Below are 57,671 nucleotides of genomic sequence, written 5' to 3'. Positions count from 1 at the left end.
AGTCCAACCTATTCCATAATTGGATACATATTTAACTAAAAGCGATATTAGGATAAGAGGATAAATTATTAGTGCAAAAAATGCAGGCTTATTTATTTTACTTAGCATAAAGTTTAACCGATTTTTAATTGTAACAATGAACCTAACTAGCATCGATAAGAAATATTAACACAATTAATATATAAATACAAAGAAATTTTTAATTGTTATCATTAAGTATCTGATTCTACTATATCTTTATTAAGAGAATAACCAATAAAACGGACTGTTTTAATAATTGGACTATCTTTTCCTAAAGCATCTCTAATTCTATTTATATGCACATCAATCAGACGCTGGTTAAAACTTTCGTCATCTTCCCATAAATATCGCATTATTTCTCGGCGTGAATATACACTATCGGGCGATTGAAGAAAAAGTCGCAGAATTTTAAATTCTGTGGGCCCTAAACGAATAGTTTCCTTGCCCTTAATAAACCCTTTCAGCATTTAAATCAATGCTTATATTTTTAAATTTGATAATATTATCCTGTAAAATTGTTTTAGAGCGTCTCAACAAGTTTTTCAGAAAATGGATGATCTGATCAGATAAGAAAGGTTTATAGAAAAATGATATCAAATCATCGATCTCCATTAAATTTAACTGTTTAGTTGAGGACAGAAAAATTATCGGGGTATTAGAAAGCTTATCAATTTTCCTAATACTTAGATACAGTAACCATAGGATTTTCCTGTAGTTCTGCATTAGTAACTATGATAGCAAGGGGTTCATGGAAGAAATAATTTAATATTTTTTCTATGTTTATAATCCTTGTTATGTTAAAGCCTGCTCTTTCTATATCGTTACATAAAGAAATATTAATGCTTTTTTTATTTTCTTCTTCTATGATTAGAAGTTGTGGTAAGAGTTTGTCTAACACTAAATTAACCTCTGTTAATATTTAGTAAATAATTGAAAATTTTTGTTAATAATCTTCAGATTTACTAGGGGTTATAGCAAACTTTTTTTAAAAATAAACAAAGAAATAATAATTTTTTAAAAATAATACTTGAATTTAATAGTTTCAGTTGCTATAAATAGCTTTATTTTAAAGTTTTTGTTGGGATTCTTATAATTATGAGTTTTTACGAGTCAGTTTTTATTGTGCGTCAAGACGTATCATTAAATGATATAGATAAAATTGTTGATGATTTTAGTAAAATCATTAAAGATAATAACGGTGCTATTGTAAAAAAAGAATACTGGGGATTAAGAGCTTTAGCTTATAAAATCGGTAATCACAAAAAAGGACATTATTACCTTTTAGGTCTTGATACTACTCCAGCTGTAAAGCAAGAGCTAGAAAGAAAAATGAAACTTAATGAAAATATCATAAGATTTCTTACACAGAAAGTAGATTCAATTAGTAATGAGCCTTCACCGATATTAAAAAATCAAAGTACAGAAAATACTCCAGTAATTGATGTAACGGCTAATTAAAATAATCAAATCTAAATTTGCAGGAATTAAGGTAAAGAATGTCGAAAAATAATACTAGTGAAACAACAACCCGAAAACCAATGGAAAGAGCTTCTAAAAAAGTGTTCTTTAGAAGACGTAAAGGTTGCCCTCTTTCCGTGCCTAATGCACCGGTTATTGATTATAAAAATCCAGAGCTTTTAATAAAATTTGTTTCCGAAGGTGGTAGAATGCTACCAAGTAGAATCACAAATGTTTGTGCAAAAAAACAAAGAAAGCTAAATAATGCTATTAAAATTGCAAGAATTTTAGCATTGTTACCTTTTGTATTTCAAGCTAAGTAAAGGACGTATAATACCATGGAAGTTATTTTAATTAAACCGGTAAGAAAATTAGGTAAGATAGGGGAAATACATAAAGTAGCCGACGGATTTGGTCGTAATTATCTTTTACCACAAAAATTAGCTATTAGAGCTACTGAGCTTAATAAAGAGTTAATTGTTAAGCAGAAGCATGAATTAGAAGAAAAAGATAAACAAGTAAAAGAAGAAATAACAAAAATTAATGATCTTATTAAAGATCAAAAATTAATTTTTGTTCGTCAGACCTCAGATGATGGTAAATTATTTGGTTCAGTAAATAATAAGGAAATAGCCGAAAAATTATCTCAAACTGTATCTTACCCTATTTCTCATTTAAATATAATTCTTGATACTCAAATCAAATCTACAGGGATTTACAAGGTTGAAGTAAGATTGCATGCTGAGCTTAGTACAGATGTTACAGTGATTGTTGCAAGATCAGAATCAGAAGTACAAGACTATTTACGTGAACAAAAAACTGAAGAATCTACAACAGAGCCTTTAGCTGAGTCAGCATAAGACTAGCTTTATCATTCTACAATTTGATTTGTCTTTATTCAAATGCTTTATTTATCCCGCAACTTAATTACGGGATAGATAAGATAATAATCACCAAACATCTATCTTAGTTAATGCATAATTAGTACTTATTATATGCAAAGAAGTAAGTATTGCTTGTGTGGACTAGTTTCCTATATTACCTTATAACGGCATTGCCTACATCGAAAAACGTGATCGGTGTCATCTAGTTGCTTGTCTTATAGTACCGGACAGTTTTTATTCTATGTCATTCCCGCGTAGGCGCAGTAGTGTCCGGAGAAAATTGGAGTATTATTAAAACCGTCATTGCGAGCGGTCGTAGACCGCGTGGCAATCCAGAAAAATAGTAAAAAATAACTAATTTTAGCATTTTTTACTGGATTGCTTCGTCAATTACTTCGTAATTTCCTCGCAATGATGACTCTCGATCCACGCAATAATGCTTTCCCGCAGAAGCGGGAATCCAGAAAAGTAAACATAAAAGCAGCAAGTTTTTAAAATTAAAAGCTCGATTCATCTCGCTTTACGCTGGATTCCCGCCGTTGCTAAAAACGACATAGAATAATAACTGTCCGGTACTATTCATCACCACAGGCAAATCTTGAAGTATCAAGGATATACAAATTATCTTTATTCATATGCGTTTGCAATAGGTCTATTTTCATAAATTCTTTTTGTCTGCAATACTATTTCTCCGATTTTTTTCTGCAAAATCTCTATAGGAGGTAATTCTGTCCAATATTGTGCAACGTGAATGCCGCTTGCCGACATTTCTAACAATTCTACTTGGGCGTCAGATTTTTCAGAACATAATATAATACCTATCGGAGGTTTTTCATTTTCAAAACATTCGTTCTTTTTTAGCCAATTTAAATATAGCTCCATTTGACCTTTATACTCTGCCTTAAATTTTCCTGTTTTTAATTCAATTGCTACTAATCTTTCTAACTTTCTATTGAAAAATAATAAATCTAAATAGAAATGTTCATTGTCTATAGTCATACGTTTTTGTCTTGCTACAAATGAAAAGCCGGTACCTAGTTCTAAAATAAATTGTTCAATACGCTGTAATATCGCATTTTCCAAATCATTTTCATAATGTTCATCTGGAAGTTCTAAAAAATCAAGTATGTAAGGGTCTTTAAGAATTAAATCAGGCTCTAACCTAGAATCTGTTTTAAATAATGATATTACTTGTTCTTCAGATCTATTAGATAACTTCGTTCTTTCATATAACATTTTATCAATATTACTACGTAACTGTCTAACGCTCCAATTTTCTTGTATAGACATATAGGCATAAAAATCTTTCTGATTCTGTTCTTTTAGAGGTAATAACTCTATTATATGACTCCAACTTAATTGGTGCGACAGTGTCGCACTAATTTGTTGCTCTTTAAAAGATTGATAAAATTGATTCATGCGAATTAGAGCTGTACGAGAAAAGCCTTGCCCATATAATGAAGAAAGACCTTTAGCTAAAGTCTTAATAACCTCCTGTCCGTATTCCGCTCTTGTACTTTTAAGGATCTCTATGCCAGTATACCGCAGATATTTTAAGATTTGGAAGTCAAATAAGCGGTGAGCCTGCGGAGCGTACAAATAGTACGTGAGCAAAGGCGAATCCTGAAATTTGGCTTACCAAATATTGGAATATCAAAAGGTATATAACATTGTCATTTCAGCGTTAGCTTTAATGGCAACTCTCACTTTAGCATTATTAATAAGAACGCTAATATCATTTATTAGTTCATTAGTATTTGTTGTTATTTCACTCATGGATTTTTCTATATATTATGTTTTGCTACTTTTAGTGTATTTTAAATTTTCAATACTAAAAGTTTTATTTTAACTTTAAAAAATAAAATTTGATTTTTTAGAATTAAGCCTATATTTTAATTTAATTAAGAATTAGTTAAGTATGGAAGCTTATGTCAAATATAGATAAAGAAAAAGCTGTTGCTGCAGCTCTCGCACAGATTGAAAAAAGCTATGGTAAAGGCTCGGTTATGAAACTTGGTCAGCGTCCTAATGTTGATATAGAAGCTGTATCAACCGGTTCGCTTGGACTTGATATAGCTCTTGGAATTGGCGGAGTTCCTAAAGGTAGAATAATAGAAATATTCGGTCCTGAAAGCTCGGGTAAAACTACTCTCACATTACATTTAATTGCCGAAGCCCAGAAGAAAGGCGGGACATGTGCATTTATTGATGCTGAGCATGCTTTAGATCCAGCTTATGCTAAAAAGCTTGGAGTCAATATTGACGAGCTTATCATATCTCAGCCTGATACAGGAGAGCAAGCTTTGGAAATTGCTGATACTTTAATTCGCTCCGGCGGTATTGACATGATAATCATAGATAGTGTTGCCGCTCTAGTACCGAAATCAGAAATTGAAGGCGAGATGGGCGATGCACAAATGGCTTCTCAAGCAAGATTAATGAGTCAGGCTTTGCGTAAACTTACTGCCTCAATTAATCGTACTAACTGTATTACTGTTTTCATCAACCAAATTAGAATGAAAATAGGTGTAATGTTTGGTAGTCCTGAAACTACAACCGGCGGTAATGCTTTAAAATTCTATGCTTCAGTTAGAATAGATATCAGAAGAATAGGTTCTATTAAGGATAAAGAAGAAGTAATAGGCAGCCAAACCAAAGTAAAAGTAGTAAAAAACAAAGTATCACCTCCATTTAAAACAGCAGATTTTGATATAATGTATGGCTCAGGTATCTCAAAAGAAGGTGAAATAATCGACCTTGGAGTAAAGCTTGACATAATAGAAAAATCCGGCTCTTGGTTTTCTTATAATAGCGTACGTATCGGTCAAGGACGTGAAAATGTTAAACAATATTTGAAAGATAATCCACAAATCTCTAATGAAATTGAGAAGCTTGTACGAGAAAAATCATCTAAAGTCAATAATATAAATTTTGAACAAGAGGAGGAAGTAAATGATTGATTTAAGCGGTCAAACAGCATTAATTACCGGAGCTTCAGGAGGTATAGGAGGTGCTATTGCAAGGCAGCTTCATAAGCTTGGAAGTCATGTAATTATAAGCGGGAGTAATGAGGAAAAATTAAAAGCTCTTGGCGATGATTTAAAAGATAATTACACTATTAAAGTTTGTAATCTTACAAATACTGAAGAATGCGGCAATTTAGTAGCTCAAATAGAAAAATTAGATATTTTAGTCTGTAATGCCGGTATTACCAAAGATACGCTAGCAATCAGAATGAAAAATGAAGATTTTGACCAAGTTATTGATATTAATTTAAAAGCAAATTTCATCTTAAATCGTGAAGCAATAAAAAAGATGATGACTAATAGATACGGACGCATCATTAACATAGCCTCAATAGTAGGAGTTTCAGGTAACCCTGGGCAAGCTAATTATTGTGCTTCTAAAGCAGGTTTAATCGGTATGACAAAATCACTTGCTTATGAAGTTGCAACCAGAGGAATTACAGTTAATGCAGTAGCTCCAGGTTTTATTAAATCTGATATGACTGATAAGTTAAATGATGAACAAAAAGAAGCTATAACACGAAAAATCCCGAAAGGAACATATGGTATGCCTGAAGATATAGCAAATGCAGTTGCATTCTTAGCAAGCAATCAATCATCATATATTACTGGTCAAACCCTACATGTAAATGGTGGAATGTTAATGGTATAAAATTTTATGCTGGCATAAAACAATTTTTTGTGCTAGAAGTTCTTTTAAAGCTAAAATATTAAACTTATGTTTATAAATATACAAACTAATAAAAATGATTTATGGAGTTCAAAATTATGAGTAAAGTGGATAATATCGAGCAGAAAGTTATCAAAATTATTGCTGATAATCAAGGAAAAAAAATTGAAGAAATCAGCGTGGACTCGCGATTTGCAGAAGATTTAGGAGTAGATAGCCTATCTACAGTAGAAATAATGATGGAAATAGAGAAAGAATTTGGTATTGATGTTCCTGATGAAGAAGCAACTAAGATAAAAAAAGTAGCAGATGTTGTTAACTATATAAAAGAACATAAATCTTAATCTGTGTCAAATTAAGACCTAATAAAAAATAATTAAGGATGTTAAATCAAACCATGAATAAAAGAGTAGTTATTACTGGTCTTGGGCTGATTACCCCAGTTGGGCTTAACGTTAAGTCATCTTGGGATAATATAGTCCAAGGAGTAAGCGGTATAAAAACTATTACAGCATTTGACACTTCCAAACTTGCATGCAAAATTGCAGGGCTATTAAACCATTCTGAAGAGAATGGCTTCAAACTTGAAAATTTTACAAAAGCTGAAGATGTAAATAGATTGAGTAAAATGGATAAATTTATCCATTATGGCGTTGCAGCTGCAACTGAAGCAATTGAAGATAGTGGATGGTTACCAGAGGATCAAGAATCACGTGACAGAACCGGTTTAATATTAGGTTCAGGAATTGGCGGTCTTAAAATGATCGAAGATACTTCTGTAAAGCTTCATCAAGAAAATAATGGTAAAGTTAGCCCGTTCTTTATTCCAGCTTCCTTAATTAATCTTTTATCAGGTCTTGTTTCAATAAAATATGGCTTTAGTGGTCCAAACCAAGCTGCAGTAACGGCTTGCTCTACTGGAGCACATGCTATAGGCGATGCTATGCGTATGATAAAGCATGGCTATGCTGATGTTATGATCGCAGGCGGTGCGGAAGCACCGGTAACACCTGTTGGAGTTGCAGGTTTTGTAGCAGCAAGAGCCTTATGTACTAAATATAATGATGAGCCTGAAAAAGCATCGAGACCTTGGGATAAGGATCGAGGTGGTTTTGTTATGGGCGAAGGAGCTGGCGTTGTAGTCTTAGAAGAATACGAACATGCTATGCGTCGTGGTGCTAAAATTTATGGTGAGGTCGTAGGATACGGCTCTACTGGTGATGCGTACCATATGACAGCTCCACATCCTGAAGGGAGAGGAGCTTATCGAGCAATGCATGAAGCACTGCAAGATGCTGGTATAACCCCTTATGCCATTGGCTATATTAACGCACATGGTACTTCTACTGATATAGGCGATGCGATCGAATTAAATGCAGTTCAGAGATTATTTTTAGAAGCTAACCCTAAAGTTTTAATGTCTTCTACTAAATCTTCAATAGGGCATTTGCTTGGTGCTGCCGGAAGTGTTGAATTTATCTTTGGTACGCTTGCAATTAGAGATCAGATTGCACCACCTACCCTAAATTTAGAAAATCCAATGGACGAAGTTAAGTTAGACTTAGTTGCACTTAAAGCTAAAGAGGCTAAAATAAACTACGTACTTTCCAACTCTTTTGGCTTTGGCGGCACTAACACTAGTTTAATAATTAAAAAGATTTAACATCATTTCGAGAAGAAACTGAAAGTTTCGACGAAGCAATCTCAGGAGTCACTATGTCATCTAGTTGCTTGGGAACTAGATCCAGAAAATAATAAAAAATACTAATTTTATTAGTATTTTTAACTGGCTCTAGTTCCCAAGCCACGGTCTGACATAACCCTATGACCCCAATCTATTACATTAAAGATGGTAATTTAAGTTTTGCTGATAAAATAATTTTATCTGATTTAGAGCTTTATTTATACAAAGGCGATAAGATTTGTCTGATAGGTCGTAATGGCTGTGGTAAATCAAGCCTAATGAAAGTAATATCGGAAGATTATGAATTAGATAACGGAGAGTTATTTAAAGACCCTGCAATCACAACTGGATATTTAAAGCAAGACATTGCGATCAAACTTAATTCTAATGTTTATGATTTCATTCTAGATCAGAACAGTAAAAATGAAATAGATATAATACTAGAAAAGCTACAAATCAATGGCACAGATAATTTATCCACCTACTCAGGCGGACAGCTTAGAAGAGCCAGCCTTGCTAAAGCCTTAATATTAGAGCCAGAAATATTATTGCTTGATGAACCGACTAACCATTTAGATATTGAAACATTGAATGGTTGGAAGGATACGTTAAATCATATAATGGTGCGATTATTTGCATTAGTCACGATAGAACTTTCTTATCAAATGTGACTAATAAGATTTGGTGGCTTGATCGTGGACATTTACGTAAATCCGATAAAGGATTTAAGTATTTTGATGAATGGCAAAATATTATTATAGAGCAAGAAGAAGCAGCCCTGCGGAAATTAAATAAAAAATTAGCTCAAGAAAATGAATGGTTAAATGCAGGTGTCACAGCTAGACGTAAGCGTAACCAGAAAAGGCTTGCCCAGCTAAAAACTTTAAGGGAAATAGCAAGAGAACACGCAGCAAAGCTAGCTCGTTCAAAACAAAGAGTACAAGCTGAACTTGAAGAAAATATAGCTAAAAGTAAGTTTATTATCGAAGCTGATAACGTTAGTTTTAGCTATAAAAATACTAAAATTATCGATAATTTTAGTTTCCGAGTTAAAAAAGGCGAAAAGATCGGCATAATTGGAGCGAATGGTTCAGGAAAATCTACTTTTATCAAATTACTAACCAAACAACTTACTCCTGAAATCGGCAAAATTATATATGGTGGTAATTTAGATATCTCATATTTTGATCAACATCGAGAAAAACTAAACCATAATCATACTTTGCAGCAAACTTTATGCCCTACCGGCGGAGATCAGGTATTTTTGCCCAATGATAAAACTATGCATGTTGCTGGCTATCTGAAGCAATTCATGTTCGATCCTAAGCTACTAAATGCTAAAACTGCTATTCTATCAGGAGGTGAGGCTAACAGGCTATTACTTGCAAAAATTTTAATTAACCCTGGCAATTTGCTCATCCTAGATGAACCAACCAACGATTTAGATATGGATAGTTTAGAGATTTTACTAGACATACTTGCAGATTATTCCGGCACTTTAATAGTAGTTAGTCATGATCGTGATTTCTTAGATAGATTAGTTACACGAACCTTAGTTTTTGCTCAAGGTAAAATTTATGATTTAACTGGCGGATATGAAGATTACAAGCAATATTTTACTGTAAGCCCCATAACTAAAAAAATCTCAAAGCCTATAACTCCTATTTCTAGTCCTAAAGAACCACAAAATAAAAAGCTATCTTACAAATATCAACGTTTGCTTGAAACATTACCAAATGAAATTGAAAAATTAGAAGCTTCAATTAAGGCTTTAGAAAAGCAACTTGAGGATAGCAATCTATACCTTGCAAACCCGCAAAAATATAATCAAATCAGTACTCAACTAGTTAATGATAAAAAGAAACTTGATGAGTTATTAAATCAGTGGCTTACAATATAAAGTTAATTTTTGTTAATAAATACTTGACTTAAATTTTACTATTTGCTAACGTTTTTTTGCAATGAGAGCAATAGATATAAAAGGTTATTGTGAGTAATAAAGAAAATATAAGCAAGAAACAGATAGATGATCTTCAAATTTCTAATGAGATTAAATCTATCCTTTCTCAAGTAAGTGCTACTAATAATCCTACAGAGTTAAGTAGATTAGCAAGTCAAATACGATCGCTAAAATCTGATAATAGTTATCTTAATAATATAATTGATGAAATTCAAAACACTATAATAAAAAAGCAAGAAACTTCTGAAATACAATCTAATTCTGAAACTTATGCAAGAGACTTAGAAAAATTACAACAGCAACTACAACAAGAAGAAATACAAAAATATAAAGCAAAAGTAACAGAACAAATTAGAGAGCTTAATACTAAACATGATAAATTTAAGGAAAATCTAGAAGAGTATAAAAAATTATATACCCCACTAGAAGAAATGGTAAAAAAAGATTCTAAAGGGGAGATAACAATTGATGAAAAAGCTGTAGATAAAAATATACTAACTCATCAAGAAGTAGAAGAGCGTAGACAAAAATTTGCAGGGCTTAAAGAACAAGAGAAAGGAATAAATGAAGTATTTGAGAAAGCTCAGCAAGAAAAGGAAGAGCTAGAAAAAGAAATTAACAGCTTATCGCAAATAAAAAAACAACATTTAACCCCAGAGCAAATAAATAAATTAAAAACTAATCATGACAAACTAGCAGCGAATAAGGAATTATTAGAAAAAGTTCGAGAAATAAGACAAAACATAAAGAGTGATCTCGATAAATTAAAATCATCGCATGAAAAAGATCACATACACATAAAACAATTTAAAGATGCTATAGAAAAAACAGAACATACTAGAAGCCCTGATAAACATGAACAATTAAAGCAAAAACATGTTTTACTTTACAATCAACATGATGCAATAACAAATAATAAAGAGCTAGATGAAAAAGATAAAAAAATACGTCAAAATGTAAAAACTCAGCATCAATGCGATAAAATAAAGGATTCTTTAACTAATTCAGAACCTAAAAAAACTATATCGCAAAATGTACAACCACAAATTAATAATCAAAAAAAAATAGGTCGGGAGATATAATTCATTCGTCTATAAAATAATCAATCACAAAACTAAAAAAGGAGAAAATTATGTCTAAAGAAAAAAAAACTGCAGAAGAATTATTTAAAGAATTCCAAAAAACTTATAACCCTGAAGCAAACAAAGCTTTTGTACAACAAACACAGCAAGATTCCAAAAATCTAGCAGGAATGGTTACTACACCATTTCATCATGGAGATTTGCAGCAAGAACAAGATAATAACGTTAAAAAACTAGGAGGTACTAAACATCACTCTAAATGTGAAATAATATAATTATCTTTCTTTTTATTTTCATATAACCTATCTAGAATTTACACAAATTCTAAATTCTATGCATTTTTTAAAAATGCATAGAACCTAAACAATACTTCCCTCGAATATTATTTAAAATTTGATAAAGTTATTTAAATATATTATAATGTAGACCTTTTAAGGTATTACAAAACATTATATATGAGTAAGAAGCTTTATATTAAAACTTACGGATGTCAGATGAATGTGTATGACTCCGTTAAGATGCAGGACTTGCTATATCCTTACGGCTATGAGCCTACAGAAAATATCGAGGAAGCAGATGTCATTATTTTAAATACTTGCCATATCAGAGGAAAAGCCGCAGAAAAAACCTATTCGGAACTTGGTCGCATTAAAAAATTACAAGATGCACGAAAAAAACAAGGTTTAAATTCAGCAATAATAGTAGTAGCTGGCTGTGTTGCACAAGCTGAGGGCGAAGAAATTTTTACCAGAACTCCTTATGTTGATATCGTAGTTGGTCCTCAATCTTATTATAACTTACCCGAATTAATTTCTAAAGTTGTTAGACACGAAAAACACTTAATCGATCTTGATTTTGTTGAAGAAGCAAAATTTGACCAATTACCTGAGCAGTTATATCCGCAAGGAGCTAGTAGCTTTATATCAGTGCAAGAGGGGTGCGATAAGTTTTGTACTTTTTGCGTAGTACCTTATACTAGAGGTGCTGAATTTTCAAGAAATGTAGAGCAAGTTTATAGAGAAGCTTTAAAGGTAGTTAGCAGCGGTGCTAAAGAAATCATGCTGCTTGGACAGAATGTTAATGCCTATCACGGCAAAACATCAGACGATAAAGTATTTACTCTTGCTGATTTGATAAGGCATTTAGCAAAAATTCCAAATTTAGAGAGATTACGTTATACCACGTCACATCCGATAGATATGACAGATGATTTAATAAGCTTGCACGGCTTAGAGCCTAAATTAATGCCGTTTTTACATCTTCCAGTGCAATCAGGTTCAAATAAAATACTCAAGGCAATGAACCGCAAACATGATCGGGATTATTACTTTGATATAATTGATCGCTTAAGAAAAGCAAGACCTGATATAGTTTTATCTTCTGATTTTATTGTTGGATTTCCTGGCGAAACAGATGAAGATTTTGCCGATACTTTAGATTTAATCCGTAAAGTAAAATATGGTCAGTGCTATTCATTTAAATATAGCCCACGTCCTGGTACCCCAGGGGCGACAAGAAACGATCAAGTGCCTGAACATATTAAATCAGAAAGATTAACTATCTTACAGCAAGAATTATCAAATCAACAGCTAGCCTTTAATGAAAGCTGTGTAGGAAGTATTATGAAAGTTTTATTTGATCGTAATGGTAAATTTGATGATCAAATCATAGGCAAAACACCTTATATGCAGTCCGTATATATCAAAAACTCTAATAAAGATTTACTTGGTAAAATTATTGAGGTAAAAATTACTAAAGCAGCACTTAATAGTTTAAGTGGAGATATAATTTAAGATCGTCATTGTAAGGAGCGTGGCAACCCATAAAATAATAAAACTAAAATGTATAAATCTCTATTTTTTTGTTTAAAAATTCTTGCTTTGCTTTTTTTAATAGGCTGCGGAATTGTCTCTTATATAATATATTACTATTCCCGTGATTTACCTGATTATAGACAGCTAGCAAGATATTATCCTCCCTCGGTAACCCGTATTTATTCTCGTGATGGAAAATTAATGGAGGAATATGCTTTCGAGCGGCGTGTATTTATCCCAATTAACAGTATTCCTACCTCATTAAAAGAAAGCTTTATTGCTGCAGAGGATAAAAATTTCTATAACCACCAAGGGGTTGATTTATTTGGAATAGTTAGGGCAGCGTTTCTTAACATATCAAATTTTCTTCATCATAGGCGTATTGAGGGTGCTTCTACTATTACTCAGCAGGTAGTAAAGAATTTTCTACTTACCAATGAAGTATCGTTTCAGCGTAAGATCAAAGAAGCAATTTTATCTTATATGATCTCAAGAGTATTTACCAAAGATCAGATTTTAGAATTATATCTCAATCAAACATTTTTTGGGCGTGGTGCGTATGGGGTTGCTACCGCCGCACAAAATTATTTTAACAAATCAGTAGAGGAGCTAACTATTGCAGAGTCAGCTTTTATTGCAGCATTACCTAAAGCACCTTCTGAACTTAATCCTGAGAAAAATTATGCTAGGGTTAAAGCTCGTCGTGATTATGTAATAATGCGAATGCTAGAAGATGGTTATATCACAAGCGATGCAGCAAAAGAGGCAGTAGATAGTCCAATTACGCTACGAAAACGAGATCAGGATGAAACTGTTACGGCCGATTATTATGCTGAGCAAGTTAGGGATGAAGTAATTAAAATGCTAGGTAGTAAAGATGAATTTTATACTAGCGGTCTTACTATTATTACTTCTTTAGATGCTAAAATGCTAAAATTTGCTGAAGAGTCACTACGAAAAGGTCTTAGAGATTTTGATAGAAAACGTGGTTTCAGAAAAGCTATAGCTACTATTTCACTTAATAACTGGCAAGAAGAACTAAAAAAATTACCAACCACACCATCGCTTCTAGAATATAAAATCGCTGTAGTTTTAGAAGTTACTGATACTCAAGCTGAGATCGGGTTTGCAAGCGGAGCTAAATCTAAAATCCCTATTTCTGAAATGAAATGGGCAAAAAGTGAGCTTAAATCAGCTAAAAAGCTACTAACAAAGGGTGATGTAATAGTTGTAGAACCTGTAAAAGATTATTATGCCTTACGGCAAATTCCAGAAGTAAACGGTGCTATTATGGTCATGAATCCAAATACTGGACAGGTACTTGCAAGCGTCGGCGGATATGATTTCTTTGCTAGTAAATTTGACAGGGTAACACAGGCACTTCGTCAACCTGGTTCTTTAAGTAAAACTTTTGTTTATCTAGCAGCCCTTGAAAATGGCGTTAAACCAAATCAGATTTTTAATGACGGTCCTATTGAGATTTCGCAAGGTCCAGGCATGCCTAGCTGGCGACCTAAAAATTATGAGGGTAAGTTTCTAGGACCGATTACTATGCGTACCGGACTTGAAAAATCCCGTAATCTTGTAACAGTTAGAGTAGCAACTGCGGTGGGACTCACCAAAATCGTTGATATAATTAAGCGATTCGGAATTAATGATAATCCGCAAAAAGTCTATTCTATGGTACTTGGTTCTATTGAAACAACGCTTGAGAGAATAACTAATGCTTATGGCATTATTGCTAATGGTGGTAAAAGAATAAAGCCGCATTTTGTTGAATTAATCAAAGATCGTAACGGCAAAGTTATTTATCGCAGAGATGATAGAGAATGTACAACTTGTAACGTTTCAGATAATGATTTAGATAACGCTATATTAGAAATTCCGGCAGAAAATATTTATATGGTCACGGATGCAGCAAGTGACTATCAAATTACCTCACTTTTAACAGGTGTAGTAGATAGAGGGACTGCTTACTCCGCAAAGAAATTAGGGAAAATTATCGGCGGAAAAACCGGTACTAGTAACGATAGTAAAGATACATGGTTTATAGGCTTCACGCCTAAAATAGTTGTGGGTAGTTATGTTGGGTATGATACGCCAAGAACTTTAGGAAGAAGAGCAACAGGATCAAGCGTAGTACTGCCTATTTTTGTTGATTTTATGAGTAATGCTTATAAAAATGAGCCATCATTGCCTTTTAAAGTACCTGATTCAATAAGATTACAAGCTGTAGATAGAGCAACTGGTCAAATCACGCCTGGTGGTTCTATTATGGAAGCATTTAAGATCAATAACATCCTGATAATTGAAGATGACAGCGAAATTATAGACAACAATTATAATAATGACGTTTTTGATTACGTGCCTAGCGAAAAAGATCAATCTCAGGAAATATACTAAACCTAAAAAAGTTAAAACTAATGAAAAAAATTACTTTATACTTAACTGCGTTAATATCATTTACTGCATCTTTTGCAGCTAAAGCAGATTGCTTTTTAGTTAAGGAAAATGATAAGCTTATTAAACAAGATGGTGATTGCAAATCACGCTATGCTCCATGTTCTACCTTTAAAATTGTTTTAAGTTTAATGGGTTATGATAACGGATTTTTAATTGATGAAACTCATCCAAAATTACCTTTTAAAGATGGTTATGACGATTATCTTGAAGTTTGGAAACAGCCACATACACCTAAAGACTGGATGAAAAATAGCTGTCTTTGGTATTCACGTCTTATTACTAAAGAATTAGGTTATGAAAAGTTCCATAATTACGTAACAAAATTTAATTATGGTAACCAAGATACTTCAGGAGATAAAGGAAAGAACAATGGTTTAACTAATGTGTGGCTTTCTAGCTCTTTAGAAATTTCACCTGAAGAACAGATTGCTTTCCTACAAAAACTTGCAGCAGCTCAATTACCTGTAAGCCTTAAAGCTCAGGAAATGACCAAAAATATTATGTTTATCGAAGATTTTGCAGATGGATGGAAGCTTTATGCTAAAACAGGGAGCGGAAATCGTCTTAAGAACTATAAAGTTAAAAGATCGTCAAATAGGTTGGTTTATAGGATGGTTACAAAAAGATAACCGCAAAGTTTTCTTTGTACACTTTATTGAAGATAAAGAACATCACGATTCTTATGCAAGTTTTCTCTCTAGAGAGGCTGCAAAAGAGAAGCTAAAAGGATTAATAAGCAAAGAACTGAAATAATTTTAGCTGTGTCATCCCGTGGCTCAAAAAACGTCATTGCGAGGAGCGAAGCTCTGTTGCAATCTCAGGACATTTTCACGAAATTGCCACGCTTCTTTTAGTCGCGTAGCTCATGACGGAAAAACTACAACAATCGAGCATATATGAACAAAACTTCTATAGTTTGGTTACGGCGTAATTTGCGGCTGCATGATAATAAATCATTCGCAGCAGCACTTCGTAATTCTGATAAAATCCTACCAATTTTTATTTTCGATACCACTATTTTAGAAAGGTTTAAAAATCCATATGACAGACGGCTTTCCTTTTTAGCAAACACACTTTGTTTAATTAATGATGAACTTAAAAAGCTAAAAGGGAAGCTGTTAGTATTTCACAGCAACCCTTTAGATATCATTCCAAAACTCGCAGCTACCTTAAAAATTGAAAATATTTATGCTGATGAAGATTATGAGCCAAACAATATAGAACGTGATAAAAAAGTTCAGGAGTTGTTAGGTAATGATTGCACGCTTAATTTATATTGTGATCATTTACTTATAAAGCCTGATAGAGTTTTAACGAAAGATAATAAGCCTTATAAAGTATATACTCCTTATATGCAGGCTTTTCGTAAATTTATAGCGGATAATGGAAGTATATCACATAATAAGCTACTAACAAATTATAGCTATAATTTAGAGGATAAATTATATACACCCAAAAGTATAGAGCTGAAAACTATTGACCTAAATGTAGGGGAATCTGAAGCATTAAAACAAATCGGTTACGTCTATAAAGAAGATGAGCTTTGGCAGCCTAAAAATGCTCAGAATGTTTTAGATAAATTCATCACGAGAAGAATAAATCGTTACAAAATCGATCGGGATTTTTTATATCTTAACGGCACAAGTACCATCTCACCTTATTTAAGGTTTGGGCTTGTATCGATAAGAGAATGTTATCGTAAGGCTTTTAACGCTACCTCAAACCCGGGTAGTATAACGTGGATTAATGAACTAATTTGGCGAGAGTTTTACGCAACTATTCTATATCATTTTCCAAATACTGTTAATGAGGAATTTTTAGAAAAATATAAAAACAAAATACCTTGGAATAATAAGAAAGAGTATTTTGATAAATTCATTAATGCCGAAACTGGTTATCCTATAATTGATGCAGCAGTTAAGCAGCTTGTCGGTGACGGCTGGATGCATAATAGGGCAAGGATGATCGTTGCTAGTTTTTTCAGCAAGAATTTGCTTTTAGACTGGCGGAAAGGCGAAGAGTTTTTCGCTCAGTACCTTATGGATTACGAACTCGCTTCTAATGTCGGCGGATGGCAATGGGCAAGTTCTTGTGGTACTGATGCTCAGCCTTATTTCCGTATTTTTAACCCCTATACTCAAGGGAAAAATTTTGACTCAGATGCTGAGTATATCAAGAAATATTTACCTGCCTTAAAAAATGTCCCACCACATATTATCCACAATATTAATTTCCACAAAATGTATGATCATTACCTAGAACCGATAGTAGATTATGGGCTATCTAGAGCAAGAGCTATTGAGGTATTTAAGGAAATTGGAGGAGTGCGAGAAGATATATCTTTATCAAAAATTGATGAATAATATGAAATTTCGAATGCAAAGTTCGAAATTTCATGATATAATTTTCTTAAAGATCAAATATTGTGATTTATGAAAGCCATTGTTGAACGTCCAAAATATTTAGAAAAAATCAAAACTCAATTTTTAAGTCATAAGATAGTAGCACTTCTAGGTCCAAGACAATGCGGTAAAACCACACTAGCCCGTCAATTTGCTCACGGGCATCAGGACGTACATTTTTTTGACTTAGAAGATATCAGAGATTTAGCAGCGTTAGAGAATCCTTATATAGCACTTGAAAATAAAAAAGGCTTAATTATTATTGATGAAATTCAAAGATTACCAAATTTATTTCCTACGCTGCGAGTTCTAGCCGATAAAAATATAGAACAACAATTTTTAATATTAGGTAGTGCTTCAAGAGATTTAATTAAACAATCCTCAGAAACCCTTGCCGGTAGAATATCCTATATTGAGGTACATCCTTTTTCTTTATTGGAAGTAAATAACATAAAACAATTACATTTATTTGGTGGCTTTCCGAATTGCTACCTTTATCCCGAGACAGGATTTGATTGGCTTGAACAATATATTAGAACTTTTTTAGAACGAGATATTCCAAACCTTGGATTTTTGATTCCGCCAATTACATTACGCCGTTTTTGGACTATGCTTGCTCATTATCATGGAAATATTTTTAATGCTTCTGAAATTGGAAAATCCTTAGGAATCAGTGACCATACTATAAAAAATTATCTGGATATCTTATCCGGTACTTTTATGATACGTCAATTATATCCATGGTTTGAAAATATTTCTAAACGTCAGAAAAAAAGACCTAAAATATATTTTACTGATTCAGGCATATTTCATCATTTAATTGATATTTATTCACAAGAACAATTATTAAAAAATCCAAAACTAGGAGCTAGTTTTGAGGGCTTTGCTTTAGAACAAATAATAAGGCTATTTGATAAACGAAGCGAGGATTGCTATTATTGGGGAATACATCAAGAAGGGGAACTCGATTTATTCATAAAGCATAAAGGTTTAAAGCTAGGCTTTGAGTTTAAGTTTAGCGACGCCCCTACTCTCACTTCCTCTATGCATAAGGCTATACAATATTTAGCACTGGATGAATTATTTGTTATATATCCTGGGACAAAAAAATATCAATTAGCAATTAATATAACTGTTGTACCTATTAAAGATATAATAACGCTTATTTAATTAAAATTATATTGAATTATGTAACAAAACATATAATATAATTAGAAATTTTAAAGACGAGAGGATAATTTATTATAAACTTCGTTACGATTTCTTTTACCAATAGCAAGTACAAGTATTATGATACGATTATCATCTACTTCATATACTAATCGATAACCAACCGACTTTAGCTTTATTTTATATAAGTTATTTCCACCGCTTATTGCGTCTTTGGGTATACCGCAAATACTTCAAAAGTTGGTAAGTCAAATAAGCGGTGAGTCTGCGGAACGTAGATAAACTACGTGAGCAAAGACGAATCCCGAAATTTGGCTTGCCAAATCTTGAAGTATTAAAGGTATATACAAGGAGTTTTAAGTCTTTCCTTTAATTTCTTTTTAAATTGTTCCTTTATGGTAGAATCGAGTTTGTCCCACTCTTTTTTAGCAACAGGGATAAACTCCAGACTATAAGTCATTTATATTAACCTTGATTGCCTTTGATTTATCTTTTAACCTAATTGTAGCAAGTTCTAGTAAATATTGATCATCTAGAGCTTCAATTATTTGTTCATATAGTTTAGCAGGAATTACGTAAGCGGTAGGTTTATTATGATTTAGTAAAGCGACAGGTTTACCATTAGATTTATCAAGTAAAGCAGTAGGACTTTTCTTAAATTCCGATATACTAACTGTTAAATTTGCGTAAATATGCTCCATAATTATAACTATAATAAGCATTTAATTAAGTACTAACTATAGTACATAATTTTGTGTTTATCAAGAATATATTTTTGTTAATTTGGCATTATTAATATAAAATCAGTAGACGAAGCTCTATTTGGAAAATAGTAAAGCATTTTAAAGCTTTTAACCGCAGCGTCTACCTATACTCATAATCCTTATGTAACTTGTTAGCTAGTGCTTGCTCCCAGCGATCACCATTTTGCAGCAATCTTTCTTTATCATAAATAAGGGCAGTATGGGTTAGGCTGGCAAACTCAAAATTAGGACCTTCAACTATTGCATCAACAGGGCATGCTTCTTGGCATAGCCCGCAATAAATACATTTAGTCATATCTATATCATAACGGGTGGTACGTCTACTGCCATCTTCCCGCTCATCTGCTTCAATGACTATTGCCTGTGCCGGACAAATAGCCTCGCAAAGCTTACAAGCGATGCAACGCTCTTCGCCATTCTCATAACGACGCAAAGCATGCTCACCCTTAAACCTTGGGCTAACTGGGCTTTTCTCATAGGGATAATTGATAGTGACTTTAGCTTTGAAGAAATATTTTAAAGTCAAAGCCAAGCCTTTTATTATCTCGTATAGAAAAAAAGATTTTAAATAATTGATCATATTTTATTTTTCAAGCAGACTTTTTAATAATCAAACTCCTATCTCTGTAACTTATATCTTCTTGTTTTGTTACTTGCGAATGATTTGAATAGGTTACCCATTTAGGATTATAATCCTCTACTTCATTACCCCATTGTTTCCAATTCGGTCTTGTACCTCTAGCAAAAAGCTCTAAATAAGGTCCTTTGCTACATTTTTCTATTAATTCATATAATTCATCAGGCTTTCTAGAATGCTCTCGCTTTCTACTACTTATTAAATTAACTTGGCTTCTAGCAGGGGCTAAAGTACGAGCAGTTTTTCCTCGCACACCAAATAAGACTATTTCCGTAACATTGCGAAAATAAAATCCTACCCCTCTACCGTCAGGTCCGCCATCTTTGCGAATTTTAGACCAAATTATATTTGTTTTATAAGTAAAGCCCCACGCTTTCATTACCTCCAACCCTTCTTGAAGCAGAGCATTGGGAACCCATAAATATAAATGTGCTGGCTCAAGAATACAATTTGCTACAGGAATATTTTTTATTTCATCAAGTTTTAATGTGGAGTAGCGATTTAGTCTTTTATGCTCTGGGGCGACCTTACCTGTTCTATTTTCAAATTGCCAAGGAGGATCAGCAAGGATAGTATGAAATTTGCCTTTTACATTATTTTCAAAATCTTCTTTCGCTGTTACGATATTACTCACGACTTAATCCTCTATGTATAATTTGTTAGTAATACCAAAAACTAAAATTGGACAACCTCCCCCACCGCCACCTTCAATTCTTGGAAGTAATTTAGATATATGGGTAGTAGAAGCACCATATGAGCTACTTTTACCGATAGAATTAAATATTTTTTGTAACTCTGTACATCTAGTTATTATAATTCCTATACTTATTGCACGCAAATCAAATAAAAGTCTAAAATTATTTAGATCTCTATCAAAAAAAGGATCTTTATTATTCCATTCAATTTCTAATGCTATTCTATTTTTATAACAATCAACTTTATGGGTCGGAGAGTCTAAAGAATTTTCATCTACTATAACTTTGGTTAAAAACATTTTTTCTTTCCAACCTAATTCTGCAAAAGATTTATCTATTGATTTCGATATTTCAGATTTTTCACCTCCTCCTACAGTAATCCAGCTTTTCTTAAAACGAAAGTCTTTTAGTACCTGTATTATATCACTCCACTCATCAACAAAATCATTTTTTAAAATAGCAATAGCATGTTTCCACTCATGAATTTCATAATGTTCTTTGATAAAATCAGGAAAAAGTTCTTTACCCATAACTGTTAAATACCCGGCAAATTATCAGTATAAATTAATACACTCGACACCAGCACTACCCAAAATAAAGTTAGCGGTAGAAATACTTTCCAGCCTAAACGCATTAACTGATCATAACGATATCGTGGCAGCGTTGCCCTAATCCATAAAAAGCAAAATAGCAAAAATCCAACTTTAAAAACAAACCAAAAGAAACCTGGGACACAATCTAACCATGATATATTAAATGGCGGTAAATACCCCCCTAAAAAGAAAGTGGTAGTCATTGCACTAACTAATATCATATTAGCATACTCACCTAGGAAAAATAAAGCAAAACCCATAGAGGAATATTCGACATTATAACCGGCAACTAGCTCTGATTCTGCTTCCGGTAAATCAAAAGGCAATCTGTTTGTTTCAGCAAGTACTGAGATAAAAAATACCACCCCCATCGGCATTAGCATTAAATCAATCCACCACGGCATAGTTCTCTGTGCTTCAATAATTTGGCTTAAGTTCAGAGTACCGGTAGCAAGTAGCACAGTAATAATAACAAGCCCCATCGATACTTCATAAGAAATCATTTGTGCCGATGAGCGTATAGCTCCAAGAAATGCATATTTTGAGTTGCTAGCCCAGCCGGCAATAATAATGCCGTAAACACTTAAGGAAGAAATAGCAAGAATATATAAGACTCCGACATTAATATCGGCAAGAACTACGCCTTTTGCAAAAGGTATAACTGCCCAACCGATTAAGCTTAATATAAAGGTTATCATCGGTGCTAGGACAAATAATATTTTATCGGCGTTAGTCGGAATGATCGGCTCTTTAAATAATAGCTTTACCGCATCTGCTATAGGCTGCAAAAGCCCAAATGGTCCAACAACATTAGGACCCTTTCTAAGCTGCATAAGCCCGATTACACGACGCTCAGCATATGTTAAATACGCAACGCATAATATTAATGGTATAGTAATCGCCACCACCTTTAAAGCGATTATAATTAACGGAAAAATATATTCAAAAAAGAGTTCTGTCATAATGTTATTTAATTGTCATACAATCGTCATTGCGAGGAGATGCGTAGCAACGACGCGGCAATCTTATGAGGTAGTATATATTCCTGAGATTGCCACACTCGCTTCGCTCGTTCGCAATGACGGTTCAAGTCTTCACGCTGCCTCCTCATCCCTTTTCTGCTTAGCCTTTACGCATCTTGCCATGGTTACAGAATTCTTACTAATAACGTCAGTCATGTAATAATTAATAGGTCTAGAAGTTATAGGCTCTTTTGATAATTTATCTTTAGAACTAAATTTAGCAAACTTATTCTCTATAATTTTACCGATATCAGCAAATACGGGATATTCTTCAGCAAGCTTTGTTCGTACTTCCTGTAAATTACTTGCCCTAATATCCACTTGCAAATAATCAGCCAGCTCCTTAATTATCGCTATATCTTCTTTAGCTTTCCCTACAGGTGATACTGCTTTTTCTGCTATTTGCGGTCTACCCTCTAGATTTACGTAAATTCCACTCTGCTCAGTATAAGCAGCTGATGGTAAAATAACATCGGCTTTCGTAGCACCAATATCCCCATGATGCCCTTGATACACTATAAAAGCTGATTTAAGCTTATCAAAATTAACTTCATCTGCTCCAAGCAAATAAGCAAGTTCTATCTCTTCCAGTTTAGTAGATTCAGTATTAAAACCGATATCAAGCCCACCAACCATCGATGCGTGATTATGAAGTATATTAAAGCCTTTCCAATCATCCCGCGTGATATTATATTTATCGACCATTTTATGGATTAGCGATAATATAGCATATCCGTCATCTCGCCCATAAACACCATCACCTACTATAATCATCGGATATTTTGCTGCTTTTAATTCTTTTGCAAATTTATGCTCATCTAAAGCTAGCTCCTCAAGTATCTTGAGATCGCTTCCTAAATCCTGAATTTTATAGGTTTGGTTATGCCCCTCTCCTATTCTTACTACTTTCAACGAACCTACTCGAACTCTTCCGCCTATTCTACTATTTAAAACTGGTGCTATCTGCCTTGGATTTGCTCCGATTAACAAGCATAAATCGGCTTTTTCAAGCCCTGCAATAGTTGTATTAAATAAGTAATTTCCTCGCTGCGTAGTATCTAATTTATAGTTAAACTGATTAACGCTATAATTATTACAACCGATTTTTTGCAAGAAAGTTTTAAGCATAAACATTGCTTCAACGGAAGCAAGAGTCCCAGCGAAAACAGTAATTTTTTCTGGCTTAATAGATTTAATTTTATCAGCTATTGCTTTTAAAGCTTCATTGAAGCTTGCAGAGACTAATTTACCATTTTTTCTAATATAAGGCTGATCTAAACGCTGATATTTTAAGCCATCATAGCTAAAACGATTTTTATCTGAGAGCCATTCTTCGTTAATTTCCTCATTGACTCTTGGTAATACTCGCATCACTTCGTCACCCCTACTATCAATGCGGATATTCGAACCTTCTGCATCATGCACGCCAATACTAGCAGTATGTCTTAGCTCCCACTTACGAGCTTTAAAGGCATAAGGTTTGGAGTTAAGAGCTCCGACAGGACAAATATCTATCATATTGCCGGAAATTTCAGAATCCAAAGTTTGCTCTAAATAAGAAGTAACTTCCATATGCTCACCACGATGGATAGCCCCCATTTCTTCTATTCCTGCTATATCATTGGCGAATCTAATACATCTAGTACATTGTATACATCTGGTCATCGCTGTTTTAATCAGCGGACCCATATATTTATCTTTAATAGAGCGTTTATTTTCGTGAAATCTATTAGTGCCTTTACCATATCTAAAAGCCTGATCTTGCAGATCACACTCTCCGCCTTGATCACAAATAGGACAATCAATAGGGTGATTAACAAGCAAAAACTCCATCACCCCTTCACGGGCTTTTTTCACCATTGGCGTATCAGTATGAATAACCATACCGTTGCCTACAGGCATTGCACAAGAAGCTATCGGCTTTGGTGATTTTTCCATTTCAACCAAGCACATACGGCAATTACCAGCAATTTTTAAACGCTCATGATAACAAAAATGTGGGATTTCTTTACCGGCTTTTGTGCAAGCTTGATAAACCGTAGTACCTTCTGATACTTCTATTTCTTGACCATCTATCGTAAGTTTTATCATTCTTATTCTCTTCAATAAGAAATTACTTAGGTAATTTCTTATTGTTTTAAAAATTGTACAAATCAAGTTTGAAGCGGTTCTTCACTTGATTTGAAATTATAAATTTTTTAAATCACCACTTTTTAGTAAATTTTACTGAGGTATTCATTTCATAAATTATTGCAATACCGCTACAATTATTTTATCCAGTAAGTCATAGGATTTGGATATGCCTGATCTTCTATCATATATTTAAAGCCGATAGCAACACGCAATATATACCAAACAGCTAAAATAAAATATAACACTACGCCAATAACAATAAACGTAAATATAAAACATACGATCCATCCGAGAACACTAAGGCAGAAAGTACGGAATAAGAATATATAATGACTAGTGGCAAAATTATTGCCTTTATCCTTGTTGAGATATGCAAAAAACACACCTATTAAAGGCAATATCGGTGCTACTATTCCGCATAAATATAATATATACACTACAATTAAATTTTTTTTACCGCTTTCGGTATATTCCTTAAGTTGTTTATCCATATTTTTACCTTTTATTTCTCTATTTCTAATTTCAACTTTTCTATTTCTTCTTTTGAAAGCTTAGTATATTTAATGATTTTTTCTATAGGCTCATTATCTTGTAACATTTCTTTTGCTATCTCTATTTTACCTTCTTCTTTTCCTTCTCTAAACTTACTTTTCTGGTTTAATTCCTCTGTTTGAGCAGCAAGCATCGCTTTAATATAATTGTCATATTCTGCTTCACTCCAATTAAATTGCTCAATAGTCTTATAGGCTGACAATACTATCTTATCCTTGGTATGCTTTGGCGGCTCTTTAGCTTTATCAAATTTAGCCATCATATATAGCCAATCATCTTCTATCGTCTCAAGCTCGTTCGCTTCTTTTGTAAACTTATCAAGCTCCACAAATACATAAGATAAACATTTAAGTTGATTCCTACCATTACCAACATTAATAGTTTGATGATAACTAATACATTCTTTTTCTTCAGGTAATGCCTGAAATCCGGAAGTAATTACTACCATAACTACAGGGGCAAGGTCAGCATATTCTTTTCCTCTTTTTAATTGTGAAGAAAACGCTACACAACCATAAAATTGTACCCTTGCTAAAAAAGCATCAGCATAACCATTCTGCATCTCAACAATATAAATATTGCCAGAATTATCTTTTACTTTAACGTCAACAATACTCCTTTTATTCTGTCCTAAATCCGGCACTTGTTCATTTGAAATATATTCAAGGTCAATAATTCTTAACTCTTCCGGCAACCGCATAATATTATTGAGAAAGCTGATTAACCTTGCTTTATCCGTAAACAGCTTTTTAAAAGCTACATCATTTGTTGGGTCTAAATATCTTTGCATATTACTTTAAATTCTCTACCACAAAATGCATAATACTGCCATGCTTTATATAATTTATCTCATTATCTGTAAATATTTGCAATATTAAATCAATAGTTTGCGTTTCGCCATTCTGTTTTTTTATAATACATTTAACCGGATTATAAGGTTTTATATGTTCGTTTAAACCTATAATATCATTAGATTCTGATCCATCTAATTTTAAATCAAAACGAGTCATATTATTTGTAAAAATTAGCGGTAATACTCCCATACCGACTAAATTTGAACGATGTATTCGCTCAAAACTTTCAGCAATAACAGCTTTAACACCAAGCAACTGCGGACCTTTTGCTGCCCAGTCTCTTGATGAACCACTACCATATTCTTTGCCGGCAAAAATTACCGCAGATACACCATTTGCTTTATAATCCATTGCTGCATCATAAATAGTTTGCTGCATATTTTTTAGCTGGTTTATAGTAAAACCGCCCTCTACTCCTTTGCACATTTCATTTTTTATGCGAATATTGGCAAAAGTACCACGCATCATCACTTCATGGTTTCCTCTGCGTGATCCGTAAGAATTAAAATCAATAGGTGATATTTGATGATCCATTAAATATTTAGCAGCAGGGCTAGTTTTACTTATACTTCCCGCAGGTGAAATATGATCGGTAGTAATAGAATCACCAAAAATTGCTAAAATTCGTGCCGATTTAATATCTTTTATACTATTTTTACTGCCTATATTTTCAAAATAAGGCGGATTGTTAATATAAGTACTGCTTTTATCCCAAGCATAATTAGAGCTACTAGTTACCTCTAAGCTTTGCCATTCTTTTGTTCCGCTAAATATATCGGAATATTTTTCTACAAACATAGATGAATTAATAGAATTTGCAATGACCTTATCTATCTCTTCTTTACTTGGCCAAATATCCTTTAAATAAACATCTCTGCCTTTATCATTTTTTCCTAATGGTTGATTTGTTAGATCAGTATTAAGGCTACCGCTAAGAGCATATGCTACAACTAAAATAGGCGAAGCAAGATAGCTAGCTTTAGTAAGCGGGTTAATTCGCCCTTCGAAATTTCTATTGCCTGATAAAACAGAAGCAACGACTAAGCCGTTTTTGTTGATTGTATCTTCTATTTCTGGGTTTAAAGGTCCTGAATTACCAATGCAAGTAGTACAGCCATAACCGACCAAATTAAATCCTAATTGATCTAAATATTGATTAAGTCCGCTGCTTTTTAAATATTCTGTTACAACTTTCGAGCCAGGAGCAAGCGAAGTTTTAACCCAAGGCTTAACCTTTAATCCCTGCCCTATCGCTTTTTTAGCAAGCAAAGCTGCCCCAATCATCACAGAAGGGTTAGAGGTATTAGTACAGCTAGTAATCGCTGCAATCACCACATCACCATTACCAATTTCGTAATTCTGATTTGCTACAGCATGTTTTGTATCAATACTTATATTATTTGAAGAAAAAGTCGGCAACTCTTTCTTAAAACCACTTGCTACATCACCTAAATTTACACGATCTTGCGGACGTCTTGGACCTGCTAGCGAACTTGTTACTTCAGATAAATCCAGCTCTAAAATATCAGTATATTCTGCTACATGGTCAAAATTGCACCATAAATCTTGAGCTTTGGCATATTCTTCTACTAATTTGATTTGCTCTTTATCTCTACCTGTCAGCTCTAAATATTTGATAGTTTCCTGATCAATCGGGAAAAAACCACAAGTAGCACCATATTCAGGTGCCATATTAGAAATGGTAGCACGATCGGCAATTGTCATAGCTCTAAGCCCTTCGCCATAAAACTCAACAAACTTACCTACTACTTTTTTCTTCCGTAGCATTTCAGTAATCTTTAAGACTAAATCGGTGGCAGTAGCAGTACCTGTTAACTTACCTGTTAGCTTTACGCCGATTACTTCCGGCAGAATCATAGTAAGCGGCTGTCCAAGCATTGCGGCTTCTGCTTCTATACCGCCAACACCCCAACCAAGTACCGATAACCCATTCACCATGGTTGTATGGCTATCTGTACCAACCAAACTATCAGGATAAGCCACACCATTACTATGCCACACGACTTTTGCCAAATACTCTAAATTTACCTGATGGCAAATACCAGTACCCGGCGGAACTACCTTGAAATTATTAAATGCTTGCTGTCCCCACTTCAGAAACTGATAACGCTCTATATTGCGTTTCATTTCCATTGCTACATTTTTGTCAAATGAGCTACCCGACGCATAAGAATCAACACTAACTGAGTGATCTATAACTAAATCAACAGGGATAAGCGGATTGATTTTTAGCGGATCACCACCTATCTTCTTCATCGCATCACGCATAGCAGCAAGATCAACTATAGCCGGCACACCTGTAAAATCCTGCATCAAAACCCTTGTCGGCATAAAATCTATTTCCGCATCAGATTTTTTATTCTTTAGCCATTCTTTGAATACCAGTAAGTTTCGTTTTGAACCGGTACGTAGCACATTCTCAAACAATACTCTCAAACTATAGGGCAGTTTTTTTAAAGGCAAATCGATATCGCTTGCAGCTTTATTTATGTCGTAAATTTTATATGAGATATTATTAACTGATAATTCTTTAAGATATTCTGCATTATGCATCTTTTGCATATTTTCCTCGTTTGATATTCGTTATGATACCACCCTGTGGAGGCATTGTTGCGTAGATCGAGAGTTGTCATTGCGAGCGAATGAAATGAGCGTGGCAATCCAGAGAAAATAATAAAAAATGCTATAAATTAGCATTTTTTAACTGGATTGCTTCGTCAATTACTTTGTAATTTCCTTGCAATGAAAGGGTAAAACCGATCTACGCAACAACGCCCCTCGTGGCTTGTACCTGCGGGGTCTTGTGTCACAGACTGTATTCTAAGATCCCGCGATCAAGTTAGCTAGATGACAGCTTATACTTAACCTTACCCCAAAACGTAGATTTTTAAAACAAATTAATGCCGATGTGGGAGATATTTATATAGATTTTTGAAGAGCAGTGAGTTTATTTTCTATTTCCGCTTCACTTAAACCGGTAACGTTAATAGCCGTTTCTGTAGCTATGTTAATATAACTTCCTGTTACTTCAGCAGTTACACCATTAGCAATAAGATAAGTAATTTTCGGCTTGTGCATATCATCTATGTAAACTTGTACTAATCCAGCTTTTAAGCTAACAATCATCGGAGCATGACCCTGCAATACACCAAACTCACCCTCTTCACCTGGAAGCGTTACCATTTTAGCCTGCTCTTCAAAAACGATATTTAAAGGCGTAATAATTTTAACGTTAATTGTTTCGCTCATATGATAATATAATTTTTCGTCATTATGACTGAACTTTGTTTCCTGTCATCCCGTAGAGGAATTATTGCGTGGATCATTCTCCCCATGTCATCCCGTGATTTATGAACTAGAGCCAGTTAAAAATACTAATAAAATTAGTATTTTTATTATTTTCTGGATCCCGTGGTCAAGCCACGGGATGACTACCTTAGGGCGTTTTTCGATCCACGCTGGCAATGCCGCCACGGGATGACACCGAAAATACTTTGAGGTCCACGTGGGATAACAATTTATTTTAGTATCTTAGCCTTCTCCACTGCTTCCTCTATAGTCCCAACCATATAAAAAGCTGCTTCCGGTAAATCATCATATTTACCTTCTGTGAGTCCTTTAAAGCCTGCTATAGTATCGGCTAAATTAACAAACTTCCCCTCAGCTCCAGTAAATACTTCAGCTACATGGAAAGGTTGCGACAAGAAACGCTGTATTTTTCTTGCACGTGATACTGTTAGTTTATCTTCTTCAGATAACTCATCCATACCTAGGATAGCGATAATATCTTGTAGAGATTTATAAGTTTGCAATATTTGCTGCACCTTTCTTGCTACATTATAATGCTCTTCCCCAACAATCATCGGATCAAGCACCTGCGAAGTACTATCTAGAGGGTCAACTGCCGGATAAATTCCAAGCTCTGCTATCTGACGGCTAAGTACTGTTGTGGCATCTAAATGTGCGAAAGACGTTGCCGGAGCAGGATCGGTTAAGTCGTCTGCCGGTACGTATATAGCTTGCACGGAGGTTATTGAGCCGTTCTTAGTCGAGGTGATACGCTCTTGTAATTCACCCATATCGGTTGCAAGAGTCGGCTGATAACCTACTGCTGACGGAATTCTGCCAAGTAATGCTGATACCTCTGAACCTGCTTGCGTAAAACGGAATATATTATCGACGAAAAACAGAACATCTTGCCCCTCGTTCATATCTCTAAAACTCTCCGCAACAGTAAGCCCCGTTAATGCAACCCTTGCTCTTGCACCTGGTGGTTCGTTCATTTGCCCATAAACTAAAGCTACTTTTGATTTTTCTGGCTCTTCAAGATTAATAACTCCTGAATCAATCATTTCATGATAAAGATCGTTACCCTCTCTAGTTCTCTCACCAACTCCAGCAAATACGGTATAGCCACCGTGTGCTTTCGCAACATTATTAATCAGTTCCATTATAAGCACGGTTTTACCAACCCCCGCACCACCAAAAAGCCCTATCTTACCGCCTTTAGTATAAGGGGCAAGTAAATCAACAACTTTAATGCCAGTTACTAATATATTACGATCAGTTGATTGCTGAGTAAAGCTTGGTGCAGATTTATATATAGACGAAATGCTTGAGCCTTTAATCTTTCCTTTGCCGTCAATCGGTTCGCCTACGACATTCATAATTCGTCCTAACGTTTCGATTCCTACCGGAATACTAATTGGGCTACCAGTGTCTACTACTTCCATACCTCGCACTAACCCCTCCGTGGAGTCCATAGCGATACAACGCACTGTATCATCACCTATATGCTGAGCTATCTCTAGTACTATTCTTTGCTTATCGTTATAGCACTCAAGGACATTTAAAATCGGCGGTAATTTACCTTTATTGGTAAATTTTACGTCAACTACCGCTGAAATAATTTGAGTAATTTTCCCGATATTTTTTTTCATTATTTTTTCTTTTGTTAAGATAATGTTGTTATTTTGTCATTGCGAGGATATGCATAGCAGAGGGCGGAGGCAATCTCAGGAATTTTATATACTACTTCATGAGATTGCCACGCTCCTTACAGTCGCTCGCAATGACGGTGACAGTTAGTCAAACCGCTTCGGAACCCGCTATTATCTCTATCAATTCCGTAGTAATAATTGCTTGTCTTGACCTATTTAACTTTAATACCAATTTATTAATTATATCATGAGCGTTATTTGTAGCATTTTCCATAGCAGTCATTCTTGAGCCTTCTTCACTTGCTCTATTTTGTAGCAGTGCATAATTTATTTGTGAATTAACATATAAATTAATCAAATTGGAAATTAGATTTTCTCCCTCATACTCATAAATATCGTTAGCTCCCTCTATCTTTGAATCATCATGATATTTCTCTATTGGTAAGATTTGCTGCTTCGTCATTATTTGAGTCATAGCATTTTTAAATTTATTGAAATAAATAGTACAATTACTTACTTCTAAACTTGTTACTAATGCCATAATCTTTTGCTTTATTTGCAACATTAGATTTTCATCATGGTTTTTTGGCAAGTCAAAATAACTATCAATATAACTTTCATAAGACTTTTTTAATGCCTCATAACCTTTTTTCCCGATAATAATAAGCTTGATTTTTTCGCCTTTACTTTTTAAGTTTTCAATATCACTTTTTACTTGTTTAATTATCATATAATTAAACGTTCCGCACAAACCACGCTCAGACGTCATAACTATTAGCAAATTTGCTTTATTGGTCTCTGTATTGAAAAATTTTTGTGCTTCTATAGGAAAGTCATAAATATCAGCGGATAATACAGTAGACATCATTTTACTAATAGCTTCAACATAAAAATTTGAATGAGCTATTTGATTTTTTATTTTTGTCAATTTAGAAGCTGAAACTAATTGCATTGCCTTAGTAATCTTCTGCGTAGATTTAACGCTTTTTATTCTAGTTCTTAGCTGTTTTAAATTTGACATAAATATTTTAATATTTTTATGTCATTGTGAGGAGAAGCTGTAAGTTTCGACGAAGCAATCTCATGAAGTAGTATAAAATTCCTAAGATTGCCACGTCGCTATGCTCCTCGCAATGACGATTTTTCCCCTACACAAAAACAACAACTCTAATCTACCTTGACAAAGTCCTTAACGAAATTCTCTAAAAATGTTTTTAATTTCTGTTCATTTTCTTCAGTGATACGCTTTTCACTTTTTATTGACTCTAAAATATCTTTTTGATTCTGCTTTATCTCACTAAGCATTTTTTCTTCAAATTCCTTAATTCTTTCTATAGGTATATTAATTAAATATTTTTTAGTTCCAGCATAAATACTTATTATCTGCTCTTCGACTGAAAAAGGATGACATTGTGCTTGTTTTAATATCTCAACGAGTCTCTTACCATGTTCGATTTGTGTTTTAGTGGCAGAATCTAAATCTGAACCAAATTGTGAAAAAGACTCAAGTTCTCTAAACTGGGCTAATTCAAGCTTTATCAAGCCTGCAACCTGCTTCATAGCTTTTATTTGTGCAGCAGAACCAACACGGCTTACCGAAATCCCGACATTAACAGCCGGTCTTATACCTTTATAAAACAGCTCGCTTTCTAAGAAAATTTGACCGTCAGTAATAGAAATAACGTTTGTTGGAATATAAGCAGATACGTCACCTGCTTGGGTTTCGATTATAGGAAGTGCCGTAAGTGAACCGCCGCCTTTCTCCTCAGACATTTTAGCAGCACGCTCAAGTAATCTTGAATGCAAGTAAAATACGTCACCAGGATATGCTTCACGTCCGGGCGGTCTTCTAAGTAATAATGATATTTGTCGGTATGCGACAGCATGTTTACTTAAATCATCATAAATAATAAGTGCATGCTTGCCGTTATCACGGAAATACTCACCCATACTACAAGCAGCATAAGGAGCAACAAATTGTAATGCAGCAGCTTCCGAAGCAGTAGCCGAAACAATGATTGTATAATCCATTGCCCCAGCATCTTCTAGTTTTTTTACTATCTGGGCAACGCTTGATCTTTTTTGCCCTATTGCTACATAAATACAATAAATTTTATCTTTCTCATTTTTTAGTGAATGAGCTTGCTTTTGGTTAATAATAGTATCGATAGCTATTGCTGTTTTTCCAGTTTGTCTATCACCTATTATTAATTCTCTTTGTCCTCTTCCTATCGGAATTAATGAATCAATAGCCTTTATACCGGTTTGTACAGGCTCACTAACGCTTGTTCTATCGATTATACCAGGAGCTTTCATTTCAATATGGCGATATTCTTTGCTCTTAATATCACCTTTACCATCAATAGGGTTACCAAGTGCATCAACGACACGACCAAGCAAAGCAGTTCCTACTGGTACTTCTAGCACCTCTTTGGTTCTTTTTACTTTATCACCTTGCTGTACCTGATTATCCTCACCCATAATCACAGCACCAACGCTATCATTCTCTAAATTTAAAACCAGTCCTTTAACACCTGATTCAAATTCCACTACTTCACCGGATTGCACATTTGCAAGACCATAAATTTTTGCTATACCATCACCAACATTTATTACTTGCCCTACTTCTTCAAGCTCGCTTAAACAATTGATATTTGCTATCTCTTTTTGTAATATGTCAGCTACTTCAATAGGTTTTAATTTCATATGGTTTAAGTTTTTTTAATTATTCACGTCATTGCGAGAAGAAACTGAAAGTTTCGACGAAGCAATCTCAGGAGTCAGATACTGTTTCATGAGATTGCCACGTCGATGCGTTGCATCTCCTCGCAATGACGTTTTTTATTCATGCAGCGATCTTAACTTTTTTCAAGGTCCTAGCTATCTTATCTAAACTACCTTTTATCGAACAATCTTGCAATATACTATCATATTTAATTACGATTCCTCCCATAATGGTAGAGTCTATTTCAAAATTTATTTTTACTTCTTGCTTTAACTCTTGTTCTATATTCGATTTAACCCATTCTTGTTCTTTTGGCTGCAATTTACTTGCAGAAATTACTTGCACTATTTTAATATTCTTGCTTTCATATAATAATTTACTATATGTGTTTGCTATATCTGCTAAGATAGAAGTACGGGAATTTTTTATCAATAATAATAAGAAATTTTGCATTATTTTGCTGATTTTAATATTTTTTACTAGCGAATTAATCACGCCAATTTTATCAACTTTATTTACTATAGGGGAAGATAACAGCTCTTTAACCTCTATATTATCTTCAATAATGCTAGTCACTAGATTAATTTCTTCAAGTATCTTATCTTGAGTATTATCAGATTTAGCATTATCAAATAACGCAGCTGCATAATTCTGAGTTAAAATATCTTTATTCATAGCTTAATACTTTGCACATTTTATATTTATATTATTATATATCGGATAATATTTTATATTACATTGATATTTTTTAGAATTTTCTAAAAGCTCTTGTATATCTATATTAGATTCTATTTGGTTCTTCTTAACCTCACTTACGTAATTCGCATCCGGCTTAGGCTGGCTAACACATTTTGAACGCATTTCATTATTGAAATAAGGAGTAAGAAAATATGCTAACTTATAACATATAAAAGTCTTCTCTGTTGTAGAATAATTATTATCAAAGTCAAAATCAACTTGAAAATCTTTTGATAATAACTCATAAACAATCGGAGTTTGAGATTTTAATGATAATTGATTCTCAGATTGAGCACTTAGCTTAGGCATCTTCCACAAAAGTACTAATAAAGAACTTACTACATATACTGTAAAAATTATTACCACAGCAGTAATTAAAATTTTTGTTATTTTATGTCTACTAAATGCACTTAGCTCTTTATAAAATAACGTTTTTTTAAGATAAGCACAGCTGATCGCCATAAAAATTACCCCATAGCTACTTGCATATCTTTTAACACAACCTAAATCAATTCCACTAGGTGTGGAGTATATCGTATTTGCCATTACTATATATAAATATAGTCTCCAAGCTAAAAATAAAAATACAATAAAGCATAAAATGGCAGTAATTACTAAAATTAAGAAACTTTTTAAATATTGAGGTTTATATTTATGTATGCTAATTCCAGTAAACAACAAAATACCATAAATACATAAAAATGATTTTTTTCCTAATGCTTTAAAGACAATATTAACATAAGAGGATATTATATTAATAGTTTTTGCTTCCTTATTAAATAATGAAGAAACTATTTTACAAATTGATCTAGAGAATGCGGCTCTCTTCCTAGAGCTACGTGAGATTCAACATACATAAACCAAAGATAATTTGTTAAAAATGGTAAAATTAATAATATTATTAATACCCCAATTTTTACACTCAAGGACTTTAATTTTTCATTATCATCTACTAACAAATTACAAAAAATCATTATAGAAGCAAACCACGACAACCATAAACCTACTTCTCTAAATAACGGCATAAATAATAAAATAGGCATTACCATTAATAATGCTTTATATTTATTATCTTCCAATATGAAAATAACTAATACTGACGAAAAAATAAATGCTATTAAACCATCATTATAAATTGCTCGCAGTACAAAACTTTCTTGAACAGGAAAGAGTAAAACTAGTGATACTAATAAAATAGTTTGTACAAAATATTTATTTGCCATTAATGGTGCTAAGAATAGCATCTGTAAAATAAAATGACTTAACAATAAATCATTTTCGGAATAGCCGGGGAAGTATAACATAAAATAATGAAATATACTTGGACCCCGTGGATAATGTATATGTGAAGGTAAAATAGAGGTTAAACTATTTTGTGGGAATATATCGTTATAGCTTATCAATTCTTTAGTGTATACTGCCCAAAAAGCCAAATCATCCCATATATTTAGATAAGTAGTATGCAAAAAGAGATAATAACTAAAAGTAATAGCCGTTAAAACGCAAAGCTCTATTTTATACTGAAGAATGTTTGATCTTAATTCAGCAAATTTATATAAATCATATATAAGAGCTACTATACCTATAATAGTTATTAAGCAAGTGGCATAATATAATATTCCCGTTACAGAGCATAAAGTTAAGATTGCTACCAATATAGTAGTTACTATAGGCAAAAAAAACGTAAATCTCGTTTTAAATATATTAGCAAAAAATCCCGCTAGCCCAAAAATACTTAGTAAAGGTAATATTATCATAAAGCATAATTAAATATGTATTGCCCTATCGTAAGCAGCTAGCACCGATTCGTGCATCATTTCCGATAAAGTCGGATGCGGGAATATGGTATTAATTAAATCTAGCTCTGTTCCCTCTAAATTCTTTGAAACTACATATCCTTGTATTAATTCAGTAACTTCTGAGCCTATCATATGTGCCCCAAGTAACTCACCGGTCTTAGCATCAAATATAGTTTTGATCAACCCTTCAGCGTCACCGCCAACTAGGGCTTTACCATTCGCCATAAAAGGAAACCTACCGATTTTTAGTTCATAGCCTAAGGCTTTTGCAGCTTCTTCCGTCAAACCGACACTTGCTATTTGCGGTGAAGAATAAGTGCAGCCAGGGATATTGTGCTTATTGATAGCATGAGGCTTTAAGCCTGCAATGTTTTCCGCTGCAATAATTCCCTCATGGCTTGCTTTATGTGCTAAACAAGGTGCACCTGCTACGTCACCTATTGCGTAAATCCCTGATTCTGCTGTTTGCATCAAGCCATTAGCAACTATATAACCATTTTCTACTTTAACTTTTGTCTTCTCTAGCCCTAGATTTTCAGTATTTGCTACAATACCTACTGCCATAAGCAGAATTTCAGCTTGTAATTTTTGTGTTTTACCAGCTATCTCTAGCTCGACTTCTAAACCATCTTTCGATTTTGTTTGCTTAATCAGCTTAGCATTTGTAATAATTTTTATACCTTTTTTCTCAAAGCTTTTATGGGCAAGGTTTGAAATCTCTATATCTTCCACCGGTAATATTTTGCTATGTGCTTCAATTACTGTAACATCCACCCCGATAGCATTATAAAATGAGGCGAATTCTATACCAATTGCACCTGAACCTACAATAATCATAGATTTTGGCACATGCTGCGGTATCATAGCTTCCTTTGAAGTCCAAATTTGTTTACCATCTGGCTCGAATCCTTTTAAAACTCTAGCTCTTGCTCCGGTAGCGATAATAATATTATCTACTTTTATTTTAAGGTTATCATTAATATTTATTACCTTATTTGCTTCAAGCTTTGCTACTCCATCTATAACAGTAACTTTATTTTTCTTAAGTAGCATCTTAACGCCGCCAGCTAACTTATTTGAGATTTCTCTAGAACGCTCAACGATCTTATTAATATCAATTTTAGCAGAACCTGCATCAACGCCATAATCTTTAGCATGTTTTATATACTCAAACACTTCAGCAGATTTAAGTAGGGATTTTGTCGGAATACATCCCCAATTAAGACACACTCCACCTAAATGCTCTTTCTCTATTAATACAACTTTTTTCTTTAATTGTGCTGCTCTAATTGCAGCAACATATCCGCCAGGTCCACCACCTATCACGGCTATATCATACTGTTCCATGTTGTTCTTATTTTGTTGGTTGGTTTATTTTGGTTACTTGGTGTCACAGGCATTAACGTCATTGCGAGGAGAGGCAAAGCCTCGACGTGGCAATCTCATAAAACAGTACTATATTCCTGAGATTGCCACGCCACTTTCAGTGGCTCGCAATGACGGAAATAGGGATGACATTAGGCTATACTACTTTTTAAGAACCATCTATTTTTCTCGTGCACTTTAATCCGTCCAATAATCATATCGGCGGTCCCTTCATCACCTTCTGCTTGTGCGATTTTTAAACCTTTATATAAAGTATCTATTATAATATCTTGATCTTTTACAAGGCTTTTTAGCATTTCATTTGCAGAAGCATTAGGGTTTGGCTCACTTATAGATGCTAGTTTTATTAAGTTTGATAATGCCGGAACTTTAGCATCTAAAGTTCTTATTCGTTCAGCTAACTCATCTAGACTTTCTGCCAAATCTTCATATTGCCCTTCGAATAATAAATGCAGGCTTCTAAATTCAGCCCCTTCAACATTCCAATGATAATTTTGTGTTTTGAAATATAAGGCATAGCTATCTGCTAAAACCTGTTCTAAAGCTTTTATTACTTGCATAATATATACCTCTAATAAATGAATAATTAGTAGATGAAGTTTTATTTGGAAAAGAGCAAGGCACTTTGAAGCTTATAACCGCAGCGTACATACTAGTACGTGAGGATTATAAGCAAAAAGTAACGCCGCCAATTTTTCAAATAAAACGAGTATACTCCTATAAATAAGAAGTTATGAACTTTTTGACTTTATAGTATTTCATTTAATACTTCAAGTAAGTTGTAATATTTGTGCTGATTTAATATGATTTTCGGTGTGAGAGGATAGAAGTACAATACCACCACTATTTGCTTTCATGACAATTAAGTTATTTAGTAAATCTCTATTTTCTTTACTTAAATTGGTTTCAACTTCATCAAGCAACCATAGATCTGACTGGCAAGCAATAAGCCTTGCTAAAGCTACAACTTTCTGCAATCCACTGGATAAAGTATAGCATTTTTCATCTAATAAATCATATAATTTAAAATAATGAATGGCAGCATCTAGAGTTTCTACTGAATTATAAATCTCTGACCAAAATTTTAGATTTTCAAAAACAGTCATCTCAAGCTTTAGACCTAAATTATGACCAATATAAGTACAGTAAGGTTTAGAAATATTGTTAATATTAAGATTTCTATAGAAAATATTACCGTTACTTGGCTGCATAATGCCCGCTACCATACGTAATAGCGAAGTTTTACCACAACCATTAGCTCCTTTTATATAAGTAATAGCAGAATCTAAAAAAGTAATACTTAAATTATCAAATAATTGTTTTTGATATATATTAAATTTTAATTGGTGAAATGATAGCATTTTAGTATAGCTCTAATAATACTATATCATGATTAGGGTTGTCATCTAACTTAGTTTCTAAAGCTTGGCTTCCAACATTTATATCAGTTACATTATCAGCAGAAGATGGCAATTTTTCATTTGCCATTTCTTCTCCTGTAAATAATTTAGAGAAAATTGTAGATAATATACCAGATTTTAATTTCATGAGTTTAGTTCAGCATCAGCCCCAGCAAGTTCTGTATTATCCTGATTTTCTTGGTTGTTACCCATTCCTAATTTTTCACGAGCATTTCTTAAAGCTTCTTTATGGTCCGATGCTTCAGGATTGACAACATGGCTTACATCTATCCCTGTTGCTTTATTGACCTCTTGACCAACTGCTCTACTTGCATCATCTAGCTTCTCATTTACGTCTTTAACTGTTTTTTTTATTCTGTTTTTCATATAGACCTCAATTTTAAGTTCTATAATTAGAGTAACACTTGAATCTTTTATAATCAACTAGAAAAATTTAACTAACAAATTCTCTACTGACAAATGAAATACATTTAAAATAGAACTTGGCATTAGACCGAAATAAATAATTAGTACTATTAAAGGGGCAATTGAGATTATTTCGTAACTATATAAATCTCTGAAATTAATGATTTCTTTATTAGTAATTTCGCCTAGCATAACTTCTTTATATAGCTTCAGCATGTAAACAGCACCAAGAATTATACCGAGAGCTGCTAGGAAAGTTGCCATCACACTTGCCTTATAAATTCCAAGCAGGCTTAAAAATTCACCAATAAATCCGCTAGTTCCTGGCAAACCGACAGAGCCAAGCATTGCAATCATAAAAAACGTTGCAAGCACCGGCATTTTACTTGCAACACCACCATATTTAGCTATCTCTTTAGTATGTAACCTTTCATATAAAGTGCCGACTATTAGGAATAAGCAGGAAGAAATTATACCATGGCTTAACATTTGGAATAATGCCCCGCTAACTCCGCTATCAGTGAAGCTAAAAATACCTATAGTAACATAACCCATATGGGCAATAGACGAATAGGCAATCATTTTCTTCATATCTTTTTGAGCTAAGGCGACAAGGGAGGCATATATTATAGCAATAACACTAAGCCAAATTACGTAAATCGCAAATTCTTGCGATGCATTAGGTAGAAGTGGCAGTAATACCCTTAAAAAACCATAGCCACCAAGTTTTAGTAAGATACCAGCAAGAATAACCGAGCCGCTAGTAGGTGCTTGTACGTGAGCATCCGGTAACCATGTGTGAAACGGAATCATAGGAATTTTGATGGCAAAGGCAATAAAAATAGCCCACCATAAAATTTGCTGCACATGCAAAGGGAAATTATTAGTAAATTCGCCAATATTGCTTAAATCAAAGCTGTGAATCTTACTATAAATATATATTATCGATAATAAGAAAAATACCGAACCAAAGAAAGTATATAAGAAGAATTTAACAGCCGCATATATTCTATTCTCACCGCCCCATACTCCGATAATAATATACATTGGTACTAATATTACTTCGAAAAATAAGTAGAATAATAATAAATTTATTGAGGTAAATGCCCCTATACAAAAGGATTCCATTAATAAAAAACATACCAAATATTCTTTGATATATTTTTTAACAGTAAATAAGCTCCCAATAATACAAATAAGAGTAAGAAAGGAAGTTAAGCTTACGAAAAATATTGATATACCATCAATACCTACATGAAATTCAAGCCCAATTTTATCAAGCCAGCTATATCGTTCAACAAATTGATAAGCAGGGTTTGAAGAATCAAATTCTATTAATATATATATAGTTGAGATGAATGTTAAAACACTACTCAGCACCGCAACATACATTGTATGTATTTGTTTGTCGGGCTTTTTGCTTTGACTAATGAATAGCAAAATATATAGCACACTTATTAGCGGCAAGAAAATAGTAATTGATATGATTGGTAATTCTAACATTTTTTTAAGATTTTATAAGTTTTTCGTCATTCTTAGCAATGGCAATGGCTCATATGTTATTCTCGCTTAAGGCTTGCGTGCGTGGATTAGGTTTTTCGTCATTGCGAGAAGAAACTGAAAGTTTCGACGAAGCAATCCAGTAAAATGCATAGCATTTTTTATTAGTATTTTTAACTGGATCCCGTGAATAAATCACGGGATGACAGGGGAAAATGATCCACGTGGGCAAACCTTAAGCGGGAATGACACTACACGGCAACTAACCAAACAAAGTAACTAATTGTTACAACAACAAACAACACTACATATAAAGTATAATTAAAAATATATCCAGTTTGGGTTTTACCGGTTAAAATACTAAAACAATTAACACTCCTTGCAAAGCCATTAGGACCAAAACGATCAATTATTTTTTGATCACCAGAATAAAATAAACAAGCCAAGCAGTTAATAGGTTTTACTATTAAGAAATTATATAGCTCATCAAAATAGTATTTATTGATTAATATTTTAGATATGGTTGTCATCCCGTGGCTTGTCCACGGGATCCAGACTTTTTTATTTTTTTTCTGGATGGAGTTAGCAACCCACGGAATGACAGTGCCGATAACAATCCCTATTATTCCCACTATCGTTGGTAATAATTTAATATGCAAAGGTGGATGAGTAACTAATAGCTTATAGACTTGTAAATTAAGTAAACTATCATGGAAATAACCATTCGGTTTATCCATTGAAAGCAGATAATAACCAATCATCCCACTGAAAAAGCTTCCTGCGACTAATAAGGTAAGGGGATTATTCATTACTTTAGGCGGTTCATGAGCGTGTTCGAAAACATCTTTTTCTAGTCTAGTTTTGCCATGGAATACCAACATAATAATTTTCATTGAGTAAATAGCGGTAAGTATTGCAGCTAATATACCAAATATAAACATAAATGATCCGCTGCTATAAACCGCTTCTAAGATCGAATCTTTTGAATAAAACCCTGCAAGCGGATAGATCCCTATTAACGCAAGCGAACCGATTAAAAAATTTCCATAAGTTATAGGCATCTTATTTCGCAGCTCACCCATTTTAAATATATCCTGCTCATGAACAGCATGTATAACGCTGCCAGCTGATAAAAATAGTAAGGCTTTAAAAAAGGCATGCGTTACTAAATGAAATATACCGCTATTATATGCTGATACTCCGCAAGCCATAAACATATAACCAAGCTGGCTACAAGTTGAATAGGCGATAATTTTTTTAATATCGTTTTGCATAATGGCAATGCTTGCAGCAAAAAGGCAAGTAATACCGCCGATGATCGTGATGAATTGTAGCACCATAGGGCTGTATTCAAACAAATATGAACAGCGTGCTACTAAAAACACTCCTACCGTTACCATAGTTGCTGCGTGAATAAGAGCAGATACGGGAGTAGGTCCTTCCATTGCATCAGGAAGCCATACATGTAAGCCTATCTGTGCCGATTTTCCCATGCAGCCGATGAACAACAATAAGCAGGCAATATTAAGGATAGAAATTTCAAAATTAGCTAGTAATATTTTTGTATTAGCTAATTTCGGAGCAAGCAAAAATACATCCTCATAATTTGCTGAATGACAATAAAAAATAATCGTTATTACGCCTAAAATAAAGGCAAAATCTCCGACTCTATTTGCTATAAAAGCTTTAATAGCTGCTTTATTTGCCGATTCTTTTGAGTACCAAAAACCAATTAGTAAATACGAGCAGACGCCAACTCCCTCCCAACCAAAAAATAATTGTAAGAAATTATCCGCCGATACTAGCATTAGCATAAAGAAAGTAAACAGCGATAGGAACGATAAGAAGCGTACTATTCCCTTATCTTCTGCCATATAACCAAGAGAATAAATATGCACAACGCTAGATACCCATGTAACAGCTATAAACATTATGCTTGTTAGCTGGTCTATATAGATCGACCAATCTACCTTAAATTGGCTAATTTCAATCCATGACAATAATTTTATATGGATTATATGCCCGTTTAACCCTGTGTGATAAAATATTATTAATGCAAATAATGCTGATAAAGATAAAAACGATGTGGCAACTATAGACGCTAGTTTTTTATCTATTCTTCTTACAAATAATCCGTTTATTAAAGCGGAAGCAAGAGGTAATACAATAATCATTATAGCAATGCTTTGATACATCTTTATCCCCTCATCTGATTGATATCTGTGACTTCAATCGAGCCTTTATTACGGAAATATATTAGTAATATTGCAAGACCAATAGAAGTTTCAGCAGCAGCTATAGTTAGAATTATGATGCTGAAAATCTGCCCCGATAATTCTTGCATATATACCGAGAAAGCAACAAAATTTATATTAACTGCAAGCAGCATTAGTTCAATTGACATTAATATATTGATAATATTTTTGCGATGCATAAATAATCCAAGCATCCCTATAGTAAAAACTAAACTGCTCAAAATTAAATAGTGGTTAAGCCCTATATATTCATTCATATTTGATATTCTCAATTCCTTTGTTTATAAAAGGTTTTGTCATTAATATAGCATTTTCTTTATTATGTGAAAGTTGTTTTGCGATATTTTGCCGCTTTACTCCGTCACGTTTTCTAAGAGTTAACGTAATACAACCAATCATAGCAACAAATAAAATAAGTCCCGCAATTTGGAAAGGTATCATAAAATCAGTATATAATATTTTTCCTATTGCTTTAGTATTTGATACATCACTTGCTATGGCAAACGATAAATCAGAACTAAAATGAATATTTTTAGTACCAAGTAAAATAATTACTACTAAATCAGCAAACATAATCAAAGATACAAAAATGCTTAAGATAGGCTTTTCCTTTAGCTGCATTATAGCCTTATTAAAATGCATATCCAGCATCATTATCACAAATAAAAATAATACTGCTACTGCTCCGACATATATGACTATTAGCATCATTGCTAAAAATTCTGCACCAAGCAATATCATAAGTCCAGAGCCGTTAATAAAGGCAAAAATTAACCATAATACTGAGTATACGGAATTTTTGCTCAAAACAACGCATAGACTGCTAATTATGATTAATATTGTAAATAAATAAAAAAATATAGGCATGAGTTATTATATTGTGTTTCCTCGTCATTGAGAGGATATGCATGGCAGATGACGGAGGCAATCTCGTAAAGACTCTTGAGATTGCTTCGTCGCTACGCTCCTCGCAATGACGGGTTGTATATTAAACCAATAAAGCGTTAGCGGCAAACTTGTCAATCATTGGCATAAATAAGACCTCGAGTTGTTTACGTATTACTTCTTGATCTTCTATCTTTTGTCCGTCTTTGCTTAAATTTATTTCACCTTTTACTACATGACCCATCACTGCGTCAATAATAGCTTTCTTATCATGCTTACCATCCATATATCTAATAGCAAGTTTTTCAAAGAAATTAACCCCTACTGGCTCATGTTTTAAATTTGTAACCCACATATAAGGAGTATGGCTTGCTTGATGTATCACAAGCTTCGTAGTTTTAGGCTTATCAAGCTCAGGTGTCTCTCTATGTTTCTGAGTAGTGATATTAATGTAACCTTGTAATACTAACTTCATTGCGTTTTCCAAAAGCTCAGCTTTTATTTCATTTAATTTAGTACCATGTAGCTTTTTATTAGCTTCCTCGGTTATTTTCTCAAAACTTAGAGGGTTATTAAGATGCTCACTAAAAGTATATAAAATAGCTTTCATGTAGGGTGAAGCAGTTGTTAAATTACTATCTTTATTGCCGTTCAAAAAGAATGCTAAGCTTTCAGAAGCATTATTAAGATCAACTTCTTTAAGCGATTTTTCAGGAACGACATTGAAGATCATATTAAATTTCATTATGTCTTCGTTATTAATATTTCTGTTGATTTTTACATCACTATGACATAATAAAGTAGCTCTAAAACGACGATTTGTAATGAAATCCATATATTGTTCAGTTCTAACTATATCATTTACGACTTTTAACTGCTCTACCACTTTTTGTGGCATATTACCTAAATACATAGTAGAAAGGTTACAATCAGCTAAATATTGTAAATTATGCTTTCTAGCTTCATCCATAAATTCATGGAAGTAAAACTGAGCATTTTCTTCTTCTAAATGATCATGACGTAAATAATGATCTGTTTGTTTCGATAATAATCCAGCTTCGGTTTTTAATACTTCAGCATAAGGTGTTTTTGAATTCTCTAAGCTATCTTTAACAAAATCTAATAATAATCTAGATTGAGCTATTTTATCACGTACATTTGCAAATGAATTAGAATGATAAAGCATCATATCTCTAACTGTACGAACCATATTCCAGCCAGGTAGAGTATTATAACTGATATATGCTATACCGTTTTTGCTTAGGTTTTTATTACATACATCAAAAATTTTATCTCTAACGTTTTTTGATACCCAAGACATTACACCATGACAAATTATATAATCAAACTTATTTAAAGAATCATCAATATCAAGGATAGAACAATGATGAAATTCTATATTTTTCAGTCCGAGTTCTTTTACAGTTTTATTTGCTTCGTCAATTTGTACTTTAGATAAATCAATACCAACAAAATGAGCTTTTGGATAAAGAACAGCATGAGGAATTAAATTACCACCAGCAGCACAACCTAATTCTAATATTTTTGCGGTTTCCACATTAGGGGCATCTACACCGAAAAGAGTCGCAAGAGTGCTTAAATGAAAAGGATTAGTAAAGGAGTATGGATAGCTTTCATACGGCACTTCGTCATAAGTATTATGCTTTATTGCCCCATTAATAACAGGTTGCGTATTATGTTTTTCTTTCGTTGTTTTATCGTGACCATTAGGAAGATTTGAAGAATTACTAGCTTTTGAAGACATATTTTTTCCTTATAAGTTAGATTAATTAGTACAGTTGCGATAATTAGCGTCATTACGAGGAGCGAAGCTTTGTTGCATAAATCATTTATCCATATACGCCGACAATACCTCCTCACAATGACAAAGCTACCATATAAATATTTCACAGAATCTTTAAAATGGCAATCTATAAGTAAATCCTATACCAAATTCTCCAACACCTATAGTTTTTTTAATAGGTTTTGCGGGTAAAAATTGTCCTGTTTTCATATCAAGTGTGTCATAATTAATTCTCACCCGATATACTGTTTGTAATTTTGCAGTTAGATCTACACTAAAATTTGAAGAAAGAGATTTTGAAACTCCGAGTCCTGCTTGCCAAGCAACACAATTTTTATGTGTTTTTCTTACTTTAAAATAATCGCTATTTATAACATCCCATTTTGAAGAGGTAGGCTTAACTTTTACCTGAGCTATACCACCACCTATTATTACGAAAGGAGTAATACCATTCATCTCTTCTAAGTCATAAATAAGATTTAACATATATATGTTCGAAAATACTTTAGTATTCCCAGGAGTTTTAGGTATAGTTAAACCATTGCTTAAATTTTGTGGTGGTAATACGTAATGCAGACGATATTTAGGTTGATAAGTTGCCGAGAATTCAACAGATATTTGCGGATAAATCGTATAACCTATTTTTCCGCTATACATACCTGCCCTTTTTAAAATAATTTCGGTATTAGAATGTTTATGGCGAAATTTACTAATAACAGGTTCAACTACGCCGCCTTCTCCTCCTATATAAAAGCCGGTTTGCTCGTTTATATTTTCTTCGGCAAAAACAGCATTAGTAATAAAAATGGATAAAGCAACAGTAAATAATTGTAGTAATTTGATCATTATATTTATCTTGGAAAAATTTTTAAGGATATTATATCTTTAGCCTATTGGCGGTCAACTATATTTTTTCTAATTACAGAAGCAAATATGCCCAATAGCAATAAAGTAATAGTAACAGTTAAAGAAATATAAGCCGGAATGGCTATATAATGATGAATAAATATTTTAATTCCAATAAATATTAAAATTAATGCTAAGGAGTATTTGATATAGCTGAATCGTTCAACAATTTCTGCAAGACAGAAGAATAAAGCTCTAAGCCCTAAAATAGCAAAAATATTTGAGGTATAAATAATATAGGCATCATTAGTAATAGCAAATATAGCGGGTATACTGTCTATGGCAAAGACTAAATCTATTGCCTCTATTAATACCAAAGAGATAAAAAGAGGAGTAATATATAGTTTTTTATTACGTGTAACAAAGAATTTATCCCCCTCCAAGTTAGACGTAACATTTAGATATTTTATTATTGACTTATAAAGATAAGAATTTTGTATATCAAAGGTTTTATGAGATACATAAAAAGTTTTTACGCCCGTAACAATAAGTATCACGGCAAAAATATATAATAACCAGGCGAATTTATTTATAAGCATAATCCCGCCATAAATCATTACAGCCCTAAAAGCTATTACGCCAATTATGCCAAAGAATAAAACACGATGTTGATATTTTTGCGGAATCTTAAAAAATTGGAAGATAATTGAGATAACAAAGATATTATCAAGCGACATAGCCTTTTCAATTAGAAAACAAGTATAATATTCACGTGTGCTATCTGCTCCCATATTATAATAAATATAAATGCCAAATAAGCAGGATATTGTAAAATAGAAAAGGCTAAAGAGTAAGCTTTGTTTAAAACTCATTACTTCGTTCTTTCTATGAATAATTCCTAAATCAAGAGCTAGTAAAGCAAAAATTATGGTGTAAAAAATAACCCAACTCATAACTTATCTCAACATTCTATATTGCATATGGAAATATAATCCACCACCACCCATAACTCTTAACTGGAATTTTATAGTATTTTCTCCTTGTTTTAAATAAGACTTGATATCAATAGGTAAATTACTAGCCTGTAGTGCTTTACCCTGATCATTACCATTGTTACATTGGTTTTTATTATCTAAGGAATCAACAGATGATATAGGTGCACTAAGAACTTTTGTATCATTAACATATACAAGCGTGCAATCATCATACCATAAGTTTTCTATTCTAAAATAGTCAATATCTGACATAATTGCATCTAAAGTTACTTTAAAAGTTATAGTAAATAATTTAGTCTGATCTGGCTCATTAGTTGCATCTATTTTTGACCCATCATTCGGATTGAAAGCCATATCATTCGGATTCCATGAACTTTGTATAGGCGGTACATTTAAGTAAAAATCACCCGTCTTAGTATTAGGATCATAAGGGGTAGTAGGTCTTATTGTTGAAGGCGGAAAATTATTATCACCGATTACTACTGGTAAACCTTTTGATTCTCTACAGCCAATATTTTGTCCTAAAGGCTCAAATTCAATAGTTTTTTTATCAAAATTTGATAAGCAATAACGCTTAAGGCTTGTTCCTTTTGGTTCCAGATTTGGATATGGATCTAAAGATGGATCTATTTCTACCCAATTAGGTGGACATCTACCCACTCTTAACTCTCCTATATCTGTTTCATCCCATAACGCATTACCATCAGCAGCTTGAGGAGACGTAATTGCGGAACAAACAGGAGCTAAAATAGGCGAACATAGATTTAACTCTCGCCAAGTTTTATCTCTTACATCTGAAACCTTAACATCATATGTTGGTTGATTAGGTTTTGCAGGATCATCACTAGGATAAAATGTAACTTTATAATATTGAGTAGCATCTAATATAGAGCCTAAATTAGATTTAGGTTCTAACCTATTTAAATAGTCTGTAGTTAAGACGCACACAGGAGTATTAGGATTATCATTATTAGTATAACAATTAGTATTATTAGCACAACTATAAATGGTAATACCTTTTCCTGCACCTGATAAAGTTTTTACTTGAGAACAACCGCTTGTACTTGCACATAAACTAAGATTTGCATAATTGGCAACTTCACTTTTAAATACGCTACAATCTACAGTATTTGACTGATCTAATTTAGCAAGCACACAATTTATTTGTTGATTATTATTAGGATTACCAGGTGTTGGTGGTGGTGGTACAGGACTACAATGCTGGAAATTCTTAGGCATTAAGCAGGTATGCGTTCCACCTTGTACATATTTACCATTTATATATTCCAAATATTTTAAATAGACTGCATTTGGGTTCGGATTACCATTATTGTCATAAGGCGGTATATTATCTTTATATACGCCGTGAATTGTTATTTGGTTTAATGCATTAGGACCTGAAAATGGCATAGCAATATATTTATCATCCGGATATTTTGGCGGATCTTTAGGGATAAATGCAACAGAGGAACTATAATTATAACCAGCAAGCGTTACTATACTTTCTGTAGCATTAGGGTTATTAGGGTCAGGTGCTGCATATGATAATGGGGTTACAAGTGTGCTAGTTTGATCTATAATATTACTCTTATCATCTATTACTTGCATAGAAGCAACAAATTGTGGAGTATAATAGCTATTGCTTGGGCAGATAATTCTCGAATATTGTTTTTCACATTCATAAGTAGCTAAACTATATGAATCACTTACTCTAGGCACACATCCTGCTAAACTACTCGATTCAAATACACAGATATCTGCTGGATCTTGTGTATCTGTTTTAGTATTACTAATAGAAGCATAAAGGCTTCGAGGTTTATTGTTACTATCATTTAAAGTAAAGCTTTGCTGTATTGGCATTAAACTATCTTTATCTTGCTTTTGCTCTAAAGGAAATTGTACGCTTACATCAACAAACTGACCTATATTAGCTCCCCATATTTTTTGACAAGAAGTTGAGTTATTTGCTTCTGCAGTACCACAATCAGGTATATCGCTTATAAAATAATCACTAGGAGTTTCAAGGCTACCCATAACCTGCGAATATACTATTCTAAAACCTTGATTACAACCATTAGCAGTGACATCGCAAGGTAATTTTATATTTGTATTAATGCAAGGAGCACCATTTGAAGAACTACTACAAGGTTTAATAAAATCTGTATAAGCAGTGGCTACGTGAGCACTACTTGCTGAAGTAAATACCCCTTTTATTTCTACACAAGTATTAAGATCAGGATTGGTACCGGTACAAATCGGTATAAGATTATTAAAACTAACACGTACTGTATTATTAATAATATTATTTCTAACATTTGACACTACGCAAGGCAAGACAACGGAAGATTGATTAAAAGTTCCATCAGGGTTTTTAACACTACATACATTATTAACGACCGCAGGAACGCTAAGCTCGTTTAAACTTTTACAAAATGGCGGCGGGTAAGGACCTAAAGGTAATTGTACACAACCGAAAGAAAAATCATCTACAGAACCGTTTAAAGACCCAAAAGTTTCAATGATTGGTATTATTACCTTATTAGGGAAGAAATTAAATAGGTCACCTATAGCGTTAAGTACAGTTTGTAGTACTTTTATTATTTCTGAATCTTGACTTATCATACCAAGAAGTTTAGAAAGTAAACTCGGTATATTTGCCCCACCGAGTGTAGTAACTAAAAATTTTAATACTTGGGCAATTGGACTCAACTTAGTAGTTTTATGTAGGGGTTGACTATTAGGATTCCAGTCCACAAGGTCAGTATGTACTCCTGAATCTGAAACAAGATTTACAAGACCTGGATCACTATATGCACAAAGCTTAGGGGAAGAAATAGTAAGTATTTGTCCGTCTACCCCAACTATAGTATCGTCACTATCGGTAAAACCAACTTTATTAAGATGAAATCCTGCAGTATATCCAGGATCAGCAGGGGAAGGATCAGAATTTATTCCAGGAGGAGGTGCCATTGCAGGCACTGCAATTCTGGCACAAACTCTAGTTAGCGGTAAGCCATAACCGGTTGACCATAATACGCATTGTCCATCCCAATTTAAATTAGCGTTCTGAGACCAACAAGCAGCAGCATTACAACTTTGAATTCTAATAGTTATTTTAGGAGTAAAATAGGTACTGTCTGGTGACGCTTGAGCACATCTATTTAATACAAAAGGTACAAATCTACCAGGATAATCAAATTGTAATAAACAATTATCAGTACCACGACCATCACTTTTATTCCAAGGAGGACAATTTGCACCTGTTTTAAATGTCTTTGTTATTTCATTTGGACCTTTATTCCAAGTTTCTGTTCTTTCACTTTGTCCACAATTACAAGGATCAGTAATACAACCACCTATATCACCCCAAATACTGGCATGTGTATTAATTGAGCAAAATAGAAATAAAAAAAATAATAAATATTTTTTCAACACTTTGGGTAATTGTTATAAAATAGTTGTTAAATAGTCGTATATACTTCTAGTAAGAATTCTTATTAGAAAAGTTGGTATACGAAGATCAACTTCAAAAAGAGCAAGAAGTTCATAAGACGAGGAACGGAACGTATACTTAATACGTGAGTACCGGAGTACTTATAGAACGACGTAGCCAATTTTTGAAGTTCATCGAGTAGACCAGTCTACGTTTAATGCATCGTATAGATAATTAATCCAATTATCTGGTGGTCCTTGGTATTTTTCTAGCACTTCTTTATAGATAGCCATTTCTTCCTTTTTACTCGATAAAATACGCACGACCCCGACTAATGCTGCTATACTTAATTCTAAAGCTATAGATTCATTATCTTTATTAATTAAAAACATTCTACTAGTAAGTATTAATTGCGATAACTTACGTATTTCTGAGTCTGTTAAACCTAAAATCTCATCTAGATCTTCGATTTTTACATCAGACGGTAAAATAATTTTAGTATTAATTATTTCAAGCCATGCTTTTAAAGTATATTTCGGATATGCCTTAAGGTAAATAAAATTAAAATTACCTACAAAGACACCATTATTTTCAGATAAATTATTAAAAATTAAGCTTATATTATCACTATAAATTTCAGGTTTATAGAGTTTATCAAAACTATCTGCAGCAAATATTTTAGGTTTAGGACCTACTAAGCTTAAATGGTAAGTAAGTGCATAAACTACACTAGCACAAACACTTTGATGTTTTTTTAAGTTATTATTAAATTGTTCTAAATATTTTCTTTCACTTGGATAAAATTGCTTAGCAAAAGGTTCATCTGAAAGCTTATATAAATTAAGACCGACAATATTGCTTTCATTAATATTAAAAACTGATTTGTCAAATAAACCGCTATATAATTGTCCCTCTGTAAAACCTTTTAATTTATCTAATATTGTACTGCCACCCTCTTCTTTAAAATCTTCCCATTTTAAGATGTCAGAAAAAATTCGCTTTTCCTTATCAATTGACAAAATTTTACCTCTGAGTTTTTCTAAAAAAGTTAGCTCTACTTCATTAAGCGGTGAAATATAATGACCACTTAACATTTTTAAAAATTCTAAAATGAAAGCTTGCGATTTTTCTGTATCATCTACTAAAAATGGATTGATAATTTGTTTATCAACCTCTAACCATGTACCCTCTAATGCTTCGATAAAAATCTTAGAATCATTGCTATTAGAGATATAAATTATTGTTGGATCATACTTAGTTGATTCCGACACCAGAAAATTTAATAATACTGTTTTACCAGTTTTTTCTGTACCAAAAATACAAGTATTACCCCTACCAGTTTTATCATGAAAATTCATGAAATAAGGAGTACCTCTTTCTGTTCTAAGTAGTGTTAATGCTCGTCCCCAAGAAGTATATTGGCTACCTAAAGGTGAGTTGTGCAGAGCAGCCAGAGATGCTATATGATCTGACAATAAAGGCGACATTCTTCGTATGAAAGCAAAATTAGCCGGTAATTGTGCCCAAAATGTTTGTTCTATATTAAGGTCTTCTTTTACATGAACAATACCAAGTTTAAAAAGCTCTCTTGCAGCTTTTGCAACAGAAGCAGTAAGTTTATCTTCATCTTCTTCTATAACAGCAATTGAAATCTGTTGATTACAAAACTCAAAAGAAGATTTATTATCATTAAGTTTATTAATCCCTTTATGCTCAATTAAGTTATTATCATTAGTAATTTTTAAAATATAATCCTGCCCCTTTAAAGCAGCAGTCACTACTTTTTTATCAACAAAGTAAAATATCTCGGTTATTATTAATTCAAGCGGCAGCTGTAAGAACTTGTCAAGAGCTTCAGAAGGAGATTCTTGATATTCTTTGATAGATAACAAGGAAATAAATTTTTTATTTTGCTCCTGATTCGTGACTATCATTTTATCGCCGCTAATCGTATAAGTACTTCTACCTATTGCACTTGATAAATCTATTATAGGTACTAAACAATCACTATCGTTAATATTAGCTATTCGGTTATATAAAAATAAAGGTGCAGAAAATGTGTTTTCATTTTCAAATGTTATACCAAGCTTTTCTGCATCAAATTCATTTAAGTCATTCAAAATATTATTAGCAAGACTTTCTAGCTTCTGAACAGCAGATTCTAAATATTTATTTTCAAAGTCTACAATTAATTTAGTTGATAAAGAATTTATCAAGGAGCCAAAATTTTTAATTTTAATCTTGGCAGAATCATGTACTATGGAAATATATAAAGTATTAACAAATTTATCATTCCAGTGATTTTTTCTCTGCCATAATGCATGGATGTTAGCAGGTAATAATTTTTTATACGGAGTAGGATCGTCTAAATTTTGTCTTTCTCTTATTGTATGCATCCAAAAAGCAAAATCATAACTATTTGTATGCTTTTTTACAGAAGCTCTAATTATTTCACGTAAATTTTGTATTTTATCACTAATTTTTTCCGAACTGATACCATAGACTTTAATAATTTGTAGTAACTTACCATCCTTGGTAAGCAAAGTATGCTCATTATAGTGACATGCTATAGGTATAAAATTCGGAGCATTATAATTATATATATCCTTATCAAACTTTCGTAAACCACTAAACACAAATAACCTTAATTTAAATTAATTTGTTGTCATCTCTTGAAGGCTTTGTTGCATGGGTTGAGAGCCATCATTGCGAGAAGAAACTGAAAGTTCCGACGAAGCAATCTCAGAAATCATATGCTGTTTCATGAGATCGCCACGCTCCTTTTAGTCGTGTAGCTTATGACGGGAAAAACGAGCCATGTAACGATCCAGTCACAGTATAACACCAAGCTATAATCGCAAACACTTACTGCAAAACTTTATCATGTAATAAACATTATTACAAAACTTTACCTAATTATTTACGTTTAATAAATGATTATTCTTTAATATGCAGTGATTTTTTGTAACCCTCCCATGTAATTTACCAGAACATCCGGTACGGTTATTGAACCGTCTTCATTTTGATAATTTTCTAAAATTGCAACCATAGTTCTACTAATTGGTAATCCAGAAGCATTTAAGGTATGAACTAAAGTAGTATCATGACTACCAAATTCCTTATATCGTGCTTTCATTCTACGTGCTTGAAAATCACCACAATTAGAACAGCTAGCAATTTCACGATACTGCTTTTGTCCAGGAAGCCAAATTTCTATATCATAAGTTTTTTGTGATGCAAATCCCATATCGCCTGTACAAAGTAGCATAGTGCGATAAGGTAATCCTAGTTTCTGTAGGATAGTTTCTGAAGCGTTAGTCATGTATTCATGCTCGTTTTTTGACTCTTCAGGTGTTGTAATAGATACAAGCTCTACTTTACTAAATTGATGCAATCTAATCATCCCTCTAGTATCTCTACCACTGCTACCTGCTTCTGACCTAAAACATGGTGTATAAGCAACAAGTCTCATAGGTAATTTTTCACGAGGAATAATAGTATCGGCAACCATATTTACTAACGATACTTCTGCAGTTGGAATTAACCTATAGCCGTTTGTGGTTGCAAAAGATTCATCGGCAAATTTAGGTAACTGACCCGCATTATACATAGCATTATCTCGAACTAGCACTGGAGGCGACACTTCAAGGAAATCAAACTCTCCAGTATGAATATCAAGCATGAAATTGGCTAAAGCACGCTCTAATTTTGCTAAATCACCTTTTAATGTTACGAATCTAGCACCTGAAATTTTTGCCGTTTGCTCAAAATCCATTAGATCTAGCTTTACACCAAGCTCAAAATGTTGTTTTTTATTTTGAGCATTAAGATCTACTTCTCCATGAGTACGAATTAATTTATTCATACTTTCATCAATACCATATGGCACTTCTTCATCAGGAATATTAGGAAGAGTATTTAATAGCTCATTTAGCTCATTATTATTATTTAAATCTTGTTCGAGTTCTTCTAGCTTTTCATTGATGTCCTTGACATCTCTTTGTAATCCTTCAAATTCCTCGCCGCTTTTAGGATTTATGTTACCTAAAATTTTTGACTTTACTTTACGTGCGTGCTGAAATTCTTGAATTAGATTAGTGATTTTTCTTTTTTTTCCATCAAGCTCTTCGATTCTTTTTGCCATAGGTTCAATAAATCTCTGCCTAAGCTTATCATCGAATAATTCTTGATTTTCTCTAATCCATTTAATATTTAGCATTTATGACCTCGGTTTTTTCTATATAATTACATATTATTATTGAAATTTCATATAATAAAAGCAGCGGTATTGCAAGAGCAAACTGGCTTAATATATCTGGAGGAGTTAATATTCCTGCAATAATAAAGTTAATAACTATCGCAAAACGTCTTTTTTGCTTAAGTGTTTCTATTGTAATTATTTTTAATATATTTAATATTATTAAAACAACTGGAAGTTGAAAGGCAACACCAAAAGCTATAATTAGATGAATAACTAGATTTAAATATTCACTAATCCTAGCTTCTAAAACTATCGGTACTATTAAATCACGCTTTTCAAAACTAAGGAAAAAATTCCAAGCTTTTGGCATTACGAAATAAAAAACGAAAATACTACCACACCAGAATAAAATAGGCGATATAAAAAGAATAAACGCAATAATTTTTTTTTCATGGCGATATAATCCCGGACTAACGAATAAGTAACATTCTAAAGCAATTACTGGTATAATAATAGCGAAAGCTGTAAAAGCTGCAAGCTTAATATAAGTAAAAAATGCCTCAGTAAGTCCAGTATAGATTATATTTCGTAAATTATCCTTACTTAGTTTAGCAAGCGGTTCTAATAAGAAACTATAAATATTATCACTAAAATAATAACAAATAGCAAATGCAACTATAAAAATAATAAATATTCTAGATAATCTTACTTTAAGCTCTGATAAATGTTCTTGAAAAGAATATAATTTCATAACTATATAATATACTTCTTTTTTTCTTTTTCAAGAATTGCTATTTTTCTTAACACACCCTAGCGTACTAAACTTGCCCTAAATTAGTAAATGTAATTAATTTTTTAACTTTAAAAAGTAAATTTATTAATATAATATTATTTCAAAATTACAATAGGGGAATAATATGTCAAACAATAAAATTGAAATAGATATATCCAACAAATATAAAACTCTTAATGAATTAGGCTCATTATTAGAAGATATTTCAAAAAATACTACTGCAAAAATTTTGGATTTAGGTAACATTCCTTTTAATTTAGATGAGAAAGTAAATGATAATCAAACATTAGAAAAAAAATTAGAAGAATTATTTACTTTAAATAAAAGCTTAAACCAAGTGTTAGTAGGAGGATGGGGTGAGGGAGTAAATCAAAAAATTATAAATAAAGTTTTAGAAATAATAGCAAACTCTGAAGAAAACAATATACATAGTCTTGATGTTAGTCATTTAGACTCTGAAGGTGTAAAAGCATTGATAGCGGTTTTAAAAAAAGGGGCAGTTTATGATATTACTGGTACCTTATATAGTACAACTAGCGTGCATTGGTTTCCAAGGACTCCAGAAATGAAAAAAGATTTGTTAGAAGCTATTAAACAAAACCAATTCATAACTAATTTTAAATTTAGAAATTCTATTGATAATGATTTAGAAAAGGAAATTAATATAATAACCAAAAACAATAAAGCAAAATTAGAAAGTTTATGGGAACAATTAAAATTATTTAGTGAAGATAAAAATGCTGTAGAGTTAAATAAATATTTAAAATTATACGAAAAATATGATCAAAGTACGCTTGAAGAGTTTTGGAATTATAACAATAAAGAAATACCGAATTTAAAAAAAATAAATGAGTATAAAAATGAAAATTTTTTAAAAATAGCAGGAATAGGGAAAGAAGGATATGGTGATTTATATATTTTACCGCCCGAAATAAAGCACGCTATATTTAATAAAATTAGTTTTTTTGATATAGATTATACTGTAAACAACTCACAAGAATCAAATGTGAATATGTTAGGTCAGGAAGTAGAAAACATTTAATTATTAGGAATAGGGATAAATTTATCCTTACTCTACGCAAATAGCGAATTACCTAAGTAATTTGCTATTGGCGATACTCTACATTTTCTTACCATACACTTTAAAGAAGACCAGTATAAATAACATACTAAATAACGTATTACAAAAAAAGAATAAAGACCAAGGAAGATATTTTGCACAAATGCCACCAAGAGCAGCTAAAACAATACGACTAACCGAGCTAAAAGATGCTATAATAGAATATTGGGTAGCAATAAATTCACTATTACAGAGATTTGCAAAATATATAGAGATAATAGTTCCAGCAAAACCAATGCAAAAATTTTGCGTAGTAATAGTTATTATAAATATCTTTACGTTATATCCGACAATAGCAAGGATCATGAACATAAGAGGTGAAAGTAATTGAATAATGCCGCCTATTAAAACGCTGCGTAATATACCGATTTTTGTTGATAAAATTCCGCCTAATGCTCCTCCTACTATCATGATAAGCAATCCGTAAGCCTTGTAAATAAAAGCTATTTCATGAGTAGTAAAAGTTAAATCTAATAACAAAGGTGAACTCATAGCCATAGGTATAGAATCAGCGGCTTTA

Annotated in this window: 53 protein-coding genes and 3 pseudogenes (2 of these 56 cut by a window edge); 17 read left to right on the top strand and 39 right to left on the bottom strand. The window is 32.9% G+C overall.

From position 1 onward, the window contains the following. The 3 genes from AAHF54_RS00575 to AAHF54_RS00565 all read right to left on the bottom strand — a co-directional run. Positions 1-108, bottom strand: the 5' end (the start) of a protein-coding gene (locus AAHF54_RS00575; protein ID WP_341788701.1) for a fatty acid desaturase. The gene continues 1,086 nt to the left of window position 1, outside the view; the window shows 108 of its 1,194 coding nt (coding positions 1-108); it begins with the start codon at positions 106-108; the stop codon falls past the left edge of the window. Between the two features lie 104 nt (positions 109-212). Continuing rightward, positions 213-488, bottom strand: a complete 276-nt coding sequence (locus AAHF54_RS00570; RefSeq protein WP_341788700.1) for a winged helix-turn-helix domain-containing protein — start codon at positions 486-488, stop codon at positions 213-215. 209 nt (positions 489-697) lie between these two features. Continuing rightward, the gene (locus tag AAHF54_RS00565; protein ID WP_341788699.1) at positions 698-919 is read right to left on the bottom strand and encodes a hypothetical protein; all 222 of its coding nucleotides are present in this window, start codon (positions 917-919) and stop codon (positions 698-700) included. A gap of 197 nt (positions 920-1,116) precedes the next feature. Here AAHF54_RS00565 and rpsF point away from each other — a divergent pair, with 197 nt between their 5' ends. From rpsF to rplI, 3 genes are read left to right on the top strand one after another with little or no spacing between them, the layout of a single operon-like run. Further along, positions 1,117-1,479 carry a 30S ribosomal protein S6 gene (gene rpsF, locus AAHF54_RS00560; RefSeq protein ID WP_011476818.1) on the top strand — a complete coding sequence of 121 codons (363 nt, stop codon included), beginning with the start codon at positions 1,117-1,119 and terminating at the stop codon, positions 1,477-1,479. A 38-nt stretch (positions 1,480-1,517) separates the two neighbouring features. Continuing rightward, on the top strand, positions 1,518-1,802 hold the full coding sequence (rpsR, locus tag AAHF54_RS00555; RefSeq protein ID WP_341788698.1) for a 30S ribosomal protein S18: 285 nt from the start codon (positions 1,518-1,520) through the stop codon (positions 1,800-1,802). A gap of 15 nt (positions 1,803-1,817) precedes the next feature. Further along, positions 1,818-2,339, top strand: coding sequence for a 50S ribosomal protein L9 (gene rplI / locus AAHF54_RS00550; protein ID WP_341794738.1), 522 nt, complete (start codon positions 1,818-1,820; stop codon positions 2,337-2,339). A gap of 651 nt (positions 2,340-2,990) precedes the next feature. On the opposite strand, the gene AAHF54_RS00545 is transcribed toward rplI, so the two are convergent. Further along, positions 2,991-3,851 (bottom strand): YhcG family protein, encoded by an 861-nt coding sequence (locus AAHF54_RS00545; RefSeq protein ID WP_341789251.1) that lies wholly within the window; start codon positions 3,849-3,851, stop codon positions 2,991-2,993. A gap of 165 nt (positions 3,852-4,016) precedes the next feature. Beyond that, entirely contained in the window at positions 4,017-4,139 is a 123-nt protein-coding gene (locus AAHF54_RS00540; RefSeq protein ID WP_341788696.1) for a hypothetical protein, read from the bottom strand. A gap of 152 nt (positions 4,140-4,291) precedes the next feature. Here AAHF54_RS00540 and recA point away from each other — a divergent pair, with 152 nt between their 5' ends. The 12 genes and pseudogenes from recA to AAHF54_RS00480 all read left to right on the top strand — a co-directional run bounded on the left by recA (position 4,292) and on the right by AAHF54_RS00480 (position 18,634). After that, positions 4,292-5,323 carry a recombinase RecA gene (gene recA / locus AAHF54_RS00535; RefSeq protein ID WP_341788695.1) on the top strand — a complete coding sequence of 344 codons (1,032 nt, stop codon included), beginning with the start codon at positions 4,292-4,294 and terminating at the stop codon, positions 5,321-5,323. Continuing rightward, complete coding sequence (fabG, locus tag AAHF54_RS00530; RefSeq protein ID WP_341788694.1) at positions 5,316-6,041, top strand: 3-oxoacyl-ACP reductase FabG; 726 nt, start codon at positions 5,316-5,318, stop codon at positions 6,039-6,041. Before recA ends, fabG begins: the two co-directional genes overlap by 8 nt. A 101-nt stretch (positions 6,042-6,142) precedes the next feature. Beyond that, positions 6,143-6,403: an acyl carrier protein gene (acpP, locus tag AAHF54_RS00525; protein WP_342170040.1), complete on the top strand. Its 261-nt coding sequence runs from the start codon at positions 6,143-6,145 to the stop codon at positions 6,401-6,403. Positions 6,404-6,441: 38 nt separating this feature from the next. Then, on the top strand, positions 6,442-7,722 hold the full coding sequence (fabF, locus tag AAHF54_RS00520; RefSeq protein WP_341788692.1) for a beta-ketoacyl-ACP synthase II: 1,281 nt from the start codon (positions 6,442-6,444) through the stop codon (positions 7,720-7,722). 161 nt (positions 7,723-7,883) lie between these two features. Further along, positions 7,884-9,643 (top strand): annotated as a pseudogene (locus AAHF54_RS00515) (ABC-F family ATP-binding cassette domain-containing protein). 89 nt (positions 9,644-9,732) lie between these two features. Beyond that, the gene (locus AAHF54_RS00510) at positions 9,733-10,785 is read left to right on the top strand and encodes a hypothetical protein (RefSeq protein ID WP_341788690.1); all 1,053 of its coding nucleotides are present in this window, start codon (positions 9,733-9,735) and stop codon (positions 10,783-10,785) included. Positions 10,786-10,835: 50 nt separating this feature from the next. Beyond that, positions 10,836-11,060: a hypothetical protein gene (locus AAHF54_RS00505; protein ID WP_341788689.1), complete on the top strand. Its 225-nt coding sequence runs from the start codon at positions 10,836-10,838 to the stop codon at positions 11,058-11,060. Between the two features lie 180 nt (positions 11,061-11,240). Next, on the top strand, positions 11,241-12,578 hold the full coding sequence (gene miaB, locus AAHF54_RS00500) for a tRNA (N6-isopentenyl adenosine(37)-C2)-methylthiotransferase MiaB (RefSeq protein ID WP_342170039.1): 1,338 nt from the start codon (positions 11,241-11,243) through the stop codon (positions 12,576-12,578). Between the two features lie 48 nt (positions 12,579-12,626). Next, a complete protein-coding gene (locus tag AAHF54_RS00495; RefSeq protein ID WP_342170038.1) occupies positions 12,627-15,002 on the top strand; it encodes a penicillin-binding protein 1A in 2,376 nt (791 codons plus the stop codon). A gap of 20 nt (positions 15,003-15,022) precedes the next feature. After that, a pseudogene (gene blaOXA / locus AAHF54_RS00490) lies at positions 15,023-15,815 on the top strand (class D beta-lactamase). A 143-nt stretch (positions 15,816-15,958) separates the two neighbouring features. Next, on the top strand, positions 15,959-17,425 hold the full coding sequence (locus AAHF54_RS00485; RefSeq protein ID WP_341788685.1) for a deoxyribodipyrimidine photo-lyase: 1,467 nt from the start codon (positions 15,959-15,961) through the stop codon (positions 17,423-17,425). A 69-nt stretch (positions 17,426-17,494) separates the two neighbouring features. After that, a complete protein-coding gene (locus AAHF54_RS00480) occupies positions 17,495-18,634 on the top strand; it encodes an ATP-binding protein (RefSeq protein WP_341788684.1) in 1,140 nt (379 codons plus the stop codon). Positions 18,635-18,684: 50 nt separating this feature from the next. Here AAHF54_RS00480 and AAHF54_RS00475 read toward each other — a convergent pair whose 3' ends face one another. Further along, positions 18,685-18,813 carry a type II toxin-antitoxin system RelE family toxin gene (locus AAHF54_RS00475; protein ID WP_342170246.1) on the bottom strand — a complete coding sequence of 43 codons (129 nt, stop codon included), beginning with the start codon at positions 18,811-18,813 and terminating at the stop codon, positions 18,685-18,687. 39 nt (positions 18,814-18,852) lie between these two features. On the opposite strand from AAHF54_RS00475, the pseudogene AAHF54_RS07430 reads away from it, so the two are divergent. After that, positions 18,853-18,980: pseudogene (locus tag AAHF54_RS07430) on the top strand (palindromic element RPE5 domain-containing protein); the annotation flags it as partial. Positions 18,981-19,083: 103 nt separating this feature from the next. Here the strand turns inward: AAHF54_RS07430 and AAHF54_RS00470 are convergent. The 32 genes from AAHF54_RS00470 to tatC form a co-directional block, all read right to left on the bottom strand. Then, entirely contained in the window at positions 19,084-19,335 is a 252-nt protein-coding gene (locus AAHF54_RS00470) for a type II toxin-antitoxin system prevent-host-death family antitoxin (RefSeq protein ID WP_341788683.1), read from the bottom strand. A gap of 163 nt (positions 19,336-19,498) precedes the next feature. Further along, positions 19,499-19,978: an NADH-quinone oxidoreductase subunit NuoI gene (gene nuoI, locus AAHF54_RS00465; RefSeq protein WP_341788682.1), complete on the bottom strand. Its 480-nt coding sequence runs from the start codon at positions 19,976-19,978 to the stop codon at positions 19,499-19,501. Positions 19,979-19,988: 10 nt separating this feature from the next. Next, entirely contained in the window at positions 19,989-20,669 is a 681-nt protein-coding gene (locus tag AAHF54_RS00460; protein ID WP_341794746.1) for an MT-A70 family methyltransferase, read from the bottom strand. A gap of 3 nt (positions 20,670-20,672) precedes the next feature. After that, positions 20,673-21,260: a BglII/BstYI family type II restriction endonuclease gene (locus AAHF54_RS00455; protein WP_342170037.1), complete on the bottom strand. Its 588-nt coding sequence runs from the start codon at positions 21,258-21,260 to the stop codon at positions 20,673-20,675. A gap of 5 nt (positions 21,261-21,265) precedes the next feature. Further along, positions 21,266-22,285 (bottom strand): NADH-quinone oxidoreductase subunit NuoH, encoded by a 1,020-nt coding sequence (gene nuoH, locus AAHF54_RS00450; RefSeq protein WP_341788679.1) that lies wholly within the window; start codon positions 22,283-22,285, stop codon positions 21,266-21,268. A 132-nt stretch (positions 22,286-22,417) separates the two neighbouring features. Next, positions 22,418-24,436, bottom strand: coding sequence for an NADH-quinone oxidoreductase subunit NuoG (gene nuoG / locus AAHF54_RS00445; protein ID WP_342170036.1), 2,019 nt, complete (start codon positions 24,434-24,436; stop codon positions 22,418-22,420). Between the two features lie 176 nt (positions 24,437-24,612). Then, a complete protein-coding gene (locus AAHF54_RS00440) occupies positions 24,613-24,969 on the bottom strand; it encodes a DUF4870 family protein (protein WP_011476796.1) in 357 nt (118 codons plus the stop codon). A gap of 11 nt (positions 24,970-24,980) precedes the next feature. Further along, entirely contained in the window at positions 24,981-25,820 is an 840-nt protein-coding gene (locus AAHF54_RS00435; protein ID WP_341788677.1) for an Rpn family recombination-promoting nuclease/putative transposase, read from the bottom strand. A gap of 1 nt (position 25,821) precedes the next feature. Continuing rightward, positions 25,822-28,467 (bottom strand): aconitate hydratase AcnA, encoded by a 2,646-nt coding sequence (gene acnA, locus AAHF54_RS00430; protein ID WP_341788676.1) that lies wholly within the window; start codon positions 28,465-28,467, stop codon positions 25,822-25,824. Between the two features lie 357 nt (positions 28,468-28,824). Next, entirely contained in the window at positions 28,825-29,154 is a 330-nt protein-coding gene (locus AAHF54_RS00425) for a F0F1 ATP synthase subunit epsilon (RefSeq protein ID WP_341788675.1), read from the bottom strand. Between the two features lie 269 nt (positions 29,155-29,423). Beyond that, positions 29,424-30,845, bottom strand: a complete 1,422-nt coding sequence (gene atpD / locus AAHF54_RS00420; RefSeq protein WP_342170035.1) for a F0F1 ATP synthase subunit beta — start codon at positions 30,843-30,845, stop codon at positions 29,424-29,426. Between the two features lie 148 nt (positions 30,846-30,993). Further along, positions 30,994-31,866, bottom strand: coding sequence for an ATP synthase F1 subunit gamma (gene atpG, locus AAHF54_RS00415; RefSeq protein WP_341788673.1), 873 nt, complete (start codon positions 31,864-31,866; stop codon positions 30,994-30,996). Positions 31,867-32,012: 146 nt separating this feature from the next. Continuing rightward, on the bottom strand, positions 32,013-33,551 hold the full coding sequence (gene atpA / locus AAHF54_RS00410; RefSeq protein WP_342170034.1) for a F0F1 ATP synthase subunit alpha: 1,539 nt from the start codon (positions 33,549-33,551) through the stop codon (positions 32,013-32,015). Positions 33,552-33,690: 139 nt separating this feature from the next. Continuing rightward, complete coding sequence (gene atpH, locus AAHF54_RS00405) at positions 33,691-34,245, bottom strand: ATP synthase F1 subunit delta (protein ID WP_341788671.1); 555 nt, start codon at positions 34,243-34,245, stop codon at positions 33,691-33,693. A gap of 3 nt (positions 34,246-34,248) precedes the next feature. Next, positions 34,249-34,854, bottom strand: coding sequence for a hypothetical protein (locus AAHF54_RS00400; RefSeq protein ID WP_341788670.1), 606 nt, complete (start codon positions 34,852-34,854; stop codon positions 34,249-34,251). Between the two features lie 245 nt (positions 34,855-35,099). Continuing rightward, positions 35,100-36,065: a hypothetical protein gene (locus tag AAHF54_RS00395; RefSeq protein ID WP_342170033.1), complete on the bottom strand. Its 966-nt coding sequence runs from the start codon at positions 36,063-36,065 to the stop codon at positions 35,100-35,102. Between the two features lie 9 nt (positions 36,066-36,074). Then, positions 36,075-37,454: a dihydrolipoyl dehydrogenase gene (lpdA, locus tag AAHF54_RS00390; RefSeq protein ID WP_342170032.1), complete on the bottom strand. Its 1,380-nt coding sequence runs from the start codon at positions 37,452-37,454 to the stop codon at positions 36,075-36,077. 170 nt (positions 37,455-37,624) lie between these two features. Then, positions 37,625-38,053, bottom strand: coding sequence for a Dps family protein (locus tag AAHF54_RS00385; RefSeq protein WP_341788667.1), 429 nt, complete (start codon positions 38,051-38,053; stop codon positions 37,625-37,627). 210 nt (positions 38,054-38,263) lie between these two features. Beyond that, on the bottom strand, positions 38,264-38,854 hold the full coding sequence (gene ccmA / locus AAHF54_RS00380) for a heme ABC exporter ATP-binding protein CcmA (protein WP_341788666.1): 591 nt from the start codon (positions 38,852-38,854) through the stop codon (positions 38,264-38,266). Between the two features lies 1 nt (position 38,855). Further along, positions 38,856-39,041 (bottom strand): hypothetical protein, encoded by a 186-nt coding sequence (locus AAHF54_RS00375; RefSeq protein WP_341794758.1) that lies wholly within the window; start codon positions 39,039-39,041, stop codon positions 38,856-38,858. After that, positions 39,038-39,280, bottom strand: coding sequence for a hypothetical protein (locus tag AAHF54_RS00370; RefSeq protein ID WP_341788664.1), 243 nt, complete (start codon positions 39,278-39,280; stop codon positions 39,038-39,040). Before AAHF54_RS00370 ends, AAHF54_RS00375 begins: the two co-directional genes overlap by 4 nt. Before the next feature lie 57 nt (positions 39,281-39,337). Beyond that, positions 39,338-40,822 (bottom strand): NADH-quinone oxidoreductase subunit M, encoded by a 1,485-nt coding sequence (locus AAHF54_RS00365; protein WP_341788663.1) that lies wholly within the window; start codon positions 40,820-40,822, stop codon positions 39,338-39,340. A gap of 248 nt (positions 40,823-41,070) precedes the next feature. Then, positions 41,071-43,014, bottom strand: a complete 1,944-nt coding sequence (gene nuoL, locus AAHF54_RS00360) for an NADH-quinone oxidoreductase subunit L (protein ID WP_342170031.1) — start codon at positions 43,012-43,014, stop codon at positions 41,071-41,073. 2 nt (positions 43,015-43,016) lie between these two features. After that, positions 43,017-43,331 carry an NADH-quinone oxidoreductase subunit NuoK gene (gene nuoK / locus AAHF54_RS00355; RefSeq protein WP_016948103.1) on the bottom strand — a complete coding sequence of 105 codons (315 nt, stop codon included), beginning with the start codon at positions 43,329-43,331 and terminating at the stop codon, positions 43,017-43,019. Continuing rightward, positions 43,324-43,941: an NADH-quinone oxidoreductase subunit J gene (locus AAHF54_RS00350; protein WP_341788661.1), complete on the bottom strand. Its 618-nt coding sequence runs from the start codon at positions 43,939-43,941 to the stop codon at positions 43,324-43,326. Before AAHF54_RS00350 ends, nuoK begins: the two co-directional genes overlap by 8 nt. Before the next feature lie 121 nt (positions 43,942-44,062). Next, positions 44,063-45,724, bottom strand: a complete 1,662-nt coding sequence (locus AAHF54_RS00345) for a class I SAM-dependent methyltransferase (RefSeq protein ID WP_342170030.1) — start codon at positions 45,722-45,724, stop codon at positions 44,063-44,065. Between the two features lie 153 nt (positions 45,725-45,877). After that, on the bottom strand, positions 45,878-46,609 hold the full coding sequence (locus AAHF54_RS00340) for an outer membrane beta-barrel protein (RefSeq protein WP_341788659.1): 732 nt from the start codon (positions 46,607-46,609) through the stop codon (positions 45,878-45,880). Between the two features lie 44 nt (positions 46,610-46,653). After that, positions 46,654-47,562, bottom strand: a complete 909-nt coding sequence (locus AAHF54_RS00335; protein WP_341788658.1) for a TerC/Alx family metal homeostasis membrane protein — start codon at positions 47,560-47,562, stop codon at positions 46,654-46,656. Between the two features lie 3 nt (positions 47,563-47,565). Then, the gene (locus AAHF54_RS00330; RefSeq protein WP_342170029.1) at positions 47,566-51,039 is read right to left on the bottom strand and encodes a hypothetical protein; all 3,474 of its coding nucleotides are present in this window, start codon (positions 51,037-51,039) and stop codon (positions 47,566-47,568) included. A gap of 189 nt (positions 51,040-51,228) precedes the next feature. Next, positions 51,229-53,673: a VirB4 family type IV secretion/conjugal transfer ATPase gene (locus tag AAHF54_RS00325; RefSeq protein WP_342170028.1), complete on the bottom strand. Its 2,445-nt coding sequence runs from the start codon at positions 53,671-53,673 to the stop codon at positions 51,229-51,231. Between the two features lie 308 nt (positions 53,674-53,981). Then, the gene (serS, locus tag AAHF54_RS00320) at positions 53,982-55,256 is read right to left on the bottom strand and encodes a serine--tRNA ligase (protein WP_342170027.1); all 1,275 of its coding nucleotides are present in this window, start codon (positions 55,254-55,256) and stop codon (positions 53,982-53,984) included. Beyond that, complete coding sequence (gene tatC, locus AAHF54_RS00315; RefSeq protein ID WP_341788654.1) at positions 55,243-55,989, bottom strand: twin-arginine translocase subunit TatC; 747 nt, start codon at positions 55,987-55,989, stop codon at positions 55,243-55,245. Before tatC ends, serS begins: the two co-directional genes overlap by 14 nt. Positions 55,990-56,155: 166 nt before the next feature. On the opposite strand from tatC, the gene AAHF54_RS00310 reads away from it, so the two are divergent. After that, positions 56,156-57,073, top strand: coding sequence for a hypothetical protein (locus AAHF54_RS00310; protein WP_341794767.1), 918 nt, complete (start codon positions 56,156-56,158; stop codon positions 57,071-57,073). 78 nt (positions 57,074-57,151) lie between these two features. Here AAHF54_RS00310 and AAHF54_RS00305 read toward each other — a convergent pair whose 3' ends face one another. Beyond that, a protein-coding gene (locus AAHF54_RS00305; RefSeq protein WP_341788652.1) for an AmpG family muropeptide MFS transporter crosses the window boundary here: on the bottom strand, positions 57,152-57,671 show its 3' end. Its footprint extends 740 nt past the window's final position; 520 of the gene's 1,260 nt are visible here — the last part of the coding sequence; the start codon falls outside the window, past its right edge — the gene reads right to left on this strand; its stop codon occupies positions 57,152-57,154.

This window comes from Rickettsia endosymbiont of Seladonia tumulorum, from assembly GCF_964030815.1.
Classification (GTDB): Bacteria; Pseudomonadota; Alphaproteobacteria; order Rickettsiales; family Rickettsiaceae; genus Rickettsia.
The sequence above is the reverse complement of the archived record's forward strand: the minus strand, read 5'-3'. Positions and strand labels throughout refer to the sequence as shown.

What these genes read in the sequence shown, in the direction of transcription:
- AAHF54_RS00570 (WP_341788700.1), bottom strand. Translation starts at nt 488, where the DNA reads ATGCTGAAAGGGTTTATTAAGGGCAAGGAAACTATTCGTTTAGGGCCC.
- rpsF (WP_011476818.1), top strand. Translation starts at nt 1,117, where the DNA reads ATGAGTTTTTACGAGTCAGTTTTTATTGTGCGTCAAGACGTATCATTA.
- rpsR (WP_341788698.1), top strand. Translation starts at nt 1,518, where the DNA reads ATGTCGAAAAATAATACTAGTGAAACAACAACCCGAAAACCAATGGAA.
- rplI (WP_341794738.1), top strand. Translation starts at nt 1,818, where the DNA reads ATGGAAGTTATTTTAATTAAACCGGTAAGAAAATTAGGTAAGATAGGG.
- AAHF54_RS00540 (WP_341788696.1), bottom strand. Translation starts at nt 4,139, where the DNA reads ATGAGTGAAATAACAACAAATACTAATGAACTAATAAATGATATTAGC.
- recA (WP_341788695.1), top strand. Translation starts at nt 4,292, where the DNA reads ATGTCAAATATAGATAAAGAAAAAGCTGTTGCTGCAGCTCTCGCACAG.
- fabG (WP_341788694.1), top strand. Translation starts at nt 5,316, where the DNA reads ATGATTGATTTAAGCGGTCAAACAGCATTAATTACCGGAGCTTCAGGA.
- acpP (WP_342170040.1), top strand. Translation starts at nt 6,143, where the DNA reads ATGGAGTTCAAAATTATGAGTAAAGTGGATAATATCGAGCAGAAAGTT.
- fabF (WP_341788692.1), top strand. Translation starts at nt 6,442, where the DNA reads ATGTTAAATCAAACCATGAATAAAAGAGTAGTTATTACTGGTCTTGGG.
- AAHF54_RS00505 (WP_341788689.1), top strand. Translation starts at nt 10,836, where the DNA reads ATGTCTAAAGAAAAAAAAACTGCAGAAGAATTATTTAAAGAATTCCAA.
- miaB (WP_342170039.1), top strand. Translation starts at nt 11,241, where the DNA reads ATGAGTAAGAAGCTTTATATTAAAACTTACGGATGTCAGATGAATGTG.
- AAHF54_RS00495 (WP_342170038.1), top strand. Translation starts at nt 12,627, where the DNA reads ATGTATAAATCTCTATTTTTTTGTTTAAAAATTCTTGCTTTGCTTTTT.
- AAHF54_RS00485 (WP_341788685.1), top strand. Translation starts at nt 15,959, where the DNA reads ATGAACAAAACTTCTATAGTTTGGTTACGGCGTAATTTGCGGCTGCAT.
- AAHF54_RS00480 (WP_341788684.1), top strand. Translation starts at nt 17,495, where the DNA reads ATGAAAGCCATTGTTGAACGTCCAAAATATTTAGAAAAAATCAAAACT.
- AAHF54_RS00470 (WP_341788683.1), bottom strand. Translation starts at nt 19,335, where the DNA reads ATGGAGCATATTTACGCAAATTTAACAGTTAGTATATCGGAATTTAAG.
- nuoI (WP_341788682.1), bottom strand. Translation starts at nt 19,978, where the DNA reads ATGATCAATTATTTAAAATCTTTTTTTCTATACGAGATAATAAAAGGC.
- AAHF54_RS00455 (WP_342170037.1), bottom strand. Translation starts at nt 21,260, where the DNA reads ATGGGTAAAGAACTTTTTCCTGATTTTATCAAAGAACATTATGAAATT.
- nuoH (WP_341788679.1), bottom strand. Translation starts at nt 22,285, where the DNA reads ATGACAGAACTCTTTTTTGAATATATTTTTCCGTTAATTATAATCGCT.
- nuoG (WP_342170036.1), bottom strand. Translation starts at nt 24,436, where the DNA reads ATGATAAAACTTACGATAGATGGTCAAGAAATAGAAGTATCAGAAGGT.
- AAHF54_RS00440 (WP_011476796.1), bottom strand. Translation starts at nt 24,969, where the DNA reads ATGGATAAACAACTTAAGGAATATACCGAAAGCGGTAAAAAAAATTTA.
- AAHF54_RS00435 (WP_341788677.1), bottom strand. Translation starts at nt 25,820, where the DNA reads ATGCAAAGATATTTAGACCCAACAAATGATGTAGCTTTTAAAAAGCTG.
- acnA (WP_341788676.1), bottom strand. Translation starts at nt 28,467, where the DNA reads ATGCAAAAGATGCATAATGCAGAATATCTTAAAGAATTATCAGTTAAT.
- AAHF54_RS00425 (WP_341788675.1), bottom strand. Translation starts at nt 29,154, where the DNA reads ATGAGCGAAACAATTAACGTTAAAATTATTACGCCTTTAAATATCGTT.
- atpD (WP_342170035.1), bottom strand. Translation starts at nt 30,845, where the DNA reads ATGAAAAAAAATATCGGGAAAATTACTCAAATTATTTCAGCGGTAGTT.
- atpG (WP_341788673.1), bottom strand. Translation starts at nt 31,866, where the DNA reads ATGTCAAATTTAAAACAGCTAAGAACTAGAATAAAAAGCGTTAAATCT.
- atpA (WP_342170034.1), bottom strand. Translation starts at nt 33,551, where the DNA reads ATGAAATTAAAACCTATTGAAGTAGCTGACATATTACAAAAAGAGATA.
- atpH (WP_341788671.1), bottom strand. Translation starts at nt 34,245, where the DNA reads ATGAATAAAGATATTTTAACTCAGAATTATGCAGCTGCGTTATTTGAT.
- AAHF54_RS00400 (WP_341788670.1), bottom strand. Translation starts at nt 34,854, where the DNA reads ATGGCAAATACGATATACTCCACACCTAGTGGAATTGATTTAGGTTGT.
- AAHF54_RS00395 (WP_342170033.1), bottom strand. Translation starts at nt 36,065, where the DNA reads ATGATAATATTACCTTTACTAAGTATTTTTGGGCTAGCGGGATTTTTT.
- lpdA (WP_342170032.1), bottom strand. Translation starts at nt 37,454, where the DNA reads ATGGAACAGTATGATATAGCCGTGATAGGTGGTGGACCTGGCGGATAT.
- AAHF54_RS00385 (WP_341788667.1), bottom strand. Translation starts at nt 38,053, where the DNA reads ATGCAAGTAATAAAAGCTTTAGAACAGGTTTTAGCAGATAGCTATGCC.
- ccmA (WP_341788666.1), bottom strand. Translation starts at nt 38,854, where the DNA reads ATGCTATCATTTCACCAATTAAAATTTAATATATATCAAAAACAATTA.
- AAHF54_RS00375 (WP_341794758.1), bottom strand. Translation starts at nt 39,041, where the DNA reads ATGAAATTAAAATCTGGTATATTATCTACAATTTTCTCTAAATTATTT.
- AAHF54_RS00370 (WP_341788664.1), bottom strand. Translation starts at nt 39,280, where the DNA reads ATGAAAAACAGAATAAAAAAAACAGTTAAAGACGTAAATGAGAAGCTA.
- AAHF54_RS00365 (WP_341788663.1), bottom strand. Translation starts at nt 40,822, where the DNA reads ATGTTAGAATTACCAATCATATCAATTACTATTTTCTTGCCGCTAATA.
- nuoL (WP_342170031.1), bottom strand. Translation starts at nt 43,014, where the DNA reads ATGTATCAAAGCATTGCTATAATGATTATTGTATTACCTCTTGCTTCC.
- nuoK (WP_016948103.1), bottom strand. Translation starts at nt 43,331, where the DNA reads ATGAATGAATATATAGGGCTTAACCACTATTTAATTTTGAGCAGTTTA.
- AAHF54_RS00350 (WP_341788661.1), bottom strand. Translation starts at nt 43,941, where the DNA reads ATGCCTATATTTTTTTATTTATTTACAATATTAATCATAATTAGCAGT.
- AAHF54_RS00345 (WP_342170030.1), bottom strand. Translation starts at nt 45,724, where the DNA reads ATGTCTTCAAAAGCTAGTAATTCTTCAAATCTTCCTAATGGTCACGAT.
- AAHF54_RS00340 (WP_341788659.1), bottom strand. Translation starts at nt 46,609, where the DNA reads ATGATCAAATTACTACAATTATTTACTGTTGCTTTATCCATTTTTATT.
- AAHF54_RS00335 (WP_341788658.1), bottom strand. Translation starts at nt 47,562, where the DNA reads ATGAGTTGGGTTATTTTTTACACCATAATTTTTGCTTTACTAGCTCTT.
- serS (WP_342170027.1), bottom strand. Translation starts at nt 55,256, where the DNA reads ATGCTAAATATTAAATGGATTAGAGAAAATCAAGAATTATTCGATGAT.
- tatC (WP_341788654.1), bottom strand. Translation starts at nt 55,989, where the DNA reads ATGAAATTATATTCTTTTCAAGAACATTTATCAGAGCTTAAAGTAAGA.
- AAHF54_RS00310 (WP_341794767.1), top strand. Translation starts at nt 56,156, where the DNA reads ATGTCAAACAATAAAATTGAAATAGATATATCCAACAAATATAAAACT.